This window comes from Treponema bryantii (genome assembly GCF_900111035.1).
In the GTDB taxonomy this organism is placed as follows: Bacteria; Spirochaetota; Spirochaetia; order Treponematales; family Treponemataceae; genus Treponema_D; species Treponema_D bryantii_C.
On record NZ_FOFU01000002.1, the window covers coordinates 567,465 to 622,173 of the forward strand.

General features: G+C 39.1%; 62 protein-coding genes (1 of these 62 running past the window's edge). 13 read left to right on the forward strand and 49 right to left on the reverse strand.

The annotated features are described in order from the left end of the window. Positions 1-1,027, forward strand: the 3' end of a protein-coding gene (locus BMY21_RS06125) for an adenylate/guanylate cyclase domain-containing protein (RefSeq protein ID WP_083379725.1). Its footprint begins 1,088 nt before the window's first position; only the last 1,027 of its 2,115 coding nucleotides appear in the window; its start codon lies beyond the left edge, outside the window; the stop codon is at positions 1,025-1,027. On the opposite strand, the gene BMY21_RS06130 is transcribed toward BMY21_RS06125, so the two are convergent. From BMY21_RS06130 to BMY21_RS06140, 3 genes are all read right to left on the reverse strand, one after another. Beyond that, positions 1,028-1,798: a helix-turn-helix domain-containing protein gene (locus BMY21_RS06130; RefSeq protein WP_083379727.1), complete on the reverse strand. Its 771-nt coding sequence runs from the start codon at positions 1,796-1,798 to the stop codon at positions 1,028-1,030. It abuts the gene before it with no gap. Positions 1,799-1,920: 122 nt separating this feature from the next. Next, positions 1,921-2,535 (reverse strand): histidine phosphatase family protein, encoded by a 615-nt coding sequence (locus BMY21_RS06135; protein ID WP_074641841.1) that lies wholly within the window; start codon positions 2,533-2,535, stop codon positions 1,921-1,923. 28 nt (positions 2,536-2,563) lie between these two features. After that, positions 2,564-3,037, reverse strand: coding sequence for a MerR family transcriptional regulator (locus BMY21_RS06140; protein WP_074641843.1), 474 nt, complete (start codon positions 3,035-3,037; stop codon positions 2,564-2,566). An 83-nt stretch (positions 3,038-3,120) separates the two neighbouring features. Here BMY21_RS06140 and BMY21_RS06145 point away from each other — a divergent pair, with 83 nt between their 5' ends. The 5 genes from BMY21_RS06145 (at position 3,121) to BMY21_RS06165 (ending at position 7,148) form a co-directional block, all read left to right on the forward strand. After that, a complete protein-coding gene (locus BMY21_RS06145) occupies positions 3,121-4,053 on the forward strand; it encodes an ABC transporter transmembrane domain-containing protein (protein WP_074641844.1) in 933 nt (310 codons plus the stop codon). Then, positions 4,050-4,652 (forward strand): ATP-binding cassette domain-containing protein, encoded by a 603-nt coding sequence (locus tag BMY21_RS06150; protein ID WP_074641846.1) that lies wholly within the window; start codon positions 4,050-4,052, stop codon positions 4,650-4,652. The genes BMY21_RS06145 and BMY21_RS06150 overlap by 4 nt, the downstream gene beginning before the upstream one ends. After that, positions 4,646-5,572 (forward strand): ABC transporter transmembrane domain-containing protein, encoded by a 927-nt coding sequence (locus BMY21_RS06155; protein WP_074641847.1) that lies wholly within the window; start codon positions 4,646-4,648, stop codon positions 5,570-5,572. The genes BMY21_RS06150 and BMY21_RS06155 overlap by 7 nt, the downstream gene beginning before the upstream one ends. A gap of 252 nt (positions 5,573-5,824) precedes the next feature. After that, positions 5,825-6,652 carry a class I SAM-dependent methyltransferase gene (locus BMY21_RS06160; protein WP_074641849.1) on the forward strand — a complete coding sequence of 276 codons (828 nt, stop codon included), beginning with the start codon at positions 5,825-5,827 and terminating at the stop codon, positions 6,650-6,652. Between the two features lies 1 nt (position 6,653). After that, the gene (locus BMY21_RS06165; protein WP_074641851.1) at positions 6,654-7,148 is read left to right on the forward strand and encodes a GNAT family N-acetyltransferase; all 495 of its coding nucleotides are present in this window, start codon (positions 6,654-6,656) and stop codon (positions 7,146-7,148) included. Here BMY21_RS06165 and BMY21_RS06170 read toward each other — a convergent pair whose 3' ends face one another. From BMY21_RS06170 to BMY21_RS06200, 7 genes are all read right to left on the reverse strand, one after another. Next, positions 7,149-7,682 (reverse strand): GNAT family N-acetyltransferase, encoded by a 534-nt coding sequence (locus BMY21_RS06170; RefSeq protein ID WP_074641852.1) that lies wholly within the window; start codon positions 7,680-7,682, stop codon positions 7,149-7,151. It abuts the gene before it with no gap. 1 nt (position 7,683) lies between these two features. Further along, entirely contained in the window at positions 7,684-8,469 is a 786-nt protein-coding gene (locus BMY21_RS06175; RefSeq protein WP_074641854.1) for a class I SAM-dependent methyltransferase, read from the reverse strand. After that, the gene (locus BMY21_RS06180) at positions 8,466-9,431 is read right to left on the reverse strand and encodes an amidohydrolase family protein (RefSeq protein ID WP_074641855.1); all 966 of its coding nucleotides are present in this window, start codon (positions 9,429-9,431) and stop codon (positions 8,466-8,468) included. Before BMY21_RS06180 ends, BMY21_RS06175 begins: the two co-directional genes overlap by 4 nt. Beyond that, positions 9,421-10,233: a GNAT family N-acetyltransferase gene (locus tag BMY21_RS06185; RefSeq protein WP_074641857.1), complete on the reverse strand. Its 813-nt coding sequence runs from the start codon at positions 10,231-10,233 to the stop codon at positions 9,421-9,423. Before BMY21_RS06185 ends, BMY21_RS06180 begins: the two co-directional genes overlap by 11 nt. A gap of 502 nt (positions 10,234-10,735) precedes the next feature. Further along, positions 10,736-11,587, reverse strand: a complete 852-nt coding sequence (locus tag BMY21_RS06190) for a class I SAM-dependent methyltransferase (protein ID WP_074641859.1) — start codon at positions 11,585-11,587, stop codon at positions 10,736-10,738. 15 nt (positions 11,588-11,602) lie between these two features. Continuing rightward, the gene (locus BMY21_RS06195; protein WP_074641861.1) at positions 11,603-12,325 is read right to left on the reverse strand and encodes an SAM-dependent methyltransferase; all 723 of its coding nucleotides are present in this window, start codon (positions 12,323-12,325) and stop codon (positions 11,603-11,605) included. Then, a complete protein-coding gene (locus BMY21_RS06200) occupies positions 12,322-13,155 on the reverse strand; it encodes a class I SAM-dependent methyltransferase (RefSeq protein ID WP_074641862.1) in 834 nt (277 codons plus the stop codon). Before BMY21_RS06200 ends, BMY21_RS06195 begins: the two co-directional genes overlap by 4 nt. A gap of 251 nt (positions 13,156-13,406) precedes the next feature. On the opposite strand from BMY21_RS06200, the gene BMY21_RS06205 reads away from it, so the two are divergent. Then, a complete protein-coding gene (locus BMY21_RS06205; protein ID WP_074641864.1) occupies positions 13,407-15,266 on the forward strand; it encodes a DUF4474 domain-containing protein in 1,860 nt (619 codons plus the stop codon). Between the two features lie 57 nt (positions 15,267-15,323). Here the strand turns inward: BMY21_RS06205 and BMY21_RS06210 are convergent, their stop codons facing one another. From BMY21_RS06210 to BMY21_RS06305, 20 genes are all read right to left on the reverse strand, one after another. Next, complete coding sequence (locus tag BMY21_RS06210) at positions 15,324-16,208, reverse strand: AraC family transcriptional regulator (RefSeq protein WP_074641866.1); 885 nt, start codon at positions 16,206-16,208, stop codon at positions 15,324-15,326. Next, entirely contained in the window at positions 16,195-17,115 is a 921-nt protein-coding gene (locus tag BMY21_RS06215; RefSeq protein WP_074641868.1) for a Gfo/Idh/MocA family protein, read from the reverse strand. The genes BMY21_RS06210 and BMY21_RS06215 overlap by 14 nt, the downstream gene beginning before the upstream one ends. A 77-nt stretch (positions 17,116-17,192) precedes the next feature. Continuing rightward, complete coding sequence (locus tag BMY21_RS06220) at positions 17,193-17,624, reverse strand: hypothetical protein (RefSeq protein ID WP_143064172.1); 432 nt, start codon at positions 17,622-17,624, stop codon at positions 17,193-17,195. An 89-nt stretch (positions 17,625-17,713) separates the two neighbouring features. Further along, positions 17,714-18,262: a GNAT family N-acetyltransferase gene (locus BMY21_RS06225; RefSeq protein ID WP_074641872.1), complete on the reverse strand. Its 549-nt coding sequence runs from the start codon at positions 18,260-18,262 to the stop codon at positions 17,714-17,716. Beyond that, positions 18,263-18,772, reverse strand: a complete 510-nt coding sequence (locus tag BMY21_RS06230) for a GNAT family N-acetyltransferase (RefSeq protein ID WP_074641874.1) — start codon at positions 18,770-18,772, stop codon at positions 18,263-18,265. 1 nt (position 18,773) lies between these two features. After that, complete coding sequence (locus BMY21_RS06235) at positions 18,774-19,673, reverse strand: phosphotransferase enzyme family protein (protein WP_177177723.1); 900 nt, start codon at positions 19,671-19,673, stop codon at positions 18,774-18,776. A 2-nt stretch (positions 19,674-19,675) separates the two neighbouring features. Next, positions 19,676-20,590: a GNAT family N-acetyltransferase gene (locus BMY21_RS06240; protein WP_074641876.1), complete on the reverse strand. Its 915-nt coding sequence runs from the start codon at positions 20,588-20,590 to the stop codon at positions 19,676-19,678. A 148-nt stretch (positions 20,591-20,738) separates the two neighbouring features. Next, entirely contained in the window at positions 20,739-21,542 is an 804-nt protein-coding gene (locus BMY21_RS06245; protein WP_074641877.1) for an APH(3') family aminoglycoside O-phosphotransferase, read from the reverse strand. 21 nt (positions 21,543-21,563) lie between these two features. Next, the gene (locus BMY21_RS06250) at positions 21,564-22,244 is read right to left on the reverse strand and encodes an MBL fold metallo-hydrolase (RefSeq protein WP_074641879.1); all 681 of its coding nucleotides are present in this window, start codon (positions 22,242-22,244) and stop codon (positions 21,564-21,566) included. A gap of 37 nt (positions 22,245-22,281) precedes the next feature. Next, positions 22,282-22,725 carry a GNAT family N-acetyltransferase gene (locus BMY21_RS06255; RefSeq protein WP_074641880.1) on the reverse strand — a complete coding sequence of 148 codons (444 nt, stop codon included), beginning with the start codon at positions 22,723-22,725 and terminating at the stop codon, positions 22,282-22,284. A gap of 13 nt (positions 22,726-22,738) precedes the next feature. Next, entirely contained in the window at positions 22,739-23,284 is a 546-nt protein-coding gene (locus BMY21_RS06260; RefSeq protein ID WP_074641882.1) for a GNAT family N-acetyltransferase, read from the reverse strand. Between the two features lie 32 nt (positions 23,285-23,316). After that, complete coding sequence (locus BMY21_RS06265; RefSeq protein WP_074641884.1) at positions 23,317-23,970, reverse strand: class I SAM-dependent methyltransferase; 654 nt, start codon at positions 23,968-23,970, stop codon at positions 23,317-23,319. A 22-nt stretch (positions 23,971-23,992) separates the two neighbouring features. Next, a complete protein-coding gene (gene rsgA, locus BMY21_RS06270) occupies positions 23,993-25,018 on the reverse strand; it encodes a ribosome small subunit-dependent GTPase A (protein ID WP_177177724.1) in 1,026 nt (341 codons plus the stop codon). A gap of 278 nt (positions 25,019-25,296) precedes the next feature. Continuing rightward, positions 25,297-25,926 (reverse strand): HAD family hydrolase, encoded by a 630-nt coding sequence (locus tag BMY21_RS06275; RefSeq protein WP_074641887.1) that lies wholly within the window; start codon positions 25,924-25,926, stop codon positions 25,297-25,299. Then, positions 25,923-26,810, reverse strand: a complete 888-nt coding sequence (locus tag BMY21_RS06280) for a CPBP family intramembrane glutamic endopeptidase (RefSeq protein WP_256210287.1) — start codon at positions 26,808-26,810, stop codon at positions 25,923-25,925. The genes BMY21_RS06275 and BMY21_RS06280 overlap by 4 nt, the downstream gene beginning before the upstream one ends. Before the next feature lie 14 nt (positions 26,811-26,824). Continuing rightward, positions 26,825-27,262, reverse strand: a complete 438-nt coding sequence (locus BMY21_RS06285) for a GNAT family N-acetyltransferase (protein ID WP_218141032.1) — start codon at positions 27,260-27,262, stop codon at positions 26,825-26,827. 4 nt (positions 27,263-27,266) lie between these two features. Continuing rightward, positions 27,267-28,475, reverse strand: coding sequence for a winged helix-turn-helix domain-containing protein (locus BMY21_RS06290; RefSeq protein ID WP_074641889.1), 1,209 nt, complete (start codon positions 28,473-28,475; stop codon positions 27,267-27,269). A 90-nt stretch (positions 28,476-28,565) separates the two neighbouring features. Next, entirely contained in the window at positions 28,566-29,162 is a 597-nt protein-coding gene (locus BMY21_RS06295) for a GNAT family N-acetyltransferase (RefSeq protein ID WP_074641891.1), read from the reverse strand. A 66-nt stretch (positions 29,163-29,228) separates the two neighbouring features. Continuing rightward, the gene (locus tag BMY21_RS06300) at positions 29,229-29,408 is read right to left on the reverse strand and encodes a diguanylate cyclase domain-containing protein (RefSeq protein ID WP_074641892.1); all 180 of its coding nucleotides are present in this window, start codon (positions 29,406-29,408) and stop codon (positions 29,229-29,231) included. Next, on the reverse strand, positions 29,389-29,646 hold the full coding sequence (locus BMY21_RS06305; protein ID WP_143064173.1) for a GGDEF domain-containing protein: 258 nt from the start codon (positions 29,644-29,646) through the stop codon (positions 29,389-29,391). Before BMY21_RS06305 ends, BMY21_RS06300 begins: the two co-directional genes overlap by 20 nt. A gap of 92 nt (positions 29,647-29,738) precedes the next feature. Between BMY21_RS06305 and BMY21_RS06310 the strand changes: the two genes are divergently transcribed. Then, entirely contained in the window at positions 29,739-30,557 is an 819-nt protein-coding gene (locus tag BMY21_RS06310; protein ID WP_083379740.1) for a TatD family hydrolase, read from the forward strand. 15 nt (positions 30,558-30,572) lie between these two features. Here BMY21_RS06310 and BMY21_RS15820 read toward each other — a convergent pair whose 3' ends face one another. Then, the gene (locus BMY21_RS15820; RefSeq protein ID WP_074641990.1) at positions 30,573-31,706 is read right to left on the reverse strand and encodes a tocopherol cyclase family protein; all 1,134 of its coding nucleotides are present in this window, start codon (positions 31,704-31,706) and stop codon (positions 30,573-30,575) included. 51 nt (positions 31,707-31,757) lie between these two features. Here BMY21_RS15820 and BMY21_RS06320 point away from each other — a divergent pair, with 51 nt between their 5' ends. Further along, a complete protein-coding gene (locus BMY21_RS06320) occupies positions 31,758-32,870 on the forward strand; it encodes a biotin--[acetyl-CoA-carboxylase] ligase (RefSeq protein ID WP_083379742.1) in 1,113 nt (370 codons plus the stop codon). On the opposite strand, the gene BMY21_RS06325 is transcribed toward BMY21_RS06320, so the two are convergent. From BMY21_RS06325 to BMY21_RS06355, 7 genes are all read right to left on the reverse strand, one after another. After that, complete coding sequence (locus tag BMY21_RS06325) at positions 32,839-33,501, reverse strand: energy-coupling factor transporter transmembrane component T family protein (RefSeq protein WP_143064175.1); 663 nt, start codon at positions 33,499-33,501, stop codon at positions 32,839-32,841. The two genes, BMY21_RS06320 and BMY21_RS06325, sit on opposite strands and share 32 nt — an antisense overlap. Further along, positions 33,498-34,235 (reverse strand): energy-coupling factor ABC transporter ATP-binding protein, encoded by a 738-nt coding sequence (locus BMY21_RS06330; protein ID WP_074641901.1) that lies wholly within the window; start codon positions 34,233-34,235, stop codon positions 33,498-33,500. Before BMY21_RS06330 ends, BMY21_RS06325 begins: the two co-directional genes overlap by 4 nt. Next, entirely contained in the window at positions 34,213-34,818 is a 606-nt protein-coding gene (locus tag BMY21_RS06335) for a biotin transporter BioY (RefSeq protein ID WP_074641903.1), read from the reverse strand. The genes BMY21_RS06330 and BMY21_RS06335 overlap by 23 nt, the downstream gene beginning before the upstream one ends. 159 nt (positions 34,819-34,977) lie before the next feature. Continuing rightward, on the reverse strand, positions 34,978-35,892 hold the full coding sequence (locus tag BMY21_RS06340; protein ID WP_218141033.1) for an ABC transporter permease: 915 nt from the start codon (positions 35,890-35,892) through the stop codon (positions 34,978-34,980). A 2-nt stretch (positions 35,893-35,894) separates the two neighbouring features. Next, the gene (locus tag BMY21_RS06345) at positions 35,895-37,055 is read right to left on the reverse strand and encodes an ABC transporter permease (protein ID WP_074641906.1); all 1,161 of its coding nucleotides are present in this window, start codon (positions 37,053-37,055) and stop codon (positions 35,895-35,897) included. Then, on the reverse strand, positions 37,048-38,616 hold the full coding sequence (locus tag BMY21_RS06350) for an ABC transporter ATP-binding protein (protein WP_074641908.1): 1,569 nt from the start codon (positions 38,614-38,616) through the stop codon (positions 37,048-37,050). The genes BMY21_RS06345 and BMY21_RS06350 overlap by 8 nt, the downstream gene beginning before the upstream one ends. A 182-nt stretch (positions 38,617-38,798) precedes the next feature. Then, the gene (locus BMY21_RS06355) at positions 38,799-39,917 is read right to left on the reverse strand and encodes a BMP family lipoprotein (protein ID WP_074641910.1); all 1,119 of its coding nucleotides are present in this window, start codon (positions 39,915-39,917) and stop codon (positions 38,799-38,801) included. A gap of 123 nt (positions 39,918-40,040) precedes the next feature. Here BMY21_RS06355 and BMY21_RS06360 point away from each other — a divergent pair, with 123 nt between their 5' ends. Further along, on the forward strand, positions 40,041-40,580 hold the full coding sequence (locus tag BMY21_RS06360; protein ID WP_074641912.1) for a hypothetical protein: 540 nt from the start codon (positions 40,041-40,043) through the stop codon (positions 40,578-40,580). Here the strand turns inward: BMY21_RS06360 and BMY21_RS06365 are convergent. From BMY21_RS06365 to BMY21_RS06380, 4 genes are all read right to left on the reverse strand, one after another. Continuing rightward, positions 40,577-41,911: an MATE family efflux transporter gene (locus tag BMY21_RS06365; protein WP_074641914.1), complete on the reverse strand. Its 1,335-nt coding sequence runs from the start codon at positions 41,909-41,911 to the stop codon at positions 40,577-40,579. The two genes, BMY21_RS06360 and BMY21_RS06365, sit on opposite strands and share 4 nt — an antisense overlap. Positions 41,912-42,016: 105 nt before the next feature. Beyond that, positions 42,017-43,258 (reverse strand): diaminopimelate decarboxylase, encoded by a 1,242-nt coding sequence (gene lysA / locus BMY21_RS06370; protein ID WP_074641916.1) that lies wholly within the window; start codon positions 43,256-43,258, stop codon positions 42,017-42,019. A gap of 135 nt (positions 43,259-43,393) precedes the next feature. Continuing rightward, positions 43,394-44,374, reverse strand: a complete 981-nt coding sequence (locus BMY21_RS06375) for a diaminopimelate dehydrogenase (RefSeq protein ID WP_074641917.1) — start codon at positions 44,372-44,374, stop codon at positions 43,394-43,396. A gap of 12 nt (positions 44,375-44,386) precedes the next feature. Next, positions 44,387-45,073, reverse strand: a complete 687-nt coding sequence (locus tag BMY21_RS06380) for a TrmB family transcriptional regulator (RefSeq protein ID WP_074641919.1) — start codon at positions 45,071-45,073, stop codon at positions 44,387-44,389. 178 nt (positions 45,074-45,251) lie between these two features. Between BMY21_RS06380 and BMY21_RS06385 the strand changes: the two genes are divergently transcribed. Beyond that, entirely contained in the window at positions 45,252-47,102 is a 1,851-nt protein-coding gene (locus BMY21_RS06385; RefSeq protein WP_074641920.1) for an alpha-galactosidase, read from the forward strand. 2 nt (positions 47,103-47,104) lie between these two features. Then, positions 47,105-47,590 carry a hypothetical protein gene (locus tag BMY21_RS06390; protein ID WP_074641922.1) on the forward strand — a complete coding sequence of 162 codons (486 nt, stop codon included), beginning with the start codon at positions 47,105-47,107 and terminating at the stop codon, positions 47,588-47,590. Here the strand turns inward: BMY21_RS06390 and BMY21_RS06395 are convergent. The 3 genes from BMY21_RS06395 to BMY21_RS06405 all read right to left on the reverse strand — a co-directional run bounded on the left by BMY21_RS06395 (position 47,573) and on the right by BMY21_RS06405 (position 51,336). Further along, positions 47,573-49,738, reverse strand: a complete 2,166-nt coding sequence (locus tag BMY21_RS06395; protein ID WP_074641923.1) for a TIGR03545 family protein — start codon at positions 49,736-49,738, stop codon at positions 47,573-47,575. The two genes, BMY21_RS06390 and BMY21_RS06395, sit on opposite strands and share 18 nt — an antisense overlap. Before the next feature lie 12 nt (positions 49,739-49,750). Continuing rightward, a complete protein-coding gene (locus BMY21_RS06400; RefSeq protein WP_074641992.1) occupies positions 49,751-50,266 on the reverse strand; it encodes a TIGR03546 family protein in 516 nt (171 codons plus the stop codon). 134 nt (positions 50,267-50,400) lie between these two features. Further along, positions 50,401-51,336, reverse strand: coding sequence for a formylglycine-generating enzyme family protein (locus BMY21_RS06405; protein ID WP_074641925.1), 936 nt, complete (start codon positions 51,334-51,336; stop codon positions 50,401-50,403). A 195-nt stretch (positions 51,337-51,531) separates the two neighbouring features. Between BMY21_RS06405 and BMY21_RS06410 the strand changes: the two genes are divergently transcribed. Then, the gene (locus BMY21_RS06410; protein ID WP_074641927.1) at positions 51,532-52,155 is read left to right on the forward strand and encodes a flavin reductase; all 624 of its coding nucleotides are present in this window, start codon (positions 51,532-51,534) and stop codon (positions 52,153-52,155) included. A gap of 98 nt (positions 52,156-52,253) precedes the next feature. Here BMY21_RS06410 and BMY21_RS06415 read toward each other — a convergent pair whose 3' ends face one another. The 4 genes from BMY21_RS06415 to BMY21_RS06425 all read right to left on the reverse strand — a co-directional run. Continuing rightward, entirely contained in the window at positions 52,254-52,673 is a 420-nt protein-coding gene (locus tag BMY21_RS06415; protein ID WP_074641929.1) for a hypothetical protein, read from the reverse strand. Positions 52,674-52,678: 5 nt separating this feature from the next. Then, the gene (locus BMY21_RS16200) at positions 52,679-52,804 is read right to left on the reverse strand and encodes a hypothetical protein (protein ID WP_501037498.1); all 126 of its coding nucleotides are present in this window, start codon (positions 52,802-52,804) and stop codon (positions 52,679-52,681) included. A 127-nt stretch (positions 52,805-52,931) separates the two neighbouring features. Further along, positions 52,932-53,255, reverse strand: a complete 324-nt coding sequence (locus BMY21_RS06420) for a DUF7957 family protein (protein ID WP_074641930.1) — start codon at positions 53,253-53,255, stop codon at positions 52,932-52,934. 167 nt (positions 53,256-53,422) lie between these two features. Beyond that, a partial coding sequence (locus BMY21_RS06425; protein ID WP_143064176.1) for an RHS repeat domain-containing protein occupies positions 53,423-54,709 on the reverse strand: 1,287 nt, incomplete at its 5' end.

A 54,709-nucleotide genomic window follows, 5' to 3' on the forward strand; every position in this document is an offset into this window, starting at 1 on the left:
TGTTTGTGAAGACTGTACTATTGATCCGGGGCCATGGAACGGAAACTTTACTATTACAGATAGACTAATGAACGTTCGTAAGCCTCAGGATAAGGACGAAGAAAATCTTCATGGAGCTGATTATTACCAGGTAACTCCACTTAAGAATCTTGGCTTTGGTTGTATTATGTACTCTCCTGCTGAATATTCCCCGTTAGATTCAAAAATCATCTTTACATATGAAAGTGTCCTTAAACCATTGTCTTATTTTCTATTCCAGGTTGGCTTAGTTGTAATTTCAATTCTTTTCATTGTGTCTCTTACGATTTCATTTACTGAAGGAAAAATTATCCGCGTAGAAGAAGAAAACAGAAAGCTTGAAGACACTGTAAAGGAACGCACTAAGGAACTTCAGGAAGAAAAGAATCGTTCTGAAGAACTTCTTTTGAATATTCTTCCAGAGGAAGTTGCAAAACGTCTTGCAATGGACAGAAATGCTAAAATTGCAGATAAGATTGAAAACGCTTCTGTACTTTTTGCTGATATTGTCGGCTTCACTAAAATCACAAGTACTCTTGATGCTGATACAATTGTCGGAGCTTTGAACTCACTTTATTCCAGAATTGATGAGCGTGCAAAACGTGAGGGCATCGAAAAAATCAAAACTATTGGTGACTCTTATATGGCCGCAGCCGGTCTTTTTGGAAACGAACCTGCAGAAAAAAATGCGCTCGCAATTGTTAATTTTGCACGCGGAATGCTTCAGGATATTGAAAACTTCAATGCCACAAGCAATGTAAAGCTCTTTATGCGAATCGGAATCAACAGCGGAAACCTTATTGCCGGAGTTATCGGAAAAACAAAATTCGTTTACGATATCTGGGGTGACACTGTAAATGTTGCCAGCCGAATGGAAAGCTCAGGCGAAACCTCTAAGATTCATGTTTCAGAAAATACTATGGCACTTCTTAAAGGTGCTGTTAGTGCAAGCGCCCCTGTCGAGATGGAAATCAAAGGCAAGGGCGTTATGAAGACTTACTTTTTGTAATTAAACAATTCCCCGCTCAATTGCACTCGTAATATCTTCGCCGGTGATGATGGTCAAAGTTTTAGCATCATAATGCTCTTTCATGAAACTTGCACCATCTCCCCGGTCTACAATTGCAACAAGGGCTGCTACTTTTATATCAGCAATTTTCTTTAGATTTTCAATTCTGCCGGCTACAGTCTTACCGCTGTTGATTAAGTCGTCCACGATGACAATTCGTTCTCCATCTTCAAGCGTGTGTCCGCAGATTGTTCTCCCACGGCTGTCTGGAACTTTTCTATCGCTGCAATAGTTTACGGTGATACCATATTTATTTGCAAGGATTGTTGCTGTGGCAGCTGCAAAACTTATTCCGTGATAAGCCATTCCTACGATGCAGTCAAAATCAAGGTGAGCTTCCATTATCAGGTCGGCAAAGAATTCACCGAGCTTTGCAAGATGAATGTTTGTAGTGAAGTTTTCCGTATTGATAAAGTAATCCGATTCAGTTCCTTTGATTTCGAACTTACCTCGCTTAAGCACACCTGCATCTGCCATAAGACGGATAAACCTTTCTTTGTTGGTGTATGCTGCAAGCTTAAAGCCCATCAGTTCATCAATTGTTACCCCAAAGTAATTTGCAAGAATTGGAAGCATTTCTAAATCTGGAGAACCACCGTTCTCCCATTTGCTCACTGCCTGATAAGAAATGTTTACTGCTTCTGCAAGCTCTTCCTGAGTAATTCCTTTAGCTCCTCTAAGTTTTTTGATAGTTGCGCCGATTGTGTTCATTTTGTACCTCTTTTATTTTATTTCCTTGCAAGGAGGTTTATACACATCATATTGCCAATATACCTGACTGACAATCGACGCGTTTTGTAGTTTTACTCAACTTTCGGTTGAGAAGTTTTTCTCTAATTCATATATGACATATCGCTGACTTTTTTGATGATACGTTTTCCGTCGTCGGTTTCAAGCATAATTGAAACGCCGCCTGCAGCGCCATGCATTTCGCAAGTGTTTAAGGTCTCCACGCCCAGCCCTAGAAACATGATATTGAATACACTCAATAAATCTCCGTGTGAAACGATGATTATGTTCTGTTCGTTATTCGACATGATCTCATCAAAGAAGGGCTTCAGGCGATTCCATTCGTCACGGCGGCTTTCACCATCGGAAAACATTTTGTCGTCTATAGTTTTCTCATCACGTTCCAGATTTTCTCGCAGCCATTGAACAGACTTTCCGCAACATTTACCAAGATTTCTTTCCCGCAATTCTGTACGAAGTTTTGGTGTAAGATTCAGAGCTTTTCCAACTTGTTCTGCAGTCTGTTTTGCACGAATCAAATCAGAAGAATATAAAACAAAATCTTTTGCACGGTCACCAAGTTCTGCCTGTAACTTTTCGCCGATTCTTTTTGCCTGTTCAATTCCTTTTTCTGTAAGCTCCCAGTCCGTCCAGGAACCAACCATCCCGTTTGTGTGATGAACCGATTGTGTGTGCTGAATTGTGATTATAGTTTTCACTTGAGTCTCCTCTGCTGAACAATTCTGGTTATACCCATATAGCATCACTCAAAACTTTTGAAGCCTTGAGTTCTTCTACACAAACCGCATTGAGCAAAAACCAGGCCCGTTCATCCTCTGTCATTTCTGTGATTTCTTTTGTACCGATTTTGCGTGAGAGGTTCTGTTCTATATTTTCTATTGCGCCGATTTTACTCTGTATCTCGCTTTTCTTTTGTTCCCATTCCACTTTTTTAGAATAAAGCGCATCCAGAAAGGCCTGCGATTTAAGCCCACCCTTCATAATTTTTTTGATTTCGTTAAGTGTAAAACCTAATTCCTGCAGCTCTACAAGTACGTTGAGTTTTTTTACCTGGTCGGCAGAGTAATAACGATAACCAGTTAGAGGATCTATCTTGCAGGGAACTAAAATACCTTTTTTTTCATAAAGACGCAGAGCCTTTGGTGTTGTTCCAAAAAAATCTGCAAGTTCACTTATTTTTAATAATTCATCTTTTTCCATTTTTTACTTGACTCTGTCCCTGGGGCAAGGTTTAGCGTTTTGTTATGAATATTATAACACGCACATTTTATAAAGTGAAGTTTATGATTTTTCTGACTTTTATAGCAGATTTTATTTTTCTTGCGGTTAATCTTGTCTGGAATAAATATCTGGCAAATCTGATTGATCTTGTTACTGCTGGCGATGCAGGAATGGGCGGAGCTGACAATACATCTATTCAGGGGATGCTGTTCGAACTTCTGATTATTCTTGCTGCCTTCATTTTTATGAGTGGAGCAAACGCATTTATTTCCGGTGTAACTACAGCCAGAATAAATTATGAGTTAAGACAAAATTATATCGAAAGCATTGCGCGTAATAGTGTTTCATTTATGAGAGCAAAAGAGATGGCGGTGAGCGGCGGTGAAATGACTTCTGTGCTATTGAATGAGTTTAATGCAGTTAGTGTTTTTATTTCTGAAAATCTGTTTTTCATCTTTGATAGTTTTATAAAATTTCTTGGTACCTTCGGGTGGTTTATTTTTTTGAATCCGTTTCTTGCGTTTTCTTCAAACCTGCCTGTCTTTCTGATTATTCTTTACGTTTCTTTTTCGAGTAAGATTTTGAAGAATTATACAATAAAAGCAAATGAAGAAAATGCAAAGCTGAATGGCGTTACAGAAAGTCTGATGTCGCTTTTCCCGGTAATCAGATTGTATCAGGCACAAAAATTCATACTGACAAATTACACGAACAGACTTGAGGCATGGGAAAAACTGAATATCTCCATGGAAAAAAAGAAAGCACTTTTGATGTCAATTTCTGCAGTGATGACATGCATACCTTTGCTGCTTTTAGTTTTAATTGGCGGCAATCTGGTTATCAAAGGCGAAATGACAGTGGGCGAACTTTATATTTTTATAAATCTTTCGGGGAACGTTTCTGGCATTTTGATGAACATGCCGTCCTTTATAATGCAGTTCCGTATCTTTGCAGGAAACCTCCAGAAAATCAACAAAGCAGGAGAAGAACAATGATACAAATCGAAAATCTTACATATTCTTACGATCAAAAAACTATACTAAAAAATCAGAATCTTACAATTCCTAATGGAATGAAAATCGGAATAATTGGCGAAAGCGGTTCCGGTAAGACAACTTTAATCAAACTGATTTCCGGCCTTTACGAAGTTCAGCAGGGACAAATTATTGCAGAGGGAAAAATGTCTGTGGTGATGCAGGGGAACAAACTCTTTCCATTTACCATCAGAGAGAATATCACCTGCGGCCATGAAATCTCAGAAGAACAGATTTGGGAAGCGGTTAGAATTGCACAACTTGAAGAATGGGTAAAAACTCTTCCCGAAGGTTTAGATACTTTTACAGGAGTTCGCGGGGATAATGTTTCTGGCGGGCAGGCACAACGAATCTGCATTGCAAGAGCGATTGCACAGAATCCTCAGATTTTGATTTTAGATGAAGCAACCTCTGCTTTGGACATGGAAACTTCAGCCCATCTTATTGAAGCCCTGCAGAACTGGTGGAAAGAGCGTACAGTAATTTCCATTGCGCATAGAAAAGAAGCTCTTGATTTCTGCGACAAAATCTACCGGCTGGAGGAGGGCGTTTTATGCTGAAAAAACTTGGAATTAAGAAACAGTATTTACACTTGCTTGCTTTACGACTTCCTTTTGAGGCCGTCCGAAATCTCATAAATGCGCTTTTCCTAAAACAGGCTTTTGAAGCAATCGAGGCTTTGGATTTTATGAGGCTTGGTGTTGTGTGCGGACTTTTTTTGTTTGCTAATTTATTGCTGTTCACTTATAACGGAACTGTGTGGCGTTTTTTTGCAGCTTTTTATGCAGGCCTTCAAAAGAAATTAAAGTTGTATATCTTCAATAAGCTTCTTGCAAAACCAATCGAAGAGATTGATAAACTTGCTTCGGGCGATGTCCTTTTGCGGATTAATCAGGATGCGCAGATGACCGCTGCAATTTACGGCGAGCCTTGGAATCTTGTGTTCCTTGTGAATGGAATTGCAAATCTTATTTTGTCTGCAATCTTATTCTGCGTTTTTGATTTGAAATTATTTCTGATTGTGCTTGCTTTTGTGATTCCTCATATTCTGATTATAACCTGGATTGTCTCGCCGCTCTTGAAGTCCGTTCAGAATAAAATACAAAAAGCTTCCGCAGAATTAACCGACATGTATGAGTCTTTCGTAAATCTGGCTGACACAGTTTTTTTGTATGACTGCTCTGATTTTTTTCTGAAGAAAATAAAAATCAAAAATCTGGAATTAAAACTGCTCTTCATAAAAAAGGCTTTATACAAAGCGATTGAGCATGCTGTTATGCCGCTCTTTGGAATAACGGGATATCTTGTTCTCATGTTCCTTGGAGCAGAGAAAATCAATGCAGGAATAATTACACTCGGCTCTCTGCTTTATGCGTTTCAGCTCCGTGGCGGTGTTATTATGGCAGCAAACATGATTGCTACCAGCATTACGACAATTTCTGTAAATAAAGCGGGATTAAAGAGACTGGAAGAGTTGTAAAGATTTCTTCCTTGACACAAAAATCATTTTTCTATATCTTCATACCAAGATGAAATTTTTTGTAATCGAAACTACATACACAACCGTCTCAACCACAGTTACCACAACTACAGGTATTGGTATGCATTTGGATTACAGAAAAGAATAAGATTGCAGATTATTAGCTGATATAAACTGACCACTTATCTTTTCGGTAAGTGGTCTTTTTTTTTGGCTTAAACTGATTTCAATAGGTTCACAAGGAGGATGATTATGGACTTACACGATTTCAAAGATGTTGCAGAAAATTACGACCGTTATTTAGACGTAATGTATTCGCAGGAAAATTCCATGCACGAAAACTTTCAGGAGTTTTATCTGGAGCTTGCAACAAAATATGGCAGCGGAGGTGTTGTTGATGTTGCCTGTGGAACAGGTGCAGTTCTGCTCTATCTTGCAGAGCGTGGCATTATTGCTGATGGAACTGACATTTCTGAGGAAATGTGCAAAGTAGCCGGAGCTAAAGCAGAAAAGCTTGGTCTCAAACTCAACATTTATCCAGCCGACATGACAAAGTTTAACTCAGGTAGAAAGTACTCTCTTGCAATTATTGCCCGAAGCGGTTTTATGCACCTGCCAGATACAAAAACTCAAAAAGCAGCACTCCAGAATCTTCGCAATCAGCTTACTCCGGGCGGCATCCTCACGCTCAATACTTTTGATCCATGGCCGGCAGTTCAGGCAGCTCAGATAAATACATCGCCAGACGATTACAGCTTCCGTCTTGAATACACAAACAGCGATGGTAACCGTGAAAAGATTTATAACGCAATCTCATATAATCTTTACACACAGCAGATGTACGGCAACTGGAAATTCGAAACGTACAACGAAGCAGGCGAAATTATTGGAGAGCGTGTTCGCCCCCTCTTAATGCGTCAGACATACAGAAGCGAAATGTTCCTGCTGGCAGAGCTCTGTGGTTTTGAAGTTGTGGACATATACCGCGGTTACAAAGGTGACAAGGAAGATTTGAATGATCCATCGTCAGCATCAAAATACAACAGCAATCTTATCTGGATTTTGAAAAGGAAGGATTAATATGATAAAGGAAATAAGCAAAAACGAATTCGCAGAATGCGTAAACGTAATAAAAAAAAGTTTCCAGACTGTTGCAGACGAGTTTGGTTTTACAATCGAAAATGCACCGCGATTTACAGCGTTTGCAACTACAGTAGAACGGCTCTTTTATCAGCTTGAAATTGAACACAGACTGTTGGTGGCTTATTATGATGATGACGGAGACGGAAGAATCCTGGGGTATTATTCGCTGATGTTTCTGGAGAACTCTGAATGCGAACTTAGCAATCTTTGTGTACTGCCGGAATTCCGACATCAAAAAATTGGTGAAGCTTTGCTGGAAGATGCAATGTCCCGCGCCAGAAATAAAGGTTGCAAAAAAATGAAATTAGGAATTGTAGAAGAAAATAAGAGAATCCGAGCCTGGTATGAAAAGCACGGTTTTACTCACACCCATACTGTGAAATATGATTACTTCCCATTCACCTGCGGGTATATGGAAAGGGAATTAATTTGATTATAAACAGTTCAATTCAAAATGATAATGTTGCTTTACCATGCCGTCTTCTGTGAATTCCTTTACAAGGATACCACCACAGCGCATGGCGGTTTTAGTTGAAGCAACATTATCTTTGTCGCATGCTACAATTACTTCAGTAAGTCCGGACTGTTTTGCAAAGTTCAGCATAAGGTTTAATTGCTTTGAGGCATATCCTTTTCTTCGTTCGGAAGGTCTGATTCCATATGCAATATGACCGCCGTTTTTTAGCTCGTCATTCAGCGAATGATGAAACTTAATGCATCCAATCAGTTTTCCATCTGAAAGACGTTTGGAAAAGAAAGTACTCGTCTGAATATCATTATCTGATTTCATTTTTCTGATGGAATCAATATGCTCCAGCCAGTCATCAAAATCATCATAATATGCAAGACCACCGCTTCCATGAACCTGCATATCTCCGGATTTAAAATGCTCTTCTTTGTACTGGAGTATTTCTTCCTTTATTTCTTTGGATGGAATGATTAACACAAGTTCATCGTCACTCAGCATATTAGTCCTTCCTGCAGCAGAACATGCCGTATTCTTTTGGAACTGACAAAACACCATCGACCATCTGCTTTGTGAGAAGGGCGTGAATTTCTTTTTTCGGTACAGCGCTCAGTGTAGTCATACTGGAAAGTGAATAAATATATTCAACCAGATCATCAATATCTGTTACAGCGAGTGAATCTTCGTAGTTCAATCTTTGGACATTAGAAAAGAAGGGGGCAAGAAGTTCTTTTCCATTTTGAAGTGTAAAGTTTTTATTCACATTGTCTTCAACGCCATACGCGCTCAAAGTCTTAGAAAGATATTCTATAATTCCGTGTTCTCCAAAAGTTGCGCAGTAAAAGGCTCCACCTGTTTTCAGAACTCTGCGAACTTCAGACAAACCTCGCTTCATATCCGGCACATGATAAAGCATCATATTTGCAATCACAACATCAAAGCTCTCGTCTTCAAAAGGAATATCCTGAATATCAATTATCTGATATTCAACATTGGCATTGGACCCGATATTGGTCTTTGCGTTTTCAAGCATTCCTTCAGAAAAATCAGAGAGAATAATTTTTGAACACTTACTCATCAAATCTACATGACCTTTCCACATATCGCCTGTACCGCAGCCGAGCTCCAGCACCTTCATGCCCTCTGTGATTTTATAATTCGAAAAAATCCAGTTTCCAAAACCCATTTTATTTGTGGAATATTTTTGATGAATTGAAATGCGCGTATTTAAATTGCTCGCGTTGGCATACTGTTTTTTTACATTTTTTTGATTATTGATTGTACTCATTTTTCTATCCTGTTTGATATTCCCCAACAGCGGATTTCATCCAACTGTTCGGCGGTGAGTGTTCCGGCATCATATAGGTGCTGATATTCTTCATCAATCGAACTGTCAAAAACGAGAAGGTCGTCGGTGTTTATTGTAACAGGTACTTCATTTTCAACGAGGATTTTGATAGGATGTTCTGCATAGCTTTTTGCATATCCCAGTTTGATGTTGCTGGTAGGGCAGACGTTCAAAGTGATTTTTCTGTCTGCAAGCAGTTTCATTACTTTCGACGAGTTCACAGCGTTTATTCCATGATGGATTTCATCCAAACCAAGAGTTTCGATTGCTTCTTCAATTTCTTCTGCTGTGCCGGTTTCTCCAACGTGCATGCGTTTTAGAACGCCGTATTTTTCTGCGATTCTGTACAGCGGGATATAATCAGAAAAAGGTTTATAGCCTTCACCGCAGCAGACATCAATTGATTTAAAATATCCGGAACTGAAATATTCTTCTGCCTGAACGAGCGCTGGTTCTATATCTTCATAAGAAGCAAACGCAAGCTCCGGCTCATAAACAGCATCCGGACAATATTTTTTATGCAGCGCATCATAATAATCACAAAAGGCCTGCAGGCTGCCGTAGTCTTCAATATCAGATGCAGAAAAGCTTGGCGCAAAACGTGCAAGATGATTTCTGCCAGCTTCGACAAAACAGCCTTCGCGGCGTGTATCAGCCTGCTTGTTGTCGTGAGCCCGGCAATAATCTCTGATATTATTTACATACCAGTCCTGCATTCCCTGTAGACCATCAAAAACAGCCGGCGGTTTTGCAAAGGTATGATTCATTCTTTCAGAAAGCCACTCTACTCTACAGCCTCGTCCAATATGATTATGCACATCACTTTTTGGAATTGAAAGAAGAGTCTGTGTATCATGATTTTTTAGTGCGTTTATAAAATCGCTTGAAAATTTATCTGTCATAGTTTTGTTGATGTGATCTCTGGCTGCATGATTTATCTATATTATTATCGGATTCATTAGTTTGCGAGAAGAAAATAAAATTGTATTTCAACGGATTTATAAATCCAAGTTTTTCTGAAAGTTTCATTGAAGCAATATTTTCTACATCGCAGGCCCAGATAGGTTTTAGGCCTCTTTTCTCAACTTCTTCCAGAGTTTTTACACAGACTGCAAATGCAAAACCTTTGCGCTGTTTATCATCATCAGTGATAATTCCAAGTTCTGTATATCCGCGGGCAGTAAAGGCTGCTTCGCTCTCACTACAGATTTCGCCATTTTCGATTGCATAAAATCCGAAAGCAATTTTCAGGAAGTTCTCTTTTGAACCGTAAACACGCTCATGAAATTCCTTCCACGGAACCTTTTCGTATAATTCGCTGTCGTATGGTTTTATTTCAACGTCTCTAGGTTTCTGCTCAATAGCTTTTCTTTGAGTATATTCGTGTCGAGGAATCACAGTTCCCAATTCTGCCAGCGGAAACTTTGAACCTCTCTCAGGAGTCCAGACTACCTGAATCCATGCGTGTTTAATTATTTCTCGTAAGGTCTCTTCAATCCATTCAAAATCTGCGGCGTCGCTGATATAAACCCAGCTCATATCAAGCTGACAGATTGCTTTAGTCGGCGCATTAATATCATCAACAAAAGTCTTACCCAGCAATATTCCATCAAAATAACACCACAGCGCAGAAGTGTTCGGCTGCCTGTTTTTGAACAGCGGAAAAATCAAAGCTTTCTTTTCTTCAGGTAACTGGTAGATCATAATGTCCTCCTGTGTAGTGATAGGTTTTTACCAGATAATATTGATTTTATAGGAAACGGGACATTATTAAGATGATTTACGGCATAAGTGTGATTCGCCGTACAAACCTTATACATCCTGTGCATAAAGCCGCCAGATACCGCCGTTATGGGAGCTGTAATTCTCCCAAGCAAAAGAGTCTCAAAAAGCTGTGTAATCAGATTCTGAAGTTCTAACTGCATGATTTTATTATAGTATTTATTTGAAGTGTCTGCATACTTTTGAAATGGATTTATATCGATTTTATAATAAAAACCATAAAATTTGCCGTTTTCTAGAGTTTTTTATGGTGTTCTGGCAATTTATTCTAATAAAAACCATAAAAAGCTGACTTTTTTGCACAATTTTATGGTTTTTAAGTCAATTTCAAACTGTTTTTTAATCAATCTGTCCGAATTCAATTAAAAATGCCATAAAAAATGCCTATATCGCATTGAATTTTATGGCATTTTGAAAAAATACTTTATTCTTTCCTTCCACGAATAACCATTGTTACGGAAACAGAAGTGTCCCATTGTTTGATTCCGTCGCGATAAAGCTTAAGCCTTTTATCATACTTTTGATTGATTGCAGAAATGACCGACTCCGAATCTTTTGAATGTGTAGAATAAATTGCTTCTAATGCACATTGTCTGCCAGCCTCGATTATTGCTTCGGAAAATTGTTTTGAATATTGAGGGTTATCTGGCGTAAGGTTTATTGCTGCATAGCCTGTGGAAACATCTGTAAATCCAAACTTTTCCATCGAAGCAGGAAGTTCTGCTTCTGTCATTGGAAATCTGCATACCTGAAATTTCTCAAGCTCTTCCTGGGCATCTGGCTGGGTTTTCCAATAAGCTTCTTCCTCTTTAGTTTGATTTAAACAATCAGCCGCACATCCAATTCCTTTTCTTGCCGAAAGACAAATGCAGATTCCGCCTGATTTTAAAACCCGTTTTTGCTCGCCCCAGAAAGCAGAAGGTTCAATATGTTCCTGAACAGTATTCGAAATAGTGATATCAAAAGTATTATCTTCAATAGGAAGCGCCGTAGCATCGGCTTCCATAAAAGAAACACCTTTTATATTATCCTTAGCAAATTCAATAAACTTTGTATCTCTGTCTATTCCAGTGATTTCTGCATTCGGATACCACCTGTGCAAGGCTTCAGCCAAGGCTCCGGGACCGCAACCAATTTCAAGAATCTTAAGAGACTTTTGCTGATCAATATTAAAGAGGTCTTTGTAATTCGCAAAGAAAATATCATCGAACCTGAGCTTGCGGCTCAAATATAAAGTCATGATTCCCTGAACATTTTCGGACCAGATTGTATTCACTTTCTTAAACTTCCATTAATAATTTTTATTTCTAACATAGATCAGTATAAAGTTCAAGATTTCATTCAGCCCCTTGCTTAAAAACTCTTTGTCGCGGATTCCAAATTCATGTCCTGAATCAAACCATTCCTGCCAGGCAATATCAAAACAGTCTGCTTCTTTCACAGAGATTTCACAGGAGCTGCTGCATTCTTTTTTGAGGAGATTTTCCCACCAGGTAACAGTTTTGAATAACTGTGAATCATCACCTTCTGCCCAGGTTTCAAAAATTGTTTTGAGTTCGCCCTCAGGTTCTTTTTTTAATCCTGGAATTGCAATCATCACACAGCCGCCTTTTTTGACAAAGGGCAAAATCTTTTCGCCAAACACGCCTTCCTTGCATCCAAAGTAATGATAAGAATCAACGCTCACAATTGCATCAAAATAGTCGTGCGCAAAAGGCATGTCCATTGCATCACCGTGGATTGGAATGATTTTATCTTCAAGTTTGTTTTCCTTTATGCGCTTATAGTTTTCTGTTGCAGCAATCCAAAGGTCTAAAGCATAAACAGTCTTTGCATTTGTTTCATTTGCAAGAAACATCGAAGTCAAAGCGTAGCCGCAGCCCAGATCCAGAGTCCTGTCAAAAACTGCATCGGCAGGTTTTCGCAGAATAAGCTCATCCAGCAACCTGAACGAGTTTGGTCCCATAAGATAATCTTTTGTGAAATATTTTCTGTAGTTCTCGATGTTACTCATTTTTTAACTCCTACGTACATTGCATGTCCGCACATTTCTATAATTGACTTTTCTTCTGAAGTTGAATCAATCAACTCGAGGATTTTTGAAAAGACATTCTTATTTTTGAATTTGAAAATCACATCTTCTTTTTCGTAACCAAAGCCACGGATGGAACGGAGCTCTTGTTTTTCAAATCCGTTTGCGATAAACAGATTTTCAATTTCTTCTGATGTCGGATAGTAGCCTTCCTGAAAGCCGTTGCTCGAAAGATTTTTAAACTTGCCAGAATCAAAGCAATCTTCCAAAGTATCGATGCTAACCTGGTCCGGGCTCCAGCAGAATCTTTGAACGAGCGCAATACTTCCTGCCAAATGAGGAATAAAACTTGCAAAAACTTTTCCGCCGGTTTTGAGAACACGTTGTATTTCGGCAACACATTTCTCGCGTTCATCTTTTTCTGTAAGATGATATAGCGGGCCAAAGAGAAGCACTACATCAAAAGAGTTATCTTTATAACAGCTAAGGTCTGTTGCATTTACCTGGTCGCAGGAAATCAGATTTTCAACTTTGTCTTCTTCTTTCTGTTTTTTTGCCTGCTCTAGTAAGGTTTCCGAAAGATCTGCAAGTGTGACCTTATATCCCTTCTTCGCAAGAGGAAAAGAATAAACCCCTGCACCACCGCCAAGATCTAGAACCGAGATTTTAGCTCCATCATCCAATGCTGGAAGATTCTTCTCCAGAATCCTCATCGTCATCAAAAACTCAAGTTTTCCGCTGTTGTCATTTCTGAGTCGATTTTTTTCATCAAAATGTTTGTAATAGTTTTTTACTTTTTCAAAATCTGTCATAGACAATTATAGTATAAGTTATGAATAAATAATCTTCAATCTTAAAAGGTAGCACGTTAGGCTAATACGAGGTGCATAAATAAAATACTACATAACACCAGAAACCCTATACTAAAAGTTAATATATTTTATTTTTTGTAAAATTAAAAAAGCCATGTTAAAATAAAAGTAAGTTTGGGTTTAACAATCTGCTATCTTTGTATGATTGTTATATATATTTAATTATATGTTTATATAAAAAGAGGATGCTTATGTCTGATATTTATCGTTTTCGATGTATTGCAAGCAGTGGGGCTGGATACCGAGCCGTAATTAGTTACAAAAATCCAAATTGTAAAAACTGGAGCAAAACAGACAGAGTCAGTGGACCTGTCTCTGTAGGAATTTCCCGAGATGTTTTTCTGAAAGACATTAAGGAAATAAAAGATGGAGCCAGTGTAAGAATTGTAATGGCGTATGGGGTAACACGTACAGAAGCAAAAGAAACTTTTACTTATAAAAGTAATTCTGCTAACTATGCTGTGTATGATGGCTATATCTCAACGAAATCAAAAACTATAAAATGTTTGAACGTTATCTGCGAATCAAAAGAAGAAGGTGAAGTTTCTGGCTTTAATTTTACTGCAAAAGCAGCATACGCTTTTAATGTAAATATCGAATATCAAAACCCAGGCAATAAGGCAAAAATCATTTCTGAAGTAGTCCGAGTTAATTCAGGCACTCCAGAAACAATCCATATAGGAGAGTTCTCAGAAATTTCAGATGGAGCAAAAGTTCGTTTTATAATGGATATTGTAGCAGGCAGAAAAGGTGTACGTGCAAATCAAGTTTTTACTTTCAAACGTGACATAACATGCCTTGCAAAATATGAATGTACTGGAACTACCTATGACGAGACAATTAAATACTTAGGTAAAACAGATTTTAAGCCGGCAATATTTGTTGGTGGAAAAGGTAGAAATTCCAGTATTTGTTCTTCAGGCAACAAAGGATTGACCAGCAACACCTTCGTAAAAATTGGAAATGACAAATTATCAAACTTGATTCAATTTGGTGATGATGGACATGTAGCATCTATAGCAATGGACAAAGCAGGAAAAACAATAACTACTTTTGCATCTGGTCCTAAAGGTGCTAAGCTTAGGGGCCACTTATGGTTTATGGATGAGCAATACAATTGTTATGAAGAAGATATTGCTTACCATGGTAAAAGACCTACAGAAAATACAACTAAAATACAAAATTCAAACATTAAATACATTTCATGGAATGATAAACTATTGGGAGGAGACTATAACCCTGCTCTACGGCTAATAACTATCAAAGGTAAGTTCGAAAAAACTTTCAATCGATTTGGTTTTGTAAGAACAGAAAAGGATGGACGATTTTTTTATAATACAAAAATTGATTGTCCACAAAAGGATTTTGGTTATTTTGATCTTTACGACTACTGTTTCGATTATGCAACAAATATGGAAAAGAAAAAATTCGAATTCACATCAAATGGAAAAGAATACATATTCTGGCTTTGGAAAGGAAATTATTTAAACCTTGGTGCAGGTGCAGAATTAGGTTTTTATGAATTCGAAAGAAACATTAGCCGTAGAGAAGCAGAAAAAAGCATTCGCTTGTTTGTAACAAATATTATTCTTGCGCTGTTTGCAAGTTTAATACCAGAACCAATAACTTGCGCAACCTTGACAGCAACAATTAATTCAATCCTATCAGAAGTCTTTTCTATGCATAATCAGGAATCATATAAATTTTACAAAGTCGTAGACGAAAGTCAGTACCTGAAAATGGCAGTTAATTTACATGGAAAGAATAATCTACCAGCAAATATATCTAGTTATTCTCCAAAAGATAATCAGTGGTGGATTACAACCTTTGTTCCATATCTACAAGGTGTTCAACCAAAAGATCTTGCGCCAACGTACACGATAACATTTACAAAAGATAAGGAACAATTGTTCAACGACTTTGTAGATACACAAATTAAGGCTTGTAAAAACAAGGTAGAAATAATAGAACGTGACAAAATTGTGATTAAAGGAATAGCAAATGGCTGGACTTTTGATAGAAGAAAATTGACACTTGAATACACTTTCTAAAAACTATCTTTGAGCATTGAGAAAATCCCGAAAGTTCATATAACTTTCGGGATTTTTTTACGTAGTTTTTGTTTTCACCGGAATCCAAAGTTCGCACATTAAGTCTGGTTCCCCTTCATCAAAATATATTTCAAAATCTGGAGCTTCTTTTGTCTGCAAACCGCTTTGTGGAAGGAAGTTCTGAAAATAATTTTCCCACGCTTTTGAAATACAGTCACCGTCTTTGCCGTAGCAGTTAAAAATTACATAGCGACTTTTTTCAACCTGCCATTTTCTAAAACCATCCGGTACCTTACTAAAATCAAAATCATCAGGAACAATAACCGCCAGCGCATATACAAAAGAAGTTGAATCTTCCTTGAGTTCTGAGCAAAGTCCGAAAACTCTGTTGTCATTTTTTGCACGGAAGGTCTTCAACAAATCAAGTTTTTTGGTTTGAATGCATTCGCCCCAGAAATCAGAAATGCTTTCATCGCTCTCATCTTCAATTATGTCCACAGAAAAAGAACGCGGAATCACAAGAAAGTTTACAGTTTCCAGATCTGTCATTTTATATTTGATTGGAGTGGCACCTTCCATCGTAACTCTGATACTGAGCGGATTATACATTGCAAGAGTTTTGCTTCCTGCTTTTACCACGCCCGGTGTAATTCCATGAAAACGCGAAAAGGCTTTTGTAAATCCATCAACAGAATCAAACCAGTATTTCATGGCGAGGTCTGTTACTTTGATATCTGTGTACAAAAGTTCCTGACCGGCGAGCGAAAGTCTTCTGTTTCTGATGTAAGCACTTGGAGTGATGCCGGAAATAAAGCGAAAGGTTCTATGAAATTCATAAGGCGACATGTTCACCTGTTTTGCAACATCAACATAAGTGATGTTATCAAGCAGGTGAGTTTCTATAAAATCTACAGACTTTTGTAAAATTTCAAAACCAATCATTTATCGTTTCCAGTGTGAACATGGCGTGTTCAATATCAAGTCTGGACTTTTTATTTTCCAGAATTGATTCCAATACATTATGACATACAAGTTGATAACAGTTCTGCTGTTCAAGCTTTATTTCTTCCTGTTTTTCATCAGTGAAGATTTCAAACTTTGTGTCCGTTCGCCCATTCTGATATCCGTCTTCAAAGTAACGGATAAAGGCCTTTTCAAAGGTCGCTTCAAAACCCACACTGAAAGGACAGGAATTAAAAAGCGCAGAGTTTCCGTGAATTGTTGCCACTGCATTTTTGTAGCCAAACTGTGCGGTTACGGCAGCGCATTCAGGGCGGGCATCTCTTCCTTCAACATTAATTTTATCAGTTTTCCCGAGTAATTGTAACACAAAATCAATGTCATGGTGCATAAGATTCAAAGCAATATTTTTTGAATCAAGATTTCCCCACCAATGCGGAGTCTGACGCTTTATCTGAAAGTTGATTAAATCGCCATATCGCTTATCTTCTTTGATTTTATTCAAAAGCTGATAAGGATACTCAAACTGCAAGAACAAATCTACAAAAACTCGACGTCCACATTCTTTTGCTGCTTCAAAAATCTTTCGTCCATTTTCGGAAGTGTCTGCCAGAGGCATTTCAACAAAAACATGCTTACCAGCACGCATAGCTTTTATGGCATATTCTGCGTGAACCTTAGTTGGAAGACACACATCAACAAGCTCAATGCTGGTATCATTCAATATGTCATCCAGATTTATTGTAGTCTGAACTCCAAACTCTTTTTCAATTTCTGCCAGCTTCTCAGGATTGCGTCCCCAGACAATTATCTTATCTACCAGATTTTCCTGACAGAAAAACTTTGCATGTTCCTTCCCAAATCCTGTTCCCAAAATTGCGATATTCATTTTCTAAACCTCCATGAAAAGTTTAGATCCATCACAAAATATTTACTCGAACATTCTTGCGGAGTTTTGTCCCCTAATTACCACACTGCTTTTTCGCCGGTCACTTTTTCGCCAAGCCAGCTTGCGTTGTATTCAACAAAGCATTTTGTATACGGCAAATCCTTATATTTCTCCTGACGTTTGAGAATCGGATAAACCACGCTTCCCCAACCAACAGAGATTACGCCGACAATTGCGTACAATGGTCCGAGCACCAGCGACTGAATTGTATGACCATACTCGTGAACTCTCGCACCGGTAAAATAATCACCTTCATTATTTGGAACGAAAATGAATAGCCCAAGACTCAAGCCTGCCCAACGGTTATCCCACTGCGTTTGAATTGCACCTCTATAAAATCTATGCGGCTTTGTGATATGGATTAAGAAAAAGAAGAACCCGATGATTGTCTGTCCCAATCCCCATGTGCACTGAATCAAAATATACAAAAGATATAAAATACGTTTCATAATTTCACTATAAGTTATGATTACCGAATCCGCAATGTGCACAAAGGCAAGATGCATAAACCAAAGGGTAAAATGCACATTACCGCCAGTTACTTTCTATTCTCCCATTCTTCACGAGTAATAAGACACGTGAACTCGCCCGAAGTTATACCGGTTTTCGGGTAAGTTCGGGTTCCCTTGTCATCAACTAAAGTCATTCCGATTTTTTTCATTACGCCAAAGGAAGCTGCGTTCTTACAGTCGCATTGTGCATACACTTTGTTGATTGAAAGATTTGTGAAAGCAAAATCTAAAAGTGCTGCTGCCGCCTCAGATGCGAAGCCCTGCTTGCGATACTTCTTGTTGATTATCCAGCCGAGAGTTGCATAGGAATGATCTTCACTATGGCTGAGATCTGCATCGCAGCCACCGATTATTTTTCCTTCGTAAATGATTACAAACTCATAATCCAGCTGATCCGGAGAGCCCCAGTCTGCAACATTTCGTTTTACAAACTCTGCAGTCTCTTCAAAACTATCATTCGGTAGCCAGAACATCATTGTAATTTCTTTGTCGCCGGCATATTCATGAATCTCTTTTTCATCACCAAGTTGAACTGGGCGCAATGTAAGTCTTTTTGTTTTTAATTCTGTTTTCATTTAATCATCTCCATTCACATATTTTTTAATCTGAGTCTGTTTACCCTGGTATTTGCCGACTCCCTGGTACTCCAAACTAAACCCGCATTTCTCCAGAACCTTGCATGAAGCAACATTTTCCGCATCGCAGATTCCGTATATTTTCTGAATCCCCAGCTGGTTCATTATCACCGGAAGAAAAGCTGTAACTGCTTCTGTTGCATAGCCTTTTCCCGTAAACTGTTTTGCAATATGATAGCCGACTTCCCAAACAACACTCTCAGTTGGAACAGCCTGAACATAACCGATATTCGTTTTGTCTTTCAGCAGTACAGGATAGACGAGTGGCCCGTCAGCCCCTTCATATTGTGACATCAAAAAATCAATTGTTTCTGCTGCATCTTCAACAGTTTCAAAAACCTCGTCCGACAAAAATCTGCGTGTATCTTCATCGAGCGAATTCTGATGAACAGCCTCTGCCATGTCGGGAGTAAACTTTGTGATTATGAGACGGTTTGTTTCAAGATTCATATCATTGTTCCATCCACTGATTCAACCAGTAAAGCTGATAGTCTATAAACTTTTCATCAATGCAATTTATACCGTGAACTTCAAGAATTGTTGCCTGCAGCTGAAAATGTCTTATTGCAACCCAATCGTAAAATGAAAGCTTTTCTTCCTGTGATAATGGATGATGGCGAGTATAGCCGGAAATAAAGTTTTCATAAACCTTACGGGTGATTTCGATATCTTCCTGCTGCAGATTAAAATAATTTGTCATATCGCACATGACCATTACATCAAACATGAGAGGAGCCTGGCAGACAGTGTCAAAATCTAAGAAATAAATCTGACCGTCTTTTGTCTGCAAAAGGTTCCCTCTATGAAGGTCGCCATGGCAAATACCATAAGGAAGTCCCTGAACCTTTTCCCAAAGCTGTTCACCAAACTTTTCATAATCAGAAATTTTTGGATATGACTTCTGACGCAGGAAATCAAGATAACGTCCTATGAAAAACTGTTTGTCGCGGCTAACCAGCTGAACAGGGCAATCCTTCATCAGGCTATGAAGCTTACCAACAAGCTCGCCAACCTTTTCTGCACTTTCAGTTTTTTCAAGGTCTGGTTCCTCGCCTTCAATAAATTCCTGCAGAAGACCCAGACACGGCTCATCATCAGAAATCTCAACAATTGCCTGCCCGGCTGTAGTCAAAATTGTTCTTGAAACAGGAAAACCTTTTCTTTCCAGATAGCCCGTAATCATAACCGATTGCTTTGCTGTATCCTTAAAGGCATTTCCAATCACCTTGAGTAAATATTTTTTTTCACCATTAACAATATATGTTTTGCAGCCACCTTCTCTCAGAAAGTCCAAACTTACATTGTCCAGCCCATATTGGGTTTTCAGCAATTGAATCAGTTTTTCTTCCATACCTAGCACTTTCTCCATATTGTCCAGTGATATCCTTTCCCATATCCAATCTTCTTGTAGAACTCGTCGTCGCCGCCGGTCATGTGAGTTGCGCCGAGAGGCTTGAGCGTGCGGTAATGCTTTGTAAGAGCGGCCGCCGCCAATCCCCGTTTTCGATGATCCGGATGAGTACAAAGCGGTTCCATATAAGCAAGATGATTTTGAGGAACCCACCACATACCAGAGAAGCAGACATATTCTTCGTTTTCATCTGCAATGATGATATTGTACTGTGGAGTTTCATGAGGAGTTGGTGACATGAAAGAAGCCCAGCCGTCCTTATGAGATTTTGCCGGACTCCATTCCAGAGAATCGTCGTATTTATCCCAGCCCACAAACTCGCCGCGCTCGCCATGACCAAAACCATACCAGCAGAGCTTTGAACATTTTACGATATCAATGTCCTTATGGTCCACAAAATGATAACCCTCCGGCAGCTCATAATTCAGCTCATTCTTAAAATCAAAAATCATGTCCTCATATTCATAGACCTGTTTGAAGCCACGCTTTGCCACCGCATCCTTTAAGAACTGCTGCCCATCCGAAAAGACAAACTGCTGCTCGCCATTAAAATGAGGCATAGTGGTAACGGCATATTCAATAAGCTCGTCTGCAAGAAATTCATACCCCTTACGAACATTGAAATAAATATCTGTCACCGGTGCTTCGTAATAAGCAAATGCAACAACCTTGTCTCCATCGAACCAGAATCGGTCCAAAAAAGAATATGACGAATCCATCCAGGTTGCAGTAAGTGCATATTCAAAAAAAGGCGCTGGCCGTCCGCTGTCATTTTTCCAGTCATAAGTTTCTACAAGAAAATCCCACACGAGATTTATATCTGATAATAATTGAAATTGTTTTGTTGTAATGTTCATAGTTTTTATTTCCTTTAATTTTTATAGAAGGGGAAAGCCTTCCCCTCGCTCCAGCCCTTCGGTCTTCCGCTACCCCTTCACCTAGTGGGCTTCGCCCCCTAAGACCCCCAATTTTCTGGTACAGTTAATATGACATTTAAATGTCATATTAAAACAGCTCATCCAATAAAATATAATAATTGATTTTGTCCCAGTCCGGTTCAACTCCAAGAGCTTCAAAAAATAGTTCAGGATTAAAATCCTGATAAATCTTTTTACCCCAGGTGCCATCTGCATTGTGTTTAAGACTTCGATAGCAAAGTGCAATGTCCAGCCATTTGTCGTTTACACCAGTGTCTCCCAAATCTATTAAACCGCTGAGCTTACCGTCCTCTATAAGAATATTCGGAAGACAGAAATCTCCGTGCGAAAAAACAGGTTCGCGTTCTGGTCTGTTGTTTTCCAGCCATTCAAGCAAAGCCATAGGATTTTCAAAACCATCCGGTCCAAAAGTCGTCAGTTCTGCATCACTCACATCGATCAAATTGTTTTCAACGCGAAACCTTGCTTCTTTAAGTTCATCGTCCAAAGTTATGCATCTAGGACAGTCAGAAATATCCACACTCCACAAAAGCTTAAGCGCCTGGGCGAGAAGTTTGCATAGCTCCTTCGGTCGCGACATGTAGTAATCGTCACAGCTCATTTTTCCTGTCACTCTGCTCATAAGAAGGAACTGAAGTCCAGCGGCTTCATCCTTCTCATAAGCAATAACCTTTGGAACAGGTAGCTTACCTTCCAGCCAGCGCATCATCTTTACGAGCTCATCATTTTTTTTAGCGATTTTTTCAATCTTAAGAACATAGTCATTAAACATCAGAACTTTCGCCTGGGACTTTCCCATATCATCACAGGTGTAATTTTTCCCAGCAACAAGCGCTTTGATTTTTTCCGGAAATTTAAGGTTTTCAAGCATTTTTATTATCCTTTCTTAAAACTAAAACTTCATCAAATCATCAAGTGTATCCGAAGTTTCAACCGGAACCCAATGTCCCTCCATGCAGGTTTCGGGATTAAGCGATTTGATTTTTGCTTCCAACTTCTGACACAATTCCTTGTCTTTGATTCCTGTCATAAAATCATCACAGGTTGAATCTCCAAGAAAAAGAACTTTGTCCTCTTCAATATAAACCAGTGTTGAATCCTCAGTATGCGGCGCTTCAGTCTCCACAATCCGAACCTTACAGCCGCCAAGGTCAAGTGTCATTTCACCGGAAAACAGAATGTCAGCCGGCACAACAATCACTTCCTTGCCGCCTGCATATTCTTTTCTGATACTTTCATGAATAGCAAGAAACTCAGCCGGACCGTTAGTTTCAATTTTGTTTTTCCATTCCAGGAGATGTCCGTTTGTCTTTTCGTTCGCAATGCATAAACCGTTTACTGCATGCATACCAAAAGTATGATCCCAATGCCAGTGAGTAAGTACAGTGAGCGACGGCAAGGGCAAACCTGCACTTTCAAGTAACGAATAAAATTCCTTTACATGATTATCAGAATGTCCGGCATCTATAGCGAGACTCCAGTTATCACCCTTAACATATCCAAGGTTAGGTCGGTCTCTTTCTGATTCATAAGGCATGATCCAGATGTGTTCAGATATTTTTTTGAGTTCCATAGTTTTATCTCCATTATGTCAGCATGACACAGTTCTTCTAAAATCTTTTTGCCATTGGTCTAGTTGTTTGTTCTTCAACAAAACCATTCTTCTTGTAAAAATTGTAGGCCGGCACATTCGAATCTGTCAGAAGGAAAATCTGTTTGATTCCAAGTTCCTTTATTGCCTTTTCAATTTCTGCAATAAAAAAGCTTCCGGCTCCCGCTCCCTGCCTGTCAGTCTTTATGCAGAACTCATTGATGATATATTCAGTTCCTGAATACCAGTGCTTCACATATCCCAGTGCTATTCCAATCAGTTCGGCATCATCAAACAATCCGTAGGTCAAAGAGTAGCCCTGACCAACAAGATCGTTGATGTACATGTCCAGCTGATTTGTATCCGACCAGTCATCATACCAGGGTGCAATTGTGAAAACACTGGTAAACAGATTTTTTATGATTTCCTTGTCATTTATACTAAGCCTTTTTACTTTAAGCATGCTTCCTCCATTTTTATAATTCCAGCAGCATATAGGCCAGTTCCTGAAAGCCACTTGTACGCGAATTAAAGCCTTTTGGATTGCGGCCGAATTCTACAAAGCCAAAACTTTTATATAAAGCTATAGCTCTTTCGTTTTCGGCAACTACATTCAGTTCAAGCTGTTTATAGCCGGCATCTTTTGCACATTGAACACAGGCGTTAATTAGTGCCTTGCCTAAACCAAGTCCCCAGTATTCTTTAAGAATACTGATTCCCAATTCAGCACGGTGCTTAAGTTTAAACTTCTTACCCACAGCCTCGATGCCAGCTGTGCCCGCGATTTTTCCATCAACAACAGCTATAATTTCTATTTCATTAGAACTGTTTGTTTTCTCTTCAAGAAACTGTGCTTCCTGTTCCGGGTCATAACTATTTTCATCTGGGTAGGAAAGCAGATAGTCAGTTTCGGCATGAGTAAGATTAAATACTTCAAAAACCTCTTTACCATCTGCCTTATCCCCATTCCGAAGCAATGCTTCTTTTCCGTTTTTCAAAATAGTTTTCTGATTGTATTTCATTTTTCATCTCCATTTTCATCTTCAAAATCAGTTCATAATACAGCAGCCTTAAGCGTATAAGTATGATCCCAGTTTTTAAGAACTTCTACACTTGAAAAACCAGCTGTCAGCAGAGCTTCTTTTTCGTGCCCTACAGTTAACGGTGTGTCGTAGTGATAGAACTCACCGTCAGGCAGATTTTGTTCTTTTCTCAAACGAAGCAGCTCCTGTCTTCTGGTGATTTCTTCTTCATCACTCATTGCAAAATAATCAGTAAGAATAAAATATCCGCCGGTTTTCAAAGCTGCCTTGAGTTTTGTGTAAAGTGGAATTTTTTCTTCTTTCGTAAAATGATGCAACGATTCAACTGACACAGCCGCGTCAAACTGAGCTTCTCCAAATGGCACATCAAAATATGAACCTAAGATCAGATTGATATCCTTATCACTGAATTTCTTTTTCAATTCATTGAGCATGCCAGCCGCAAGATCTATTCCAGTAACTTTTGCATCTGGATTTATGGCAAAGAATTCGTCCAGTTCCAGACCAGTTCCGCAGCCTAAATCCAGAATTTTTGTTCCGCTTTCTTCAGGCAGACAACCTGCTGTAAACGGATAAAATTCCTGTGCAAAATCTATAGTATTCAACTGATGCTCTTCATAGCCTTCAGTTCTTGAATCAAAAAAGTCTCCCATTTTTTCTAACATTTTTTTCTCCTGAGTAAGATTTTTACAAATCCCAGCCCCTGTAACGATTCTTCTGATACTCCCGTGTAAACCGTGCAATCTGCATCATCTTTGCCTTGCCCCATTCATTTTCCTGATGGAGCTGCTGATAAGTTGCCCAGCGTTCTTCACTGAGTGTACCATCTGCAAGTGCCGCGAGTACTGCACAGCCCGGCTCATTAGTATGAGAGCAGTCATTAAATTTACACTGATCAAAAAGGCTGACAACATCAGAGAAGGTTTCGTCAATTCCTTCTTCCATGTCGAGCACACCGATTTCACGAAGTCCTGGAGTATCCATAAACCAGACACCACAGTCCAATTTAACTAACTGTCGGTAGGTTGTAGTATGACGTCCTTTTCCATCTGAATCGCGGATATGATTTACTTTCATCAAATCATCACCGTTCAGCGTATTAAGCAGGGTAGATTTACCAACTCCCGAAGAACCTACAAGTGCAATTGTCTTATCCTTCTGTAAATACGGTTTCAGATTTTCAATGCCAAAACCAGTCAATGAACTGATGGCAATAACATCAGCCTTGTCACAGATTGCTTTTGTGATTTCAACCTTAAGATCTACTTCATCACACAAATCAGCTTTAGACAAAACCACAACTGGCTTTGCACCGGTTTGCAGCGTTATAGAAACAAATCGTGCAATTCTGTTTTCATTATAATTCTGGTTTAGCGAGGTAACGATGAATACATAATCAAAATTTGCAACGATGGTTTCTTCCAGAAGATTTTTAACAAAGGCTTCTGCATGTCCGCTTCTGTTTGGGCGCTTGAATACAGTAGTGCGAGGGAGCACTTCATCAATCAGTGCGTCACCGTATTCATTTGTAATAACCTTTACATAGTCACCAACAACAGGCGGCTCAAGTCCGAGATTGTAAAATTTTCCTTTAAGTTTTCCGAGTAATTCAACATCTGAGTTTACAGTTTTGTCTTCTCCACATGGCAAAAGTGTAAACTGATTTTTCTGCACGCAAGATACACGTGCGGTAATAATATTATTTGTTTTCAATTTGATTTCCTAAAATGCAAGAGTTAATAAAGAGAGTCATGTAGATGCTGAAACAAGTTCAGCATGACGTCATCCCGAACTTGTTTCGGGATCTCTTTATCCAATGCAGCTCCGCTTTCAGGCAAAAATGTGGGAATGACGTAACGTCTTACATTATGCAATAACAGCGGAGGTCGAAGAGTTAGCAATATCAAAATAAATCATAAATCTTTCTCAACCTCCTTAAGTATTAAGTATATTTTTACACTATCACAAACGATAATTGTTGTTCAAGTATTTTACTCAGCAAAAATCTTCAAAAGCTCTGAAAAATTGTTTACTGTATAATCCGGTTTGCTCTCCGCAGACATAGGAATCTGTAACGCACCAAAGCCCTGCTTAATCCAGACTGTTTTCATACCAAGAGATTTTGCCGGTGCTATATCATTATCAAGTCTGTCACCAACCATAAAAGCTTCTTCCGGTTTGCACTCTGCAGTTTTCAGTGCATATTCAAAAATCTGAACATCCGGCTTCATCACCTTTACATCCCAGGATGAAATTACATACGAAAAATACTGAAGTATACCAAAGTTTTCCAAACGCTCTTTTAATCCATCAAGCTGATTTGCAATAACACCAAGCTTATGATTTTTTGAAAGAACCTTTAAAACTTCAGGCACCTCTTCATAAAGAGTTTCCAGTTCAGAACGATACGGAGCAACCTCTTTAAAATTAAATTTTTTTACCACTGTGCGATATTGCGGAAGCCAGGCAATAGTAGCTTTTCTGATTTCATGAAATAGATCAACTACAGAAAGTCCGAGCGCTTTTGCTTCTTCCGTTTCTACCTGTTCCTGACAGCGTTTCTCCCATACAGCATCTTCATTTACCAGTGTGTATCCTACATCAAAAAAAATAGTTTTCATTTCTTACATCCGTTTATCGTTTTACTATAGTATACAATGAAAACAATAATAAATGAAACAGTTTGTGCAATACTTATTCGAATAGTCTGCAACTGATCAATTTCAGAAATACTCACTACATGCAAGATATTGATTATCGTATTATTCACAAAATGATCTGCCATTCCTGCATAAAGCGAACCAGTTATTTTACTAAGCATTGCATATTTAAGCCCAATCAAAGTCGATGAACCTATCAAAATCAAAAGATTCATGATAAGCTGCATTCTATTACTGTCTCCGTCTGTAAAACTTCTGATTGGTCCTACACAATGCCACAAGCCGAATAAGAGAGACGCAAATATAGCTGATGGCCAGAAAGAATATCGTCTTTCAAATAAGTTCTGAAATAGTCCCCGGAAAACGCCTTCTTCCATCACAACATTTATGATATTTCCAAAAATACAGATGATAAAGAAAATTGCTTCTGTATGATTTCCAAGATTTCCATTTACAGAGTAACTTGTTACAAAAAGTGACAGTTTATCAAACTCTCCAAGATTTTGAACAATAATGATTTCAACTGTGTAAGCTAAGAAATAACAGAACAGTCCAAGGAGAAATCCTCTTAAAAGGTTCTTAGAAAATTTGGAACGCAAAAATCCCATTTCTCCTGGGGTTATATAAAGAAAGCCCGCAGTTACAAACAAAACTATAATTCCTAAAAGCTTATGAATAAAAGCTTCACCAAAAAACGTGGAATCTGTGCGGATTAAAAAGTATTCCAGAAATCTAAAGCAAAAGCAGATAAAATAAACAGTTAGAACATAAATCCAGATCTTATTTTTATTTATATTTTTTTCCATATCTATTGTAACAATCTTCAAGCTGATTTTTGATACCATACAGGCTTCATTTTCTAAAATAAATTTTTAATAAACCGCTTCTGATCCTTTTCTGAAACATATCCCAGATGTTCATAAAAACCATGAGCATTTGTTCTGTTAATTCCTGAATTAAGACGCATCATTTTTATTCCATTTTCTTTTGCCCAGTTTTCTGCTTCAAGAAGAAGCGCCTTTCCAACACCAAGTTTCTGAAATTCTTTTTTTACAGAAAGAGCCAGAATATTTGCCATCGTTTCAAAATACAAAGTATCGTAATGTTCAACATGAATATATCCCGCAACTTTACCATCCAGTTCACAAACAAAAACAGCTTCGCGCTTTAAATCTAAGTTTTGAATCTTTCGTTGCACAAGATTCAAATCACAATTATATCCAAGCCCCTCGACTGAAATCTCACAGATTGCCGGAGCATCTTCAATTGCCAATTTTCTGATTATCAGATCTTTCATTCTATCAATTCCTGTTTTTTAATTTTTCTTCAAGATATTTTTCATCCATCATTTCAACACCAAGGAAACGACTGAATCTACAGAAAGCTTCTTTTATTGCTTCAATCATTTTATCAGTTATTTCAATACCCGGTTCCCACCACCAGTTTTTTATTTGAGCCGGAGTTTTTCCTCTGTTCGGTTCCGGCTCAAACCGTGCAACAAACTGATTTTTATAAAGCACAGGAAGAACATAATAACCGAACTTTCGCTTTGCTGCTGGAGTATAAACTTCCCAGGTATATTCAAAATCAAAAAGCTCTTTTATCATTCCCCGGTCCCAGATAAGATTATCCAGTGGTGCAATGAATTGAGCCACAGAATTCCTTGCAGGTTTACCCAAAAGTTCTTCATCCTCTTTTCGGATATAAAAAGTTTCTTTTGATCCTTCAATTGCAATTTCCAGAAGCTCACCTTCATCAACAAGTTCACGAAGAAGCTGAGTGCGAAGTTTTGTATCTGAAACATAAAAGCCAAGCCAGGTGCCACCATTTTTATTCCACACCATTCCCACTGCACCAATTCTGCGCTTGATATACCATTTTGCAAAATCATGATCATCTTTAAATGGTTCTGCAGTTTTTAGAATTTTCTCTGGAAAAAGCTTTTCACTTAAATCATAAACCTTATGAGTTTTATTTTTTGAACTGATTCCAAGTTCCCCCGAATGATATAGATAATCAAGGGCAGCACTCGAAAGTTTTTTATGCCCCCAGGGACCAGAATCTACGTTATTTCCAATATTAATTTTTGCAGCAGGAAGAGGACCATTTATTCGAATGAACTCTTTTATTTCATCAAGCAAATCTAACGCCTCGAGAGATTTCCTCCAGGTCAAAATGCCCTTTAACTGCTCTACTGTTTTCTGACGAATACGAGCCATTGAAGGATAATCTTCTGTTGGAATTATTGAAATCATCTTATCTGGTGAATCATATAAAACCCGTTCTTTATAAAGTAAATCAAATAAAACATCCGAACGATAGTTAGCAACACGTGATTGCAAAACTAAATCTGCATTACGGCCGACAACATCCAGAGGATCATACTGAATACAGCGAACTTTCTGCATGTATTCCACTACACCATTCGGACCTTTTAGTTTTCCATTACCATTCAGATTCTGATAGTTTACGAGAAAATTTCTTGCTGTTTCTTTTTTTATTGTTTTCATTTTTTCTAATAATATATTACAGCATACCTGCAAAAAAGGATAAAAAAATTGCACGAATTGTAAAAATTCGTGCACAAAATGCTTCTGTTATTAAAGTTTTCGCTTAAAAATATAAGTTTTATAATCTTCTTGTTCATCACTGAAAGGCTCATAAGTGTCTTCCTTCAAAAGTGTGAATCCATGCTTTATATACCACTGCCAGTTGCATTCACAATCTGTCCAAAGGTAAAGATTTTTCCAACCTTCAGCACGAAGTTTTTCACAACACTTTTCAAGAATACTTGAACCTGCTCCTGGCTTTCGACTTATAAAAAGAGAAAGCTTTATATCATCATCCTGCATAAGGCTTAATGTTCGTTCGTCCATCAATGTGAGAAAAGTTTTACTCATACCAGAGGCAGTTTTCCATTCTTCCGGAAATCTTTGAGATTCCTTAGTAAACCATTTTTCAACATTACTGTAATCGCCCTTACGTGCAAAAAACGCTGCAGAATGAATCTCGCTTGGTTCTCCATCATCTACCAGCTGGAAACGATAATTATTTTCCCAAATATTATTTCTTACAATGTATTCAACATTAAAACGCTTAAACTCATCATTTCCAACTGGCGGAAACCACAAAGGCTCAACTACATCAACAATAAGAGGAAGATTATTAAAATCAAAGGATTCAAGATGTGTACTCATAGAAGTTTCCCAATTATTTATATCCGTAGTATAGCACATTTATTAAGAAATGAATTTGTATCTTTTTTATTTTCCTGATTTCATCTCTTTCTTGTTTTCATACATTTTCTGATCTGCCCCCTTAAGAATTACAACAAACTCATCTCCACCAATTCTGAAAACTGGTGAATGAGAAAAAACAGAACATACAATTTCACAAAGTTTTTTAATTGCGTAGTTTCCTTCTTCATGCCCATAAAGTATCATTGATAACCTTTAGATTATTCAGATCTATCATTGCAATTCCAAAGTTTATCAGATTACCCATATCAAGCTCATATTCCATTTTTCGTATTGTTCTGTCATAAGCAGTTTTATTTCTGATTCCTGTAAGAGAATTCTGATTTGCAAGCTCTGTCATATGAGTAGCATGCTGTTTCATAATTTCTGCATTTCTTTCTGCAAGAAGAATTCCCTCAACATAATCACGCATATCAACAGCCAATAGTAATACTATGCCACATTGGTTTTTCAGCTGTGCTCTTTTCAATCAGCTTCATAAAACTATCTCCATATAACAAGTTATTTAATTATATCATGGAAAAATGGAATTTAAAATTTATTTGTTTTCCTTTATCATTAAGAGAAAATAAGGTTTTGATTATGCTTATTGATTTTCATACACATTTAGATTTTTATAATCAAACAGATTTAGCTGCACAGCTAGCTGAATTTTCAGGAACAATTATTGCGGCCTCTGTCGATGAAAATAGTTTTTTGAAGAATTGTGAGATTGCGTCACATACACCAGATCACTGTCATATAATTCCTACCTTTGGAGTCCATCCAAATTACGCAGATGAAAATGTCACATTTCTTGATAATCCCGAAACGAAAAAACGATTTGAAAAATATCTTGAACAGTCTCCTTTAATCGGTGAAATTGGAATGGATTTTTGCTGGTCAAAATGTTCTGTTGAAAATCAGGAAAAAGTTTTAAGATATTTTTTAGAATACTGTAATAAAACTGCGAAGCCCTGCGTAATTCATACAAAAGCTGCTGAACAAAAGATATGTGATATTCTTTCTGATTATCCAGATGCTCCTGCTGTAATTCACTGGTATGATGGACCAGAGAATATTTACAGAGAATTCTTACGTCGCGGTTATATGCAGACATTTGGTGTAGAAACTATTCGGTCTGAACATTTACAGAAATTACTGAAAATGACTCCTCCAGAACTGCTGCTTGCTGAAACTGATAATCCTGATTCAGAGCCCTGGCTTGGTGGAACCAGAAATGATGTTGGTTTGATTGAAAGGGTCTATAATGAAATTGCCGGACTTCTCGGTATGAGCCGTCCGGCTTTTGAAAAACTTATTGAAGAAAACTTCAATAGAATATTACCTAACTAACGATAGTTAGACAAACTAACAGTATTCACCCCACTCGCAGCCAATGTGTTTAGCTTCAATTTCATCTAGAAGTTTTGGCTTAGCAAACAGACGTTTTTTCCAGAGCTTTACAGTACCGCAGCCGGTTCCACCATTCCATAATCTGTTATGACGTTTCGCCCCATCTGGAGACTCATAGTTTACCAGAAGCATTTTTGATTTGTCGCATTCCACCTGAGTTTCCATGATAGCCTTTGTTGTTTCCTGACGGACATACCAGATAATTTTATCTTCAGTTTCCTTGCAATCAAACTTTGTACGGCAGAAAGTCCAGAATTTTGAGAAATTGAATTCATAGGATTTTCCTTCGTACCAGAAGTCACTCAGGAGTTTGCGATTAAGAGCGATTCCAAAAGCCTTTGGACGACCGCCACCGATATCGAATACAGAATCTTCGAGGCGTTTACCTGTTTGTTTACTTACTAGATCGCAAGAAGAAAGCCAGACCCACGGAGAAGTAAAATCTGCACCCCAGTTTTTATCAGCATAACCGAACGAACGTTCGTTAGTAATTATATATTTCTCGCCATTTGCGGTAATACTTCCTGAATAAAGAGATTTCATTCCTTCTGCATGCCAGTACATTTCAAAGGCTTTAAGTTTACGGAACAGTGAACCTGCACCGTAGCCTACATTAAAGGCAACCTTTTTATCTACATTTATATCCCACTGCATTGAGCCGGAATTACACATCCATTCAGGATGAGCTGCTGCGTCTTCCGGAGAAATCTCCACCTTACCAATAAGGCGTGTTTCACAGGCAGAACAGTCTCCTGCTTTTACAAAATAGCCATTATCGTCGTGCCCAATATCCACATCTTTCAAGGCAATAAACTTATGAAGCTGTGTAGGATTATCACCCCACCAGCCGCACTTTAACATGAGATAACTTGGACGGCGACCTGCTTCACGATTTACGGGAAGCTGACCACATACCGGCTGATCCCCACCTAGTGCCGGATTACATGTAAAATATTCGATAAAGAACGCGCGTTCTTCTCCAGTCTTCTCATTAACAGCTGTAAAATTATGCCACCACCAGTCGTATCCTTTGCGGGCAAAACGGCCGTTGAGCATCCAATCATTTCTCTTCAAATCCGATTTGTTCATATTTTTAAAGATAATATCAAATTGAAGAAAAGGCAATTTTATAGTATCACTATGAATATGACTACGAAGGAAAAAGTTTTGAAATTGCTCGTGGATGCAAAGGGCCAGGCTGTTTCGGGAGAAACTCTCGCGGCTGAATGTGGTGTGAGCCGTGCTGCTGTCTGGAAAGCCGTAAATGCTTTGCGCGAAGCTGGCAATTCAATTGAAGGTACAACAAACGGCGGTTATGTTCTTTCTGATAATGATGTTTTTACCGCTGAACTTTTTAAGGAAACTTTTTCTTCACGTTTCCCAGAACTTTCTGATTGTCATATTGAATGCTTTAAGGAAATTGATTCTACAAATACTTATGCAAAACGAATCCTTGCTGAATGCGGAAATCTTCGTGGACCAGACGGTAGCCTTACCGAAGCCGGCAAAAAATATCACTGCTCAGTAATTATTGCCGAAAGCCAGACTGCTGGTCGTGGTCGCTTAGGACGCACCTTTGTTTCTCCAGAAAAAACCGGTATTTATATTTCTGTGATATATGCTCCAAAGGGTGGAATTACAAATCCTGCAAGGTTGACAGCGTGTGCGGCAGTAGCAATTTGCAGAGCGATTAAAAAAGTATTTGGTGATATTTCTGTATTAACCGCAGACCCACAAATTAAATGGATCAATGATATTTTTGTTGAAGGTAAAAAAGTCTGCGGTATTCTTGCTGAAGGTGTTGCCAATTTTGAAAGCGGAATGATTGAATCAGCCGTTGTTGGAATGGGAATAAATATTAAAAAGAATAAGACTGCATTTGAAGGTGAACTGGCAGATGTTGTTGGTACGCTGGAAGATGCTGTAACTCAGACATCTCCAGAAGCTGCAGGTTCAATTTCTAGAACTCGTGTCGCCGCAGAAATCGCCGGCCAGGTTCTTAAGATTTTTGAAGAAGATGCTTCAAGTCCCGAAACACACAAAGCAATCATAAAAGAATATAAAGAAGCCTCGTTCCTGCTTGGCCGAGAACTTACAGTATACCCTCTGATTGGCGATGAAAAAACTGCTTACAAAGCTACAGCTACCGACATAGATGATAATGCAGGACTCATTGTCACTCTGGAAGACGGAACTATAAAGACACTGAACTCTGGAGAGGTTACGCTGAAGTCTTCTGCCGTATTGAAATAGCCCGTGCTGAATTATATGCCTGCTTCATACCAACAGAGAAGAATACTGGAAGCAGAACAATAAACATTCGGAGAGATTTCTTCCCGCCGCGAGCTTTCCAGGCACGCTCTGCCTGCTGCCAGTTTTTTGAAACTTGCGGTATAAAGCAGATAAAAAGCGAAACTGCCTGCGCAACCGGAGTTTCTTTCTTTGCATGAAAAAGTCTACGAACTGCAAGCTCCATGCTTTCGAGTCCTTCGCGAATTTGTAATGAAGTTGAAGTTTTAAATACTATTGATGCACTCTGCATTACACAAAGCAATTTTAATAAAAGAATCCAGGTTTCTGTTTCATTTCGAATAAAGCCCGATATCTCCAGCTGACCCGATGCCACGCTTCCAATCAGCTTTGCAAAGATCAAAAATACCGCATAGTATAATATAGCTTTTAGATCTCGCAGCTGTTCTCGAACAGAGAACTTCAATACAAACGCAAGAATAACCTGCATAATACAAAGCCAGATTGTACAATAAAATGGCAGTTTAAACACCGCAACACTAACTACAGGGATCAAAAGAATCTTAATCCACGCAGGACAGCGGTGCAAAAATGAGGAACCAGGTTTGTAAGAAAAAGCGGTATCTTTTGTCATTCCCATATTAGATCTTTCACTGATTTATAAGCAACCAGCGGATTTCTGATATTCCATTCTTCGAGGTTTTGCTTTAGACCTTCTTCCGGAGTATCATCAAAAACTTTTTTACCACGGAATAAAACTACCAATCGGTCGGAAAGACCGAGGCATTTTTCTAACTCGTGTGACAGTATTACAACTGTTTTACCTTCTTCCTTAAGCTGGCGGACAAGTGCGTTTACCTGCTTAACTCCTCCAAAATCCAGGTTGGCATATGGCTCATCTAAAATAATTACTGGAAGCTTCATTGCGAGCATACAGGCAACGGCTAGTCGACGTTTTTCACCACCAGATAAAAAGCGTGCCGGAAAATCAGCTTTGTCTGTAAGCCCTGTTTTTTCCAGAGCTTCACGTACAGCTGTCTGAACTTCTTCTTTTTTCCAACCAAGATTTTTCGGACCAAAGGCGATATCCTCTGCTGGGGTTTCACCAAGAATCTGAGTTTCAGCTTCCTGGAAGACGAGGCCGACCCGGCCTTCAACATGAACTCTGGAATCTGTTCCTGAGTTATCCGCATCCATCAGTCCGGCAATAATCTGCATCAGAACACTTTTACCTGATCCGTTTTCGCCGCCTACAACGACGCACTCACCCTCTCTGATTTCAAGGCTTACGTCATCTAAGGCTTTCTTTGGACCGGCAACAGTGCTGAATGTTTTTGATAAATGACTAATACTTATTTGAGTCTTCATATAAATACTGAGCAAGTACCGGACGCAACTTCAACGCAACCGGTATGGCAATTACAGCCTTAAGAATATCTCCAGGAATATATGGAATTACGCAGGCAGCCATTGTATAAGCAAGGGCTGTTTTATCTGCAGGAACTTTGCCGGCAGCAGTTGCCCAATACGAAAATCTGATTACACCCGGAATATACAAAATCACAAGACCAGTAACAACAGCAGCAGAAACTCGAACAACAACCTTTACAGTCAGTTTCTTTTCAGTAACACTCGGCTTTCCAGCAATAAAACCTGCAGCCACTGCACCAAGCAGATAACCAGCCAAAAAGCCACCGGTTGGTCCAAGCCATACAGCAAGCCCGCCGGTTCCACCAGAATAAACTGGAAGACCAATCAAACCTGCAATTAAAAAGAGAGCTGCAGGAGCACCAGCAAGGACTCCTCCTAATAATACAGCACACAGAATACATAAGGCATTCTGCAAAACAATCGGAATCACACCAAGAGGGATTCTGATAAAACAACCAAAACAAATAATAGCGGCAAATAACGCGATGAAAGAGATTTTTAAGACTGACTTATTTTTCATAAGAGAGACTATAGCAAATAAAAAGGGTATTGTAAACCTGTATTTAAATATAGGTTTACAATACCCTTTTTATACTTTCGTCATTGCGAGCGAAGCGAAGCAATCCATATTAATAGATTGCTTCGTCGCTTCGCTCCTCGCAATGACGTCAGATAAGAATTACCTTGTACCCTTATCGTATGGAATACCCTCAGCCTTAGGAGCGCGGGATTTCTTTGAAGTGAATGCAAGAACTACAAGAGAAATGATGTATGGCAGCATCTTGTAAACATCACCTGGAACAAGATGAATCAATGCATCAAATGCAGAATAAGTATCTGCAACGGCACGGAATGCACCAAATAGCAAAGCACTGGCTGCAATACGAAGCGGATTCCACTGACCGAAAATCATAACGGCAAGTGCAAGGAAGCCCGCACCGGCAACACCGTACATAAAGTCCCACTGTGAGTTTGCAGCAGAAATGTAGATGATTCCACCAATTCCACCACAGAAGCCTGAAATCAAAACCCCTGCATAGCGCATTTTGTATACATTGATACCTACGCTGTCTGCAGCCTGAGGATGTTCACCACAAGCCATAAGACGAAGACCAAAGCGTGTTTTGTTCAAAAGTACATAGAGAATCACTGTCAAAATCATGTAAATATTGAAATCTCCAATCAGGAAAACCTTTCTGTTTGCAATATAATCAAGAATTGCAGAAGGGTTTGTACCACCCGATCTCGCATTATTAAACGACTTAACAATAACAATAGCAGCGGCTGTAGCAAGCATATTCATAGCTGTACCAACCAGAGTCTGATCCGCCTTAAAGTTAATAGCCGCAACTGCAAGGAACAGAGAATATAACATTCCGAAAAGAACACTCGCAAGAATTGTCAGCAGAATTATAACAAAGGCCGGAGTTCCAGCAGGCAGAGAATAAAGCACGAATGCACCGCCAAGCGCACCCATTACCATAATTCCTTCAAGACCAAGGTTAATTACACCACTGCGCTCACTGAACATACCGCCGAACGCAACGAAAATCAAAACTGAAGCATAAATTAAAGTATATTGAATCAATAACATAATTAACCTCTCTTGCCCTCGGCATCAGCAGATTCGGCCTTTACAGGCTTTTCCTCTGACTTCGCAACCTTCTTCTTTCTTTCCATCAGCTTACTTAACTGTGTCTTAAACAGGAACATGAATGCACAAGAATAAATGATGATAGATGAAATCAAATCCGCAATCTGAGGGTTGAAGTATTTTGTATCAATAAAGCTTCCGCCCTGAGTGATATGCTGAATAAAGTAACCCGAGAAGATTACGCCAATCGGATTCAGCTCACCAAGGAAAGCAACCGCAATACCATTAAAGCCCATAGCAGGAACAGTCGAACTTGTCTTCCATGGCTGAACATCAGTCAGATAGAAAAGTGAAGCAGCAAGACCGGCAATAGCTCCAGAAACAGCCATAGTCAGAATCAGATTTTTCTTATCTTTCATACCGGCATACTTTGCTGCATGCTTGTTCAAACCAGTTGCACGAAGCTCATAACCAAGAACTGTTTTCTTCAAAAGAATATTGATAAGAATTGCTACAACAATTGTCAAAGGAATTGCAATTGAAACATACTCGTTATCATGGAAAAGAGCACCAAGACCAAGAGTTGGCAAAAGTGACTGAGGTGAAGTTGCAGCAATTGAGAAGGTTTCTGATTTACCAACGTTCATAACGCGCTCATTCTGCATCAACACATTAACAATATAAAGTGAAATCCAGTTGAGCATGATTCCCGCAATAACTTCGTTTACATTACAGAAAGCCTTCAGAAGGCCCGCAATACTTGCCCACAAAGCAGCACATACTATAGCAAACAACACACATACAAACCATGGAAGATGCCAGGCCAATGCAGTCCAGAGTGAAATACCAATTCCGATACAATACTGGCCGGCAACACCAATATTGAAAAGTCCAGATTTGTAAGCAAACAAAACTGCAATTCCACAAAGAATAAGCGGTACAGCCTTTACCAGAGTCTGACCCAGGTAGTAAAGCTTTTTACCGTTATTTCTATAATACATCCAGTTTTTCAGGATTACGCTGATAGCCTTTGGCGCATGTTCAGCATTGATAATCAGAAGAATGATAAAACCTATAAGAATACCAAGAAGCGCACAAATTACAGCTGAAAGAATTGATTTAGAAGTATCAGAAGCAAGTGCTGTCTTAAATTTATTACTCATCTTTTGCCTCCCCACCAGCTTTCTCGCCTACATTACGTTTAGCACCAGCCATGTAAAGACCAAGCTCTTCCGGTGTTGTCTGTTTTGGATCCAGTTCACCGACAATCTCGCCTTCATACATTACAAGGATTCTGTCGCTGAGATTCAAAACTTCTTCGAGTTCGTAAGAAACAAGAAGTACAGCCTTTCCTGCGTCACGGTCTGCAATAATTGCTTTATGAAGATATTCAATAGCACCAACATCAAGACCACGGGTTGGCTGAACTGCAATCAAAAGGCTGTGCTCTTTATCGAGTTCGCGGCCAACAATTGCCTTCTGCTGATTTCCACCAGACATTGCACGGGCGATTGTTTTATTACCCTGTCCGCTTCGAACATCGTATTTATCAATAAGCATCTGCGAATAAGCAGAAACTTCTTTTGTCTTTATAAACTGATTCTTCTGGAACTGAGGCTCCCAGTAACGCTGAAGCACCATATTCTGTTCAAGAGTGTAATCCAGAACCAAACCATGCTTATGTCGATCTTCAGGAACATGGCTCATACCAGCTTTGCTTCTTTCACGGATAGATTTTTTAGTGATATCTACACCGCACAAAGTGATTTTTGAAGCAGAATGAGGAGCAACACGCTCAAGACCAGTAATTCCCTGAATAAACTCAGACTGGCCGTTTCCATCAATTCCGGCAATACAAACGATTTCTCCGGCACGAACCTGAAGGCTAACGTTATGAACGGCAAGCTTTTTATGAACATGACTTTCAACGCAAAGGTTTTCAACATCAAGAACAACTTCGCCAGGCTTAGCAGGCTCTTTATCTACAGTGAACTTAACGTCGCGGCCAACCATCATGCGGCTGAGCTCTTCCTTGCTTGTATTTGCAATCTCAACAGTACCGATGTAGCGTCCTTTACAAAGAACTGAACAACGGTCAGAAACTTCCATGATTTCGTTGAGCTTATGTGTAATAAAGAGGATTGATTTTCCCTCTGCAGCAAGATTTTTCATAATCTGCATAAGCTCTTTGATTTCCTGAGGGGTAAGGACAGCAGTAGGTTCATCAAAAATCAAAATCTCATTATCGCGGTAGAGCATTTTCAAAATCTCTACGCGCTGCTGCATACCAACTGTAATGTCTTCGATTTTTGCGTCAGGGTCAACTGCAAGACCATACTTCTGACTCAGATTGATGATTTTTTCTCTGGCAGCTTTTCTATCAACAAAACCATGCTTTACTGTTTCGCTGCCTAAAATGATATTATCAAGAACGGTAAAAACTTCTACGAGCTTAAAGTGCTGATGCACCATTCCAATTCCAAGAGCCGTAGCATCATTAGGATTTTTGATTTCAACTTTTTTTCCATTCTTGTGGATTTCGCCTTCTTCCGGCTGATAAAGACCGAAAAGAACGCTCATAAGCGTAGACTTACCAGCTCCGTTCTCGCCCAAAAGTGCATGGATTTCGCCTTTTTTGAGCTGAAGGGTGATATTGTCATTCGCAATAATTCCGGGGAAACGCTTAGTAATATTAAGCATTTCAATGATGTATTCTTCACTCATAAGAAAGAATTATATACTAAAAAGAAAGGGATTTAAACAAAAAAAGCGTGAACACCGGAGAGTTCACGCTTAATAATTTCCGTTTTGTCGGCTCGCAAGTCTCGCCTCTGAGCCGTTCTTTCGATGAACCTAAACAGGCCCGCTGTCGCAGCCCTGTTTTTAACGGTTCTTCGATTTTTGGCTTATTTAATGTTCTGGTAGTAGTTTACTTTTACAGTAACTGCTGGAGCCTTGTCGATTGCGTTAGAAACTGTAACTTTATTAGCATATACATCAGCTACAAGTTTCTTGTAATCATTTACTGAGTAGTTCTTCATTGTCCAAGTATCTGTTGGAAGACCTACATAGTTCAAAGAAAGGTCTTTTCCTGATACGAGACCGAGGTTAGCAATCTTTCCAGAGTAGTCAGCCCAGTTTCCAGCCTGAATAGCAGAAAGAGCAGCGTTTACTGTTGCAGAAAGCCCCTTCATAGCAGAAGTTACACACATACCATCAGCGTAACTGTTAATCTGTGCTGTCTGATCAACGTCAACACCAATTACCTTTCCGCCAACTTTAGAAGCAGCTTCACAAGCAGAAGACCAGATAGCTCCACCACATGCGAATACAACTTCTACACCACGGTTCTTGTACCATCCGTCCATAGCAGCTGTAATTGTCTGGTCGCCGTAGAACTGTCCACCATAAACATATTCAATTGTTACCTGATCAGCAACTTTGAGTTCTTCAGCAGCCTTGTTAGCACCCTGAACAAATCCGTATCCGTAGCGAACTACAGCTGGAACAGCCATACCACCGAGGAATCCAAGGTGACGATATCCTTCTTTTACTGCAGCGTAACCTGCGAAGAATCCAGGAAGCTCTTCTGCATAAACTGCACAGAATACGTTAGCTGGAACAGCAATACCACCGAGGTCACCTTCGCTGATATCAAGACCGATGAATTTAGCATCATCATAATCTTTAGCTACCTTTCCAATTGCTTCACCGAAAAGGTATCCAGGAAGAACGATTACATTGTAACCATCCTGATAAGCAGCATCGATAGAAGCAACGCGGTCTGCGTTTGAATCTCCGGCTGGTTTGTAGTACTGGAACTCAAGTCCGTTTGCTTCGGCGTAATCTTTACAAGCCTGGTAAGTTGTCTGATTGAAAGACTGATCTGTAATATCGCCTGAATCTGTTACCATAGCGATTTTGATAGAAGCCTTAGAAGACTTCTTTGCTTTTTTTGCTTTAGCAGCAAAAGTTGATGAACAAACAAGTGCCATCATCATTGCAATTGCAATAAGCTTTTTCATTTAAGTTATCCTCCAAATAAATGATAGTATCACTATTATAAAACATTACGTTATAAGTATCTACTAAAATAGGAAATTCTAAATATATTTGACAATCTGATTTTTAGCGTTAGACTTTTGAATATGGCAGAAAAGAAATCAATACTTCAAACTATTCAGGATTTTACACAAAAACTGGAAGAATTCTCTCAACATAATGGTGTTCGTATTCCTCAGGAGAATTCGGAAACTCAAAAACTAACAAGACTTCAGCAGCATATAAACCAACAGGATGAAGAAAAGCGGGCACTGCTCCGTTCTCAGTTTCAGGAGTTTGCAATGCCTGTAACACAGGATATCGAAAAAGATGAAGAAGATTTATTGAAGGCTTATGAATTATTCTGCCAGTTGAAGTCATTAGATGAACAAAGCGGCGACCGTCAGACTCATCTGAAAAGTCTGGCACTTTCAAGTCCGCTTTGCCATAAATCAGAATATGCCGCAGAAGGAAGTACTCGTTTTGCCCTTCTGCGCTTGTGGTTTCTTACAACAAAGCCAGATGCTCAGTTTGTGCCAGAAATAACTGAAGACTCTAACGGTTCCGTTGCACTTGAGTTTACAGATCTCGATCTCTGGCAGCCATCCTCATTTGAAAAAGAAATTATGCAGGCTTTTGATGATTAGAGCTTCTGCACCTTTTTTTGATTAAGCCAGATAAACGCAATCACACAGATAACCGCAGAAAGCAGGCTTCCAAGTGGAGCTGCACAGCCCATTGGGAAAAGTGTTTCCGGCCAGTATTTTGATGCCAGCCATGCGCCCGGTATTCGCACAAGTATGATTGATGTCACGTTGTGAATAAATGAAAGAATTGATTTTCCCATTGCACAGAAATAACCGCTGAAACAGAAATGGATTGCGGCAAAAACACAGTCGAATACATAAGATTTCAGATACTGAGTTCCAAGATTGATAACAACCTCTTCGCGGGTAAAAAGTGCAATAAGAGGATGCAAAACAAACTGAAGGGAAACCGCAAAAATCAGACCAATACCAGTGGCAATTGCGGTGCCGGCATAAAGAGTTTTTCGTGCACGATCATAGTATCCGGCACCAATATTCTGAGCGGCAATTGCGCTGACTGTAGAAAGCATGCTTGAAGGAATAAGGAATAGGAAGCAGATGATTTTTTCAACGATTCCAACGGCAGCCGCTACGTTTACACCACGACGGTTTGCAATAACTGTAATCAGCATAAAGGAAATCTGAACAAAACCGTCCTGGCAGGCAACAGGAACACCAATTTTTAAGATTGGAACAAGTGCATCCTGCTGAAGTTTGAAATCTTCTTTTGTAAGTTTAAGGCTTTTTGATCGCACAATTGCAATCAAACTGATAATAACGCTGACTGCCTGAGCAATAACTGTAGCAATAGCTGCACCCTCGGCCTTCATACCAAGCACGCCCATAAAAATGTAATCGAGAATGATATTGAGAGTACAGGCGATGATTACGAAAATCATAGGACTTTTTGAATCGCCCATGCCACGGAAAATTGAAGCAATTACGTTATATGCAACAATAAATGGAATACCGATAAAACAGATTCGAAGATAAAGAACTGTCTGCTCAACACTTTCCGGCGGAGTCTGAATCAGACTTACAATTCCGCGGCATGCAAGCAAAAGAATTACAGTAATCACAGCTGAAAAAATCAGGAAAAAAGTTACTGTGTTACCAATGATTTTAGAAGCACGTTTTGAGTCTTTAGCTCCAACAGCCTGACCAATCAGAACTGTGCCGCCCATCGCAAGCCCAACGATAATTACAGTAAACATGTGCATTACCTGACTTCCGATAGACACAGCAGAAATTACATCTGCGCCGTTGAACTGGCCGGCAAGGAAAAGGTCTGCCATGCCATAGAGTGTCTGTAAGAAATAAGAAAGAAGATAAGGCAGGGAGAAAACAACAATGTTTTTTAAGATAGAACCCTCGGTAAGATTTTTTGTCATAAGGATTATTATAATGAAAAATTCACGTCATTGCGAGGAGCCCGACAGGGCGACGTGGCAATCTATGTAGCATGGATTGCTTCGCTTCGCTCGCAATGACGTAGTTTAGAACAATCTCATCAAATCTTCAATAGTCTCGCGTCTTCGGATAAGCTTTACGCTGCCATCCTTGCAGATGAGAACTTCTGCAGGGCGTGGACGGCTGTTGTAAGTCGAACACATACTCCAGCCATAAGCTCCGGTATCGAGAACGCAGGCAAGGTCTCCGCGCTGCATTTCCGGAAGCTGACGATCCTTAGCAAGAAGGTCACCGCTTTCACAGATGTTACCGGTTACTGTCTGTTCCATCAGCTTGTCGCGTGGAACAACTTTTCCGTCACGGATAACTTCAATATCGTGCCAGCTGTCGTACATACTTGGGCGAACAAGCACATTCATACCGATATCAGTTCCGGCAAAGGTCTTTCCGTTGTTGTGCTTTACTGCATGAACGCGTCCAAGAATTACGCTGCCTTCTGCAACACAGAAACGGCCAGGCTCAGACTTGAACAAAACAGGCTTTCCATATTTTGCAACAAAGTCGTCGAGAATTGGCTCAAGACGCTTCTTAAAATCTTCCATTGGGAAAACTGCTTCGTCGTCCAGCTTGTGATATGGAATACCATAACCACCGCCGAAATCAACAAACTCAAGATCCTTAAACTGAAGTGCAATGCGAAGCAGGTTTGTAACTGCATCGAGGTAAGGCTGTGGGTCCATAAAGAGCGAACCAATGTGCTGGTTGATTCCCGCAATTGTAAGATTATATCTGTCTGCAATTTCAAAAATCTGAGGAATAAATTCTTCAGAAATTCCAAACTTAGTTTTCTTACCGCCGGTAACAACCTTTTCGTGGTGGCCGGCACCAACACCAGGATTGATGCGGACAGCAACCTTACCGCCCTTGTTCAAAGAGCCGTAAAGCTCGAGCTGAGCAAGTGAGTCACAGCTTGTCATAATTCCGTTATCAATTGCAAACTGCATTTCTTCTGCACTAACGTTGTTTGGTACAAAGAAAATGCGGTCGGTTGGGAAGCCAGCCTTAAGCAGCATCTGGATTTCTCCAACACTCATAGCATCGCAGTTGTTGCCCTCTTCAAGAGCAAGCTTGAGGATGTGGATGTTTGTATTGGCCTTAACCGAATAGTTTGCAGTGTACTTATACTTTGTAATTACCTTAGCAACAGCGTCCATACGGTTACGGAGAATCTTCTCGTTATAAACGTAGAGCGGTGTGCCAAATTCCTGTGCAAGCTTTTCAGGGTTGTTGCCTTCAAAGAAATTAACATTTTCAATAAATGAATTCATAGTGTTCTCCTTTAGTAGGTTATAGGTTCCAGGTGCTAGGTTTTAGGAAGGAGGGGGAAGTCTCCCCCTCGCTCGCACTTTGTTGCTCGCTACCCCTTCTCCTAGGTGGCTTCGCCCCCTAAAACCCCTATTTGCCTACAACAAGTGTGCTCTAATCTCTTCACCAGAAAGTGGACTCAGGTAAGCTGGTGCAACATCGAATACTGTCTTACAGCCTGTCTGGCCTTCCTTGTTCATTCTGTAAACTGCGCGGGCGTAAGCAACGAGAACGCTAGAAGTGAATGCAGGGTTTGAGTCGAGCTTGAGACTGTACTCAATTACGTTGTTGAACTCGTTGTCCCAGCCAGTTTTTCCAGAACGGATTACAAATCCACCGTGTGGAATACCAGAGTGGTTCTTCTTCAATTCTTCTTCGCTGATGAAGTGAACTGTTGTGTCGTAATCAGCAAAGTAGTTTGGCATCTCTTTGATTTCTTTTTCAATGCGTGCCTTATCAGCTCCTTCTTCTGCTACAACAAAGCATTCACGAGTGTGCTTCTGGCGAGTAGTCAAATCAGGATTGCTTCCAGAACGAACTGCATCCAAAGCAGCCTGTACAGGAATTGTATACTGCTTACCATCCTTTACACCTTCAATACGGCGGATAGCATCAGAGTGTCCCTGGCTAACTCCCTTACCCCAGAAAGTATAATCCTTTCCGTTTGGAAGAATGCAGTTAGCATAAAGACGATTCAAGCTGAAAAGTCCTGGATCCCAACCACAGCTGATAAGAGCAGTGTGCTTGAAGTCCTTTGCTACTGTATCAACATTTGCAAAGTGCTCAGGGATTTTTGCGTGTGTATCGAAACTATCGATTACATTGAAATATTTTGCATATTCTGGAGTCTGTTTTGGAAGGTCTGTTGCAGAACCACCACAGATAATAAGAACATCAACTTCGTCCTTGTGTTTTTCAACTTCTGAAACGTTGTAAACAGGAACACCTGCAGTCAAGATTTTTACAGTTGAAGGATCACGACGTGTGAATACAGCAGTTAATTCACAATCTGGATTCTGCTTAACAGCAGCCTCAACACCTCTACCAAGGTTACCATAACCTAAAATACCAATTTTCATTTTGTACCTCTTTTACGCTAAAAGCGTTATTTTATCTTTTAATGCCTCTTTCATTACTTCAACCAGATTCTTCTGGCCGGAGTATAGACATGTATTATGCTCATCATCTGTAAGCTCGCCGGTAAGCACATAAGCTGAATCAGTTATAAAACGAATCTGTCCTTCTTCAACTTTTGTGTTGTAAACCTTTGCGCCCTTAACTGAATAGTCCTGAGTAAGCAGTACAATTTTCTTTCCTTCCGAAATAAGACGTTTAAGATCTTCTTCAAAATCCTTTACAATCTGTGCAGGAGCCATCAGATAAAGGCGAAGTTCAGTTTTCTCAATCATCTCACGCATTTTATTGCGGATATTTTTTGCGCCTACAATTGTGATATAACCGTCCGCGGCAATTACTTTCTGAGGCCCGTGTTTTTCCAGATACTCAGCAGATTTTTTGAGTTCAGATATTTTATTTGATGTAAATGTTTTGATTTCAACAGGACGATACTTTGTAGCCTCGCCCTCAACAAGATAAGCAGCTCCCTTTTCTACAAGAGCATTAAGAGCAGCATAAACATTTGAACGGGAAAAACCGGTATCCTTAGCAACCTCATAACCGGTCATATCACCATGATTTAAAAGTGCGGCATAAATTGAGGCTTCCTGTCTTGTGAGAGAGAACTCTGTAAGAATGTCGATAATCTTTGTTTCAGCCATATCAAAACCTCAAATCAGTTTATCCCGCGTCGTTGCGTTATTAGTAGTATTGTTTAGTACTACTTGTGACAATATACAAAGAATTTCTGATTATGTCAAATTTATAATTGATTAACAGGAGAAAAGATGTATGATTAGGTAAATCGATTAACTAATTTTTTGAAAAAACGAGGAAAAAATGACACCAACCGAACCTGCAAAAATCACAGACAATAAATATCGTTTTGATAGTTTTACTAATGGCCAGGTACTTCCTGGAAACGTAAAAGGCCGCCTTCCTGCAATGGGCTGGAACAGCTGGAATGCTTTCGGCAGCGGAAACACAGAAACACTCACAAAAATCATGGCCGACAAAATCATTGAACTCGGACTCGATAATCTCGGCTACCAGTATTTAGTACTAGATGACGGCTGCTATAAATCTGAGCGCGAGGACGGAAAGCTTGCAAATGAACCTGTAAAATTTCCAAACGGCTTCCGAGCCCTTTCTGATTATGTTCACGCTCGCGGTCTTAAATTTGGAATGTACAATGATATTGGAACAAACCTTTGTGCCGGTGCTGCAGTAGGAACCTGCGGTTTTGAAAAGACAGATGCTAAATCTTACATTGACTGGGGAGTAGATTTCCTCAAAATTGATAACTGTTATTACCTCTGGGATAACGCAACTTTCTCAAATCCTGAGAACGCAAAGTACGTTTTTGCCCCAAATTTGAAAGAAATTCAGTTAAAAAAAGGCGAATTTTCGATTTTACTCAGCGCCGATAAAGGAATTTTGAAAGGTCGTGGCGCTTCAATAAAAGACGGCTATGCTACAGGAATCGGAACTTTTGACGGTACAAATACCGGAACAACTCCAGTTGGACCAATGAGCAGTGAGCTAGTTTTTGAGGTTGAAGTACCTGAGGACGGCGATTACGAGCTGATTGTAAATTACGCAACTGCCCGCCAGAACGGATGCGGAGAATGGCTTCAGGTGGCATCAGGGGAAGCTTCGGACGATAATGAGAACTCAGCTATTTTCTTTGACAACCTCCTCCCATCAACAGAAACTCCGGAAACTTTCGAGGCTTCCGCCCCAATCAAAATTACCCTCAAAGCCGGACGCAACAAAATCCGCCTTATGAATCATCGCCGCCAGGAGAATACTCTCTGCTCTTATGCCGCAATGCTCGAAGGCCTCAACGAAGCAAAACCGGATCACGGCGTTCTTCTCTCACTCTGCGAATGGGGAAAAACTCAGCCACAGAACTGGGGCTATAAAGTTGGTAATTCATGGAGAATCTTAAATGACATTACTTTCCGCGTAGGCTCAGACGATAACCCGGGCTTCGGTAACTGGACAGACCCTGGAACGCCAAGCGTAACTTCACAGTACAACAAGGCTGTTATTATGGATGAATTTTCCGGACTCGACAAAGGCTGGAACGACCCGGACATGATGATGGTTGGAATGAACGGAATGACTACTCAGATGAGCCAGACTCATTTTACAATGTGGTGTATGATGAACTCTCCTTTGATGCTCGGCCTCGATTTACGCCGTGTTCAAAAAGGAGATGAACTTTACAATATAATTGCTAACCGAGATCTCATTGCTCTTAATCAGGATGCACTTGGTATTCAGGCAAAACGTATTTTCACAACTGCTGCAATTCCTGAAAACCTAGATGCCGCAGACCGTACACCGGACCGCGCCTACATCACCGACTGCGACCGCGTAGATATTCTTGCAAAACCTCTTGCAGACGGTTCTCTCGCTCTCTCATTCTTCAACCTGAGTCAGGAAAAGAAATGCGGTGACTTTGCGGTAGATACAGCACTTATTCAAAAATATCTCGGCGATAAATTACCGGAGAGCTTCTACGGTGCCGGGGCAACCGGCACTGCCAGCTCCTACGCAGCCCGCTACACTTTCAAGAATCTCTGGACAGGCGAAACCGGCACTTTTGAAAACGGCCGTTTCGCTGTTTCAGAAATTGAAGGTTGTGGAAACATTACTCTGAAGATTTCTCCTGTAGAGGGATAGGCGTGGAAACTGAAGAGATCTCGGTCGGCGAGTTTGTAAGCCGGCTGTTTGAATTAAAACTCGCCCGAACTCAGACGAATTCACCGCGCAAGTCCGCCGCCGCGGAAGATATTCTGCGGTACGGGCATTATCGCGGATGGCTGGAAGATCAGGATGAACGACACCCGGAAACCCTGCTAAACCGTCAGACAGCAGCACGCATAGCGCATATGTTTCTGCTGATTGAATGCGGTCTCCCTGACTTATCAGATATAACTCCCTCAACTGTCCTTAAAGATTTATACACCTGCCGGGTCTGCGCAAATCATATTGCACAGATTTATACACGTGGCATTATAAAAAGCTGGAATGAAGACGAAAAATATGATCTTCAAAATAAAAAGGAGTCCGATTCTTCGGACTCCTCTGAGTTCTTTTTTAATCATCTGGCTCAAGTTTCAAAACCTGACGCCCTCGAAATAATCAGAAAACTAGAACAGATTCTTTAATTGATTTCCCAGCTGCTTTTTAGCCTCATCTGTTGCTTTTCCTTTCAGCTGTTTTTCAGCTTCAGTACGTTTCTGATTAAGCTGCTTTTCAAAACCAGTGGCAGTTGATAAAGAACCTGTCAGTTTTGTCTTGATATCATCAAGTGAATCAAACTGACCAAGAGCTCCACCACTTGCCTCATTGATTTTCTTTGTAAGTTCAGTCTTCAGATTATCTTTAATTTCAGCAAGCTGAGCTTCCATTTCTTTCTTAAGTGAATTGATTACCTGAACATCTGCATCAGAATCCAGATTCATCTTAAGTCCATCAGTAAGAGTAAAGCCGCTTGTAATGCCTGCACGAACTGTATTGATTCTACCCATTACATTTGAATAAATCTTCGAAGCATATTCAGGCTCAAACGGAACTGTAGCAATCTTCAAATCTGTAAGAAGTCCTTTTCCTGAAAGTTCAAAACCATCCTTATCGAAAATCTTAAGGATTGCATCTACTGCACACTTAGCATCGAACGAAGGAACTCCAGGATATTCACCAAACTTTTCTGCAGGAATATTCAAAGGAATATTCTTAAGTCCATAATCTGCACGAATAAGAGGTTCCTTTGTATCAGTTCTAAAATCTACAACAAGCTTTGCTTCATGCTGTAAATTATAAAGTTCCATATTGAAATCAATCTTAGCAGGTTTATTTATTATATCCTGATTACTTGCAATATCTGTAGCCTGGGCAAAGAAATTAGGACCTGAACCTGCCATCTTTTTAATCCACAAAGCAGGAACCTTATCCTGTCTGTAGAAGATGTCCCGACCTGGTGCACGCTTTACAGAATACTTCTTTTTCTCTTTCTTAACCTTTGCTTCTTTAGGCTTACTACCCTGTTTTGTCTTCAAATCAAGAATATAATCAACACCCTTCATTGCATAAGGATAATATTTTCCAAGCACATCACAGGCAACATTTTCAAACATTCCGCTAATCAGCTTTGTTCCATCAGAAATATTCAAAGACTTAATTTTATTGATTTCAGAATTTGCAAAGTTCATATCATGTGTAACTGCATTCTGAACGCTCTTTCTAAGTCCATCTGCTTCGGCTAAATCTGCATTAAAGTTTTTCATAACTCCATTAGCATCATTCTTTACCTTTTCAATATTCTTCTTTGTTGAATCAATTTTTTCAATGAATTCTTTAATCTTAAGCGGATTATTCTGAACTGCACTGTAATCAAAGTTCATAATATCATTAACAGATTTCTGAAGCTCATCGACTGTCTGCTGAACCTCTGCCGGCTTAGCCTGCCACTTTGCAACAATCTGAGGAATCTGCTCCTGAACCTGCTTAGAAAGCTCTGGCGTCTGAAGCTGTGAATAAAAATTATTCATTAAAGTTTCAGGATTAAGCTGATTGAAAAGTCCTGTAATATTGCTTTCCAGAGAATTAGCTGCAACTGCTTTTTTCTCTGCAATCACCTGTCCAAGCTTAGATTCAGATGCTTCTTTTGCTGCCTTTTCCTTCTGCTTTTTGATTTTCTTTTCTTTCTTAGGTGGAAGTTCTCCAGAAGTCTTTCTTTCAGTACCTGTATCGACACCAAGTACAGAAAGTTCATCTGCAACAAAACGCTTTCTTAAAAGCTGTCCTAAATCAAAATCCACTGTAATTGAACCAATATCAACGAGATTTTTCATATAATCGTCTTTATTGGCAATCTCAAGCTTTTTAATCTTAAGTGATGAATCAAGCAGCTTAAAATCTACATTCTGAATATCACACTTTGCCTCAAAAATTGTCTCGCAGGCATAAATAATTCCCTTCTTTACGATTATATTTTTGAAGGTAATAAAGCAGATTGGAATTGCTACAATAAAGGCAGCTGTAACAATAAGCGGAACAAAGTTTACACGTCCTTTTTGTTTCTTTATCTGCTTTGCCAGTGCTTTAAGGCGTTTCATATCTTTCTTGGCAAGCTGTTCTGCTTTTTCTGGTGGAATTGCAAAAATTGGAATCTGTTTAGCACCCTTTTTCTCAATTTCAGTAAAAAGGCCTTTTACATATTTTTTATCTTCAGGAACATAAAGTCTTTTATAGATTTTTTTCTCGAGTTTCTTAGCTGTATATTTCTTTCTGAAAAGTGATGGTATCTTTTTCATCTTATTGCCCCCTTAGTCCTTCTTGGCTGCAAGAGCAGCTGCTTTTTTTACAAGCGGAATCTTCGAAATAGCAACTATAAACTTAGTTTTTCGAAGAACTGGGACAATTTTATTTCTCATAAGCCAGATTAATAAACGTGCAATTACATAAAGCGGTATATAAAGGGCTAGACCACATAAAAGGGAACCTGATGCTATTGTATTATTGAATTTAGTAAAGCCTACAAAAGGAATATCCAGCAGCCATGCAAAAACCGGTTCGAGTTTTGGAAGAGTAAGGAACCAGTAGCCCACTGTATCAAACAGTGGATCGAACAATGGCGCCAGCAATGAAAAACAAAGTGTACAAAGAACAAGTGCACCCTTGTTTATTCTCATAAATAACACAAAAACTGTTATGATAAACCAGAAAATATTGTTTTTAGGAAGGAATCCAAGCAGCATTCCCAAACAAACCGCATGAGCAATTTCACCAGGATGTGAATTGCTGTTCAATGCTTTTAACAATTTGACAATGAATTTAAGCATATTTGACTCCGATTTTAAAATCTTAATCTTTATTTTAACAGAAAGGTCAGAGTTTGCAAGAATAAAAAAGAAGGGCTCAGAGGCAAGCACAACTTATCTCTGAGCCCTGTTTTCACGGATTATCGATTTCAGGCTTATTTTGCATCACGTGCAGAAAGTGCGTACTTAACTACACGGAAACCAACATCATCATAAACTCTTGTAACAGGTGCTGCATCTTTTGAAACTGCAGTTACGCCTTCTGCTGTTTTTCTATAGCTTCCGCCACGCATAATACGACGCTGAATACTTGCAGGCCATGCATTATAACACCATTCCCAGGCATTTCCATTCATGTCATACATTCCAAAAGTGTTGGCATCTTTTGTCATAACATCATGTGTTACACCATCAGAATTGTCTGAATACCATGCAACTGAAGCTAAATTCTTATTTGATATATTAGCCCAGATTTCAGAAGCCGGATCTCCTCCACGTGCAGCAAATTCCCATTCAGCTTCTGTAGGAAGTCTGTATCCATCTGCAGTAAGATCGATGATTGCATTTTCAGCTTTTCCATCTCCATCCTTTGCAGTATCAGCTTCCTTAAGCACTGCACCATTGTACTTGTAAACTGGACCAAGACCATCTTTTTCACTTGCTGCATTACACCATACAATTGCATCACGCCAGCTGATCATAGTCACCGGCTGATTTGTGCCTGTTGGAGCTGCACCATCTACACCCTTATTTCCTTCACGTCCAGGATTAGCAAAGGTATAGCCATTGTCTTTTGCCCATGTATAAACCTCATACCAGCGGGTATAAGTTGTTTCTGTCTGGGCGATATAAAATGCCATCAAATCAACAGGCTGTTCTACAGAAGCTTTTGAAAAAGCTGAATCTCTTTCTGCGGTAGGAGTTTCTACAAATTCAATAAGATTCTTTGAAAAACCGTTCTTTGATATAAAAATTACACGTTTTTTAGATTCCGATTTTGTACTTACACTTTTTTTTGGCTTAGAGGCACATCCTGTAAAAATCATTGCTGCCAGTAAAGCCGAAATTGAAAGAATTGTTAATTTCTTCATACTGATAACTCCTTGGTTTTAAACCTATTGTTATTTTACCATGGATTATAACATCCTTCCATTTAAAAAGTGTTACTCAAATTTGGTTACATTTTTACTTTTAAGTTCTTATTATTCTGTTATATTCAGTTTTTTTGATTGCCTGAATGAAAAAGCCATCTTATAATCAAATTCAAACTATATACAGGAGTTCCTATGGATCCAAAAGCTCTTTTTTCTCTTTCTTACGGTGTTTTTATTCTCGGCTCGCATGATGACAAAAAAATCAATGCCTGTGTTACAAATACCTGTATGCAGGTTGCTGCAAATCCTAATCGTCTTGCAATTACTGTAATCAATCAGAATTACACCTGCGGTCAGATTAAAGAGTGCGGAACTTTTGCCCTTTCTGTCCTCGATAAATCAGTTACATTCCCTACAATTGAGCACTTTGGCTTTCAGAGTGGCCGTGATGTAGATAAATTCGCTGATTTTGAGCATTCCCTCGATGCCAATGAAAACCCTTATCTAAACAGTCAGATATGCGCCCTGTTTACCTGTAAGGTTATCAGTTCTCAGGATTTAGGTACTCATACTCTTTTTGTTGCTGAAATTGAAGATTCTAAGGTTTTAAGTGATAAAGCTCCTCTTACCTATGCTGATTATCATAAGGATATTAAGCCTAAGCCAGGTGCTGCAGCCGAACCAGACAAAAAGATTATCGGCTGGCGCTGCAAAATCTGCGGTTACGAATATGAAGGTGCCGAACTCCCGGCCGAGTATGAATGCCCTATCTGCGGACATCCAGCCGAGGATTTTGAGCCTATTTACGAGAAATGATCTTAGCATTGATTAACTTACGACTCAAATAACTTTATTTGAACAAATATAATAAGTTCTTAAAAACTTACATTTTCAACAAAGAAGTTCTTATGAAACTAATTTCTATTTATTAACCATTTAGATATGCATAGCGAAAAATGACCTGGATTGTGAATATCATTCTCGACTCCTAAAATCCCCCAACGAAATTGTTTTTCATATAAACCATTTTTGTTCGTTAGAATTATATTATGCTTTTTTAGAAATAATAATAATTCTTCCCTATCTTTGACTTCACATCCTTTAGATATTCCAAAAGATATAAATTCTAATATTCCATTGGATGAGAAAATCATTTTTATATTTCCCTCTTTTTCAAATAATAAAATATCATTTATAAACAAGTGTTGATAATTATTAATATTTCTAATTACTTTGGGAATTTTTATTGTTTTAGCCAAAACATCAGTTAAAGAATCATTAATTGAAATCTCAATATCGTTGATTAATAATACACCATCTAATAAATTTGTCATAAAACTTACCTATTTGTTAAAATTATAGTTAAAACTGGCTCAAGATTAGTATAATCAGGAATATAAAATTGTATTAATCCTCCTGGCCCATATTGAGGGTTAGCAAGAGACTGAGAAACAGCGACATTCATATCATAATCTATAAATACTTCTCAACCATAGAGCAAAATCTTTTGAACGAAAGTTTGCGGTATCAATGCCACAGTTTTTTTTAGAAAAATGAATATATATGAAAAGCACAATCTGATGTTCAAATGATTATCTAAAAGTCTCTCCCCTTTCAACTTTTCCGTTTTCTGTATTAAGAACATATCTTCTTCCAAAAAAATCGAAAACAACACACTTATCATTTACTATACGGATTCCTATACATGGTTCTTTTTCACTTCCTACATTTTTAATTTTTGAAGAATCCATTCTCCATAATAATTCTGAATTAAAAGAATAACAAAATACATTATCTATTTCATTCGTATCCAATACCAAAATTAATTTAGATTTATATTCAATTGCTTCTAATATTTTTTTATCAAACAAAAATTCTTTATTATTTATTATTATTTTGTTTCCTAGAATATTCATTATTTAATTAACCTCTCGTTTACAAATTCTCCAACATTTTTACCATTAATCATTAAATCATATTGCAAACCACCTCCTGAATAACCAAATAAAGGACCAGCAATGCCTGATCTTAATAATGTTCCTGCCTTTAAATTTACATCACATTGGTAAACTGGAGTAAATGGTTATGAATATTTATTTTGAATTTCAGAAGGTGATAGTCCTTTTATATCTTTCTCTCTCATAATCCAAGGTCCTTTGTTAAATGAGTTCTGATTATCATAAACTCTAACAAATTTTGAATCTTTCTTAAGTTTCAAAACAGAAACATCTGTGCCGGATTTATACGGTGGTTTTAACCCTCTTGTTTCTCTTAAGAAGCTATTAACTTGATCGGCTGGTGTAGTACTTAATGTTTTATATCTTCCAAAATTACTTGTTATAGTATTATTTATATTAATAAATACATTATATACCTTGCCTCCAAAAGATGACAACTGACTATTAAACTTTATTTCAAAATCAACATATCCCGCAATTAAAGATTGTTCTGCTATTGATGTCCCTATAGCACTTATTGTTGCACCTAATGCTGTAGCTCCGATATACGCTCCTGCAAGGTCTATACCAGCCTCTATCGTACCATAACATATATATAGCATTCCTTGAATTATTTTTCCTTCAGAAATGCACTCTATTCCATCTCTACCAAAATCAGCTCCAAAATCTAATTTTATCAATCCATTGATTGAGTAATTTAATCCATTAATTAATTCAGAACCAATATTTGGAGTTGCAGTTGGTCCTGTTGGCCCACAACTACCAGAAGATGAATTATCTCCTCCATTTCCAGTTTCACCTCTTTCCTTTTTACGAGCCTCCATATCTTTCTGATACTGCCATGCTGATATTGTATCTTCAAGCCCATTAATATCTGAATGACTTATTGGATTCTGTCCCGCATAGCCATACCAGTTTATACCATCACGGGCAGGATCTTGGGTAAGCCATGAGTCACCATCCTCACTTCTCCAGCGGTTCCAGTGATATGTTAAACCAGTTTCTACATCATAGTCACATCCTGTGTACAGACCTTCAAAGTCAAGTAGTTTTGTTGTCTCCCCTGCTTTTATTCCGAAGGCGGTATAGCCAGATTTCCATACCAGTTGGTAATTGTCATCATAGACCTCGGTAACACTACCCTGGATATCTGTAACTGCATATCTGATTGTTTCAATTCCAGCTTCTGTTTTATCCATGAATCCTGCTATCTGATTGTATAAATATACAAAACATCGAGTTGTTACAGCAGAGCCAGAAGTTTTCTTCTGATATGTCAGAGCCCCATTACGGCCATAGGCATACTGAGTTGTTTCAGCAACCGAATTTGTTTTACTTATACGCTCAATTCTATGGTTATTTGCATCATAAGTATATTCTACACATACATTCTGTGCATTATCCGGAGCATT

What these genes read in the sequence shown, in the direction of transcription:
- BMY21_RS16200 (WP_501037498.1), bottom strand. Translation starts at nt 52,804, where the DNA reads ATGAATGTCGCTGTTTCTCAGTCTCTTGCTAACCCTCAATATGGGCCA.
- BMY21_RS06365 (WP_074641914.1), bottom strand. Translation starts at nt 41,911, where the DNA reads ATGACAAAAAATCTTACCGAGGGTTCTATCTTAAAAAACATTGTTGTT.
- BMY21_RS06300 (WP_074641892.1), bottom strand. Translation starts at nt 29,408, where the DNA reads ATGATACTTTATGGGCATGAAGAAGGAAACTACGCAATTAAAAAACTT.
- BMY21_RS06205 (WP_074641864.1), top strand. Translation starts at nt 13,407, where the DNA reads ATGTCTGATATTTATCGTTTTCGATGTATTGCAAGCAGTGGGGCTGGA.
- BMY21_RS06230 (WP_074641874.1), bottom strand. Translation starts at nt 18,772, where the DNA reads ATGAATCTTGAAACAAACCGTCTCATAATCACAAAGTTTACTCCCGAC.
- BMY21_RS06280 (WP_256210287.1), bottom strand. Translation starts at nt 26,810, where the DNA reads ATGGTATCAAAAATCAGCTTGAAGATTGTTACAATAGATATGGAAAAA.
- BMY21_RS06405 (WP_074641925.1), bottom strand. Translation starts at nt 51,336, where the DNA reads ATGAAGAAATTAACAATTCTTTCAATTTCGGCTTTACTGGCAGCAATG.
- BMY21_RS06185 (WP_074641857.1), bottom strand. Translation starts at nt 10,233, where the DNA reads ATGATCTACCAGTTACCTGAAGAAAAGAAAGCTTTGATTTTTCCGCTG.
- BMY21_RS06175 (WP_074641854.1), bottom strand. Translation starts at nt 8,469, where the DNA reads ATGAGTACAATCAATAATCAAAAAAATGTAAAAAAACAGTATGCCAAC.
- BMY21_RS06145 (WP_074641844.1), top strand. Translation starts at nt 3,121, where the DNA reads ATGATTTTTCTGACTTTTATAGCAGATTTTATTTTTCTTGCGGTTAAT.
- BMY21_RS06250 (WP_074641879.1), bottom strand. Translation starts at nt 22,244, where the DNA reads ATGGAACTCAAAAAAATATCTGAACACATCTGGATCATGCCTTATGAA.
- BMY21_RS06345 (WP_074641906.1), bottom strand. Translation starts at nt 37,055, where the DNA reads ATGAGTAATAAATTTAAGACAGCACTTGCTTCTGATACTTCTAAATCA.
- BMY21_RS06160 (WP_074641849.1), top strand. Translation starts at nt 5,825, where the DNA reads ATGGACTTACACGATTTCAAAGATGTTGCAGAAAATTACGACCGTTAT.
- BMY21_RS06410 (WP_074641927.1), top strand. Translation starts at nt 51,532, where the DNA reads ATGGATCCAAAAGCTCTTTTTTCTCTTTCTTACGGTGTTTTTATTCTC.
- BMY21_RS06415 (WP_074641929.1), bottom strand. Translation starts at nt 52,673, where the DNA reads ATGACAAATTTATTAGATGGTGTATTATTAATCAACGATATTGAGATT.
- BMY21_RS06275 (WP_074641887.1), bottom strand. Translation starts at nt 25,926, where the DNA reads ATGAAAACTATTTTTTTTGATGTAGGATACACACTGGTAAATGAAGAT.
- BMY21_RS06395 (WP_074641923.1), bottom strand. Translation starts at nt 49,738, where the DNA reads ATGAAAAAGATACCATCACTTTTCAGAAAGAAATATACAGCTAAGAAA.
- BMY21_RS06165 (WP_074641851.1), top strand. Translation starts at nt 6,654, where the DNA reads ATGATAAAGGAAATAAGCAAAAACGAATTCGCAGAATGCGTAAACGTA.
- BMY21_RS06325 (WP_143064175.1), bottom strand. Translation starts at nt 33,501, where the DNA reads ATGACAAAAGATACCGCTTTTTCTTACAAACCTGGTTCCTCATTTTTG.
- BMY21_RS06260 (WP_074641882.1), bottom strand. Translation starts at nt 23,284, where the DNA reads ATGAAATACAATCAGAAAACTATTTTGAAAAACGGAAAAGAAGCATTG.
- BMY21_RS06240 (WP_074641876.1), bottom strand. Translation starts at nt 20,590, where the DNA reads ATGAACATTACAACAAAACAATTTCAATTATTATCAGATATAAATCTC.
- BMY21_RS06130 (WP_083379727.1), bottom strand. Translation starts at nt 1,798, where the DNA reads ATGAACACAATCGGCGCAACTATCAAAAAACTTAGAGGAGCTAAAGGA.
- BMY21_RS06310 (WP_083379740.1), top strand. Translation starts at nt 29,739, where the DNA reads ATGGAAAAATGGAATTTAAAATTTATTTGTTTTCCTTTATCATTAAGA.
- BMY21_RS06330 (WP_074641901.1), bottom strand. Translation starts at nt 34,235, where the DNA reads ATGAAGACTCAAATAAGTATTAGTCATTTATCAAAAACATTCAGCACT.
- BMY21_RS06360 (WP_074641912.1), top strand. Translation starts at nt 40,041, where the DNA reads ATGGCAGAAAAGAAATCAATACTTCAAACTATTCAGGATTTTACACAA.
- BMY21_RS06215 (WP_074641868.1), bottom strand. Translation starts at nt 17,115, where the DNA reads ATGAATATCGCAATTTTGGGAACAGGATTTGGGAAGGAACATGCAAAG.
- BMY21_RS06295 (WP_074641891.1), bottom strand. Translation starts at nt 29,162, where the DNA reads ATGAGTACACATCTTGAATCCTTTGATTTTAATAATCTTCCTCTTATT.
- BMY21_RS06255 (WP_074641880.1), bottom strand. Translation starts at nt 22,725, where the DNA reads ATGCTTAAAGTAAAAAGGCTTAGTATAAATGACAAGGAAATCATAAAA.
- BMY21_RS06355 (WP_074641910.1), bottom strand. Translation starts at nt 39,917, where the DNA reads ATGAAAAAGCTTATTGCAATTGCAATGATGATGGCACTTGTTTGTTCA.
- BMY21_RS06380 (WP_074641919.1), bottom strand. Translation starts at nt 45,073, where the DNA reads ATGGCTGAAACAAAGATTATCGACATTCTTACAGAGTTCTCTCTCACA.
- BMY21_RS06290 (WP_074641889.1), bottom strand. Translation starts at nt 28,475, where the DNA reads ATGAAAACAATAAAAAAAGAAACAGCAAGAAATTTTCTCGTAAACTAT.
- BMY21_RS06200 (WP_074641862.1), bottom strand. Translation starts at nt 13,155, where the DNA reads ATGACAGATTTTGAAAAAGTAAAAAACTATTACAAACATTTTGATGAA.
- BMY21_RS06210 (WP_074641866.1), bottom strand. Translation starts at nt 16,208, where the DNA reads ATGATTGGTTTTGAAATTTTACAAAAGTCTGTAGATTTTATAGAAACT.
- BMY21_RS06140 (WP_074641843.1), bottom strand. Translation starts at nt 3,037, where the DNA reads ATGGAAAAAGATGAATTATTAAAAATAAGTGAACTTGCAGATTTTTTT.
- BMY21_RS06335 (WP_074641903.1), bottom strand. Translation starts at nt 34,818, where the DNA reads ATGAAAAATAAGTCAGTCTTAAAAATCTCTTTCATCGCGTTATTTGCC.
- BMY21_RS06375 (WP_074641917.1), bottom strand. Translation starts at nt 44,374, where the DNA reads ATGAAAATTGGTATTTTAGGTTATGGTAACCTTGGTAGAGGTGTTGAG.
- BMY21_RS06285 (WP_218141032.1), bottom strand. Translation starts at nt 27,262, where the DNA reads ATGAAAGATCTGATAATCAGAAAATTGGCAATTGAAGATGCTCCGGCA.
- BMY21_RS06155 (WP_074641847.1), top strand. Translation starts at nt 4,646, where the DNA reads ATGCTGAAAAAACTTGGAATTAAGAAACAGTATTTACACTTGCTTGCT.
- BMY21_RS06420 (WP_074641930.1), bottom strand. Translation starts at nt 53,255, where the DNA reads ATGAATATTCTAGGAAACAAAATAATAATAAATAATAAAGAATTTTTG.
- BMY21_RS06245 (WP_074641877.1), bottom strand. Translation starts at nt 21,542, where the DNA reads ATGCTTGAAAACCTTAAATTTCCGGAAAAAATCAAAGCGCTTGTTGCT.
- BMY21_RS06170 (WP_074641852.1), bottom strand. Translation starts at nt 7,682, where the DNA reads ATGCTGAGTGACGATGAACTTGTGTTAATCATTCCATCCAAAGAAATA.
- BMY21_RS06220 (WP_143064172.1), bottom strand. Translation starts at nt 17,624, where the DNA reads ATGAAACGTATTTTATATCTTTTGTATATTTTGATTCAGTGCACATGG.
- BMY21_RS06400 (WP_074641992.1), bottom strand. Translation starts at nt 50,266, where the DNA reads ATGCTTAAATTCATTGTCAAATTGTTAAAAGCATTGAACAGCAATTCA.
- BMY21_RS06225 (WP_074641872.1), bottom strand. Translation starts at nt 18,262, where the DNA reads ATGAAAACAGAATTAAAAACAAAAAGACTTACATTGCGCCCAGTTCAA.
- BMY21_RS06235 (WP_177177723.1), bottom strand. Translation starts at nt 19,673, where the DNA reads ATGGAAGAAAAACTGATTCAATTGCTGAAAACCCAATATGGGCTGGAC.
- BMY21_RS06195 (WP_074641861.1), bottom strand. Translation starts at nt 12,325, where the DNA reads ATGAGTAACATCGAGAACTACAGAAAATATTTCACAAAAGATTATCTT.
- BMY21_RS06320 (WP_083379742.1), top strand. Translation starts at nt 31,758, where the DNA reads ATGAATATGACTACGAAGGAAAAAGTTTTGAAATTGCTCGTGGATGCA.
- BMY21_RS06265 (WP_074641884.1), bottom strand. Translation starts at nt 23,970, where the DNA reads ATGTTAGAAAAAATGGGAGACTTTTTTGATTCAAGAACTGAAGGCTAT.
- BMY21_RS06150 (WP_074641846.1), top strand. Translation starts at nt 4,050, where the DNA reads ATGATACAAATCGAAAATCTTACATATTCTTACGATCAAAAAACTATA.
- lysA (WP_074641916.1), bottom strand. Translation starts at nt 43,258, where the DNA reads ATGAATTCATTTATTGAAAATGTTAATTTCTTTGAAGGCAACAACCCT.
- BMY21_RS06340 (WP_218141033.1), bottom strand. Translation starts at nt 35,892, where the DNA reads ATGTTATTGATTCAATATACTTTAATTTATGCTTCAGTTTTGATTTTC.
- BMY21_RS15820 (WP_074641990.1), bottom strand. Translation starts at nt 31,706, where the DNA reads ATGAACAAATCGGATTTGAAGAGAAATGATTGGATGCTCAACGGCCGT.
- BMY21_RS06180 (WP_074641855.1), bottom strand. Translation starts at nt 9,431, where the DNA reads ATGACAGATAAATTTTCAAGCGATTTTATAAACGCACTAAAAAATCAT.
- BMY21_RS06350 (WP_074641908.1), bottom strand. Translation starts at nt 38,616, where the DNA reads ATGAGTGAAGAATACATCATTGAAATGCTTAATATTACTAAGCGTTTC.
- BMY21_RS06385 (WP_074641920.1), top strand. Translation starts at nt 45,252, where the DNA reads ATGACACCAACCGAACCTGCAAAAATCACAGACAATAAATATCGTTTT.